This window comes from Enterococcus sp. AZ020 (assembly GCF_050499205.1).
GTDB classification, from domain to species: domain Bacteria; phylum Bacillota; class Bacilli; order Lactobacillales; family Enterococcaceae; genus Enterococcus_L; species Enterococcus_L dunnyi.
Window position 1 is genome coordinate 1,614,804 of sequence record NZ_JBIPAT010000001.1, and the last position, 57,671, is coordinate 1,672,474.

General features: G+C 39.0%; 44 protein-coding genes, 8 tRNA genes, 3 rRNA genes, 1 pseudogene and 1 other annotated feature (2 of these 57 cut by a window edge). Of the genes and pseudogenes, 41 read left to right on the forward strand and 15 right to left on the reverse strand.

Annotated features, from left to right (window positions below; translation table 11 throughout):
- The 4 genes and pseudogenes from ychF to guaB all read left to right on the forward strand — a co-directional run.
- A protein-coding gene (gene ychF / locus IGI58_RS07855) for a redox-regulated ATPase YchF (protein WP_429953888.1) crosses the window boundary here: on the forward strand, positions 1–623 show its 3' portion. Its footprint begins 478 nt before the window's first position; 623 of the gene's 1,101 nt are visible here — the last part of the coding sequence; its start codon lies off the left edge, out of view; it ends in the stop codon at positions 621–623.
- Positions 624–723: 100 nt separating this feature from the next.
- Complete coding sequence (locus tag IGI58_RS07860) at positions 724–1,407, forward strand: DUF1129 domain-containing protein (protein WP_087641578.1); 684 nt, start codon at positions 724–726, stop codon at positions 1,405–1,407.
- A gap of 163 nt (positions 1,408–1,570) precedes the next feature.
- Positions 1,571–3,243 (forward strand): annotated as a pseudogene (locus IGI58_RS07865) (hypothetical protein).
- A 158-nt stretch (positions 3,244–3,401) separates the two neighbouring features.
- Positions 3,402–4,886: an IMP dehydrogenase gene (gene guaB, locus IGI58_RS07870; RefSeq protein WP_429953885.1), complete on the forward strand. Its 1,485-nt coding sequence runs from the start codon at positions 3,402–3,404 to the stop codon at positions 4,884–4,886.
- Between the two features lie 38 nt (positions 4,887–4,924).
- On the opposite strand, the gene IGI58_RS07875 is transcribed toward guaB, so the two are convergent.
- From IGI58_RS07875 to IGI58_RS07890, 4 genes are all read right to left on the reverse strand, one after another.
- On the reverse strand, positions 4,925–6,421 hold the full coding sequence (locus IGI58_RS07875) for a polysaccharide deacetylase family protein (protein WP_429953884.1): 1,497 nt from the start codon (positions 6,419–6,421) through the stop codon (positions 4,925–4,927).
- A 113-nt stretch (positions 6,422–6,534) separates the two neighbouring features.
- On the reverse strand, positions 6,535–7,806 hold the full coding sequence (gene serS / locus IGI58_RS07880) for a serine--tRNA ligase (protein ID WP_429953883.1): 1,272 nt from the start codon (positions 7,804–7,806) through the stop codon (positions 6,535–6,537).
- A 165-nt stretch (positions 7,807–7,971) separates the two neighbouring features.
- Positions 7,972–8,184: a binding site (T-box leader), on the reverse strand.
- 44 nt (positions 8,185–8,228) lie between these two features.
- Entirely contained in the window at positions 8,229–9,380 is a 1,152-nt protein-coding gene (locus IGI58_RS07885; protein ID WP_429955341.1) for a sensor histidine kinase, read from the reverse strand.
- Positions 9,370–10,059: a response regulator transcription factor gene (locus IGI58_RS07890; protein WP_087641571.1), complete on the reverse strand. Its 690-nt coding sequence runs from the start codon at positions 10,057–10,059 to the stop codon at positions 9,370–9,372. The genes IGI58_RS07885 and IGI58_RS07890 overlap by 11 nt, the downstream gene beginning before the upstream one ends.
- 654 nt (positions 10,060–10,713) lie before the next feature.
- Here IGI58_RS07890 and IGI58_RS07895 point away from each other — a divergent pair.
- From IGI58_RS07895 to IGI58_RS07975, 17 genes are all read left to right on the forward strand, one after another.
- Positions 10,714–12,273: ribosomal RNA gene (locus IGI58_RS07895) — 16S ribosomal RNA — on the forward strand.
- A 230-nt stretch (positions 12,274–12,503) separates the two neighbouring features.
- Positions 12,504–15,415 (forward strand): 23S ribosomal RNA (locus IGI58_RS07900).
- 94 nt (positions 15,416–15,509) lie between these two features.
- A 5S ribosomal RNA gene (gene rrf / locus IGI58_RS07905) occupies positions 15,510–15,625 on the forward strand.
- The 16S, 23S and 5S rRNA genes sit together here with 8 tRNA genes alongside, the layout of an rRNA operon.
- A 15-nt stretch (positions 15,626–15,640) precedes the next feature.
- Positions 15,641–15,713, forward strand: a tRNA-Val gene (locus IGI58_RS07910).
- 6 nt (positions 15,714–15,719) lie between these two features.
- Positions 15,720–15,792, forward strand: a tRNA-Lys gene (locus IGI58_RS07915).
- Between the two features lie 12 nt (positions 15,793–15,804).
- Positions 15,805–15,886: transfer RNA gene (locus IGI58_RS07920), tRNA-Leu, on the forward strand.
- A gap of 35 nt (positions 15,887–15,921) precedes the next feature.
- Positions 15,922–15,994, forward strand: a tRNA-Thr gene (locus IGI58_RS07925).
- Between the two features lie 7 nt (positions 15,995–16,001).
- Positions 16,002–16,073: transfer RNA gene (locus IGI58_RS07930), tRNA-Gly, on the forward strand.
- A 14-nt stretch (positions 16,074–16,087) separates the two neighbouring features.
- Positions 16,088–16,173, forward strand: a tRNA-Leu gene (locus tag IGI58_RS07935).
- Positions 16,174–16,203: 30 nt separating this feature from the next.
- Positions 16,204–16,277: transfer RNA gene (locus IGI58_RS07940), tRNA-Arg, on the forward strand.
- Positions 16,278–16,359: 82 nt separating this feature from the next.
- Positions 16,360–16,433: transfer RNA gene (locus tag IGI58_RS07945), tRNA-Pro, on the forward strand.
- A 163-nt stretch (positions 16,434–16,596) separates the two neighbouring features.
- The gene (locus IGI58_RS07950; protein ID WP_087640448.1) at positions 16,597–17,064 is read left to right on the forward strand and encodes a CtsR family transcriptional regulator; all 468 of its coding nucleotides are present in this window, start codon (positions 16,597–16,599) and stop codon (positions 17,062–17,064) included.
- Between the two features lie 4 nt (positions 17,065–17,068).
- On the forward strand, positions 17,069–19,558 hold the full coding sequence (locus tag IGI58_RS07955) for an ATP-dependent Clp protease ATP-binding subunit (protein ID WP_087640449.1): 2,490 nt from the start codon (positions 17,069–17,071) through the stop codon (positions 19,556–19,558).
- A 630-nt stretch (positions 19,559–20,188) separates the two neighbouring features.
- A complete protein-coding gene (locus tag IGI58_RS07960; protein WP_087640450.1) occupies positions 20,189–21,109 on the forward strand; it encodes a peptidase U32 family protein in 921 nt (306 codons plus the stop codon).
- A gap of 13 nt (positions 21,110–21,122) precedes the next feature.
- Positions 21,123–22,364, forward strand: coding sequence for a peptidase U32 family protein (locus IGI58_RS07965; RefSeq protein ID WP_429953882.1), 1,242 nt, complete (start codon positions 21,123–21,125; stop codon positions 22,362–22,364).
- A 92-nt stretch (positions 22,365–22,456) separates the two neighbouring features.
- A complete protein-coding gene (gene gor / locus IGI58_RS07970) occupies positions 22,457–23,809 on the forward strand; it encodes a glutathione-disulfide reductase (protein ID WP_429953881.1) in 1,353 nt (450 codons plus the stop codon).
- Positions 23,810–23,867: 58 nt separating this feature from the next.
- Positions 23,868–24,416, forward strand: coding sequence for a hypothetical protein (locus IGI58_RS07975; protein ID WP_429953880.1), 549 nt, complete (start codon positions 23,868–23,870; stop codon positions 24,414–24,416).
- A gap of 37 nt (positions 24,417–24,453) precedes the next feature.
- Here IGI58_RS07975 and IGI58_RS07980 read toward each other — a convergent pair whose 3' ends face one another.
- The 4 genes from IGI58_RS07980 to IGI58_RS07995 all read right to left on the reverse strand — a co-directional run bounded on the left by IGI58_RS07980 (position 24,454) and on the right by IGI58_RS07995 (position 28,525).
- Positions 24,454–25,440 (reverse strand): polyprenyl synthetase family protein, encoded by a 987-nt coding sequence (locus tag IGI58_RS07980; RefSeq protein ID WP_429953879.1) that lies wholly within the window; start codon positions 25,438–25,440, stop codon positions 24,454–24,456.
- A 39-nt stretch (positions 25,441–25,479) separates the two neighbouring features.
- Complete coding sequence (locus IGI58_RS07985) at positions 25,480–26,040, reverse strand: Gx transporter family protein (RefSeq protein WP_087640455.1); 561 nt, start codon at positions 26,038–26,040, stop codon at positions 25,480–25,482.
- A 15-nt stretch (positions 26,041–26,055) separates the two neighbouring features.
- Entirely contained in the window at positions 26,056–26,478 is a 423-nt protein-coding gene (locus IGI58_RS07990; RefSeq protein WP_087640456.1) for a NusG domain II-containing protein, read from the reverse strand.
- Between the two features lie 112 nt (positions 26,479–26,590).
- A complete protein-coding gene (locus tag IGI58_RS07995) occupies positions 26,591–28,525 on the reverse strand; it encodes an NAD(P)/FAD-dependent oxidoreductase (protein ID WP_225535142.1) in 1,935 nt (644 codons plus the stop codon).
- Between the two features lie 266 nt (positions 28,526–28,791).
- Here IGI58_RS07995 and pplA point away from each other — a divergent pair, with 266 nt between their 5' ends.
- The 3 genes from pplA to menA all read left to right on the forward strand — a co-directional run bounded on the left by pplA (position 28,792) and on the right by menA (position 32,455).
- Entirely contained in the window at positions 28,792–29,721 is a 930-nt protein-coding gene (gene pplA / locus IGI58_RS08000) for an extracellular electron transfer flavoprotein PplA (protein ID WP_087640458.1), read from the forward strand.
- A 695-nt stretch (positions 29,722–30,416) separates the two neighbouring features.
- Positions 30,417–31,490, forward strand: a complete 1,074-nt coding sequence (locus tag IGI58_RS08005; protein WP_429953878.1) for an FAD:protein FMN transferase — start codon at positions 30,417–30,419, stop codon at positions 31,488–31,490.
- Between the two features lie 11 nt (positions 31,491–31,501).
- The gene (gene menA, locus IGI58_RS08010; protein WP_429953877.1) at positions 31,502–32,455 is read left to right on the forward strand and encodes a 1,4-dihydroxy-2-naphthoate polyprenyltransferase; all 954 of its coding nucleotides are present in this window, start codon (positions 31,502–31,504) and stop codon (positions 32,453–32,455) included.
- Positions 32,456–32,614: 159 nt separating this feature from the next.
- On the opposite strand, the gene IGI58_RS08015 is transcribed toward menA, so the two are convergent.
- Both IGI58_RS08015 and birA read right to left on the reverse strand, forming a co-directional pair.
- Positions 32,615–33,592 carry an LPXTG cell wall anchor domain-containing protein gene (locus tag IGI58_RS08015; RefSeq protein ID WP_429953876.1) on the reverse strand — a complete coding sequence of 326 codons (978 nt, stop codon included), beginning with the start codon at positions 33,590–33,592 and terminating at the stop codon, positions 32,615–32,617.
- Between the two features lie 136 nt (positions 33,593–33,728).
- A complete protein-coding gene (gene birA / locus IGI58_RS08020) occupies positions 33,729–34,706 on the reverse strand; it encodes a bifunctional biotin--[acetyl-CoA-carboxylase] ligase/biotin operon repressor BirA (RefSeq protein ID WP_429953875.1) in 978 nt (325 codons plus the stop codon).
- Positions 34,707–34,908: 202 nt separating this feature from the next.
- Between birA and IGI58_RS08025 the strand changes: the two genes are divergently transcribed.
- Positions 34,909–35,121, forward strand: a complete 213-nt coding sequence (locus tag IGI58_RS08025) for a zinc ribbon domain-containing protein (protein WP_429953874.1) — start codon at positions 34,909–34,911, stop codon at positions 35,119–35,121.
- Between the two features lie 86 nt (positions 35,122–35,207).
- Here the strand turns inward: IGI58_RS08025 and IGI58_RS08030 are convergent, their stop codons facing one another.
- The 3 genes from IGI58_RS08030 to IGI58_RS08040 form a co-directional block, all read right to left on the reverse strand.
- Positions 35,208–36,011, reverse strand: coding sequence for an ABC transporter ATP-binding protein (locus IGI58_RS08030; protein ID WP_225535147.1), 804 nt, complete (start codon positions 36,009–36,011; stop codon positions 35,208–35,210).
- On the reverse strand, positions 36,011–36,961 hold the full coding sequence (locus tag IGI58_RS08035; RefSeq protein WP_087641518.1) for an ABC transporter permease: 951 nt from the start codon (positions 36,959–36,961) through the stop codon (positions 36,011–36,013). The genes IGI58_RS08030 and IGI58_RS08035 overlap by 1 nt, the downstream gene beginning before the upstream one ends.
- Positions 36,962–37,053: 92 nt before the next feature.
- Positions 37,054–38,031: an ABC transporter substrate-binding protein gene (locus tag IGI58_RS08040; RefSeq protein WP_429953873.1), complete on the reverse strand. Its 978-nt coding sequence runs from the start codon at positions 38,029–38,031 to the stop codon at positions 37,054–37,056.
- Positions 38,032–38,478: 447 nt separating this feature from the next.
- Between IGI58_RS08040 and IGI58_RS08045 the strand changes: the two genes are divergently transcribed.
- From IGI58_RS08045 to IGI58_RS08060, 4 genes are all read left to right on the forward strand, one after another.
- Positions 38,479–39,054 (forward strand): hypothetical protein, encoded by a 576-nt coding sequence (locus IGI58_RS08045; protein ID WP_087640466.1) that lies wholly within the window; start codon positions 38,479–38,481, stop codon positions 39,052–39,054.
- Positions 39,055–39,407: 353 nt separating this feature from the next.
- Positions 39,408–43,025, forward strand: coding sequence for a DNA-directed RNA polymerase subunit beta (gene rpoB, locus IGI58_RS08050; protein WP_162288355.1), 3,618 nt, complete (start codon positions 39,408–39,410; stop codon positions 43,023–43,025).
- Positions 43,026–43,181: 156 nt separating this feature from the next.
- Positions 43,182–46,835, forward strand: a complete 3,654-nt coding sequence (rpoC, locus tag IGI58_RS08055) for a DNA-directed RNA polymerase subunit beta' (protein ID WP_263864739.1) — start codon at positions 43,182–43,184, stop codon at positions 46,833–46,835.
- A 130-nt stretch (positions 46,836–46,965) separates the two neighbouring features.
- Entirely contained in the window at positions 46,966–48,297 is a 1,332-nt protein-coding gene (locus IGI58_RS08060; RefSeq protein WP_429952958.1) for an IS1182 family transposase, read from the forward strand.
- A gap of 140 nt (positions 48,298–48,437) precedes the next feature.
- On the opposite strand, the gene IGI58_RS08065 is transcribed toward IGI58_RS08060, so the two are convergent.
- Positions 48,438–49,157: a glucosamine-6-phosphate deaminase gene (locus IGI58_RS08065; RefSeq protein WP_429953872.1), complete on the reverse strand. Its 720-nt coding sequence runs from the start codon at positions 49,155–49,157 to the stop codon at positions 48,438–48,440.
- Positions 49,158–49,287: 130 nt separating this feature from the next.
- On the opposite strand from IGI58_RS08065, the gene msrA reads away from it, so the two are divergent.
- From msrA to IGI58_RS08125, 12 genes are all read left to right on the forward strand, one after another.
- Positions 49,288–49,824, forward strand: coding sequence for a peptide-methionine (S)-S-oxide reductase MsrA (msrA, locus tag IGI58_RS08070; protein ID WP_429953871.1), 537 nt, complete (start codon positions 49,288–49,290; stop codon positions 49,822–49,824).
- Between the two features lie 107 nt (positions 49,825–49,931).
- Positions 49,932–50,834, forward strand: coding sequence for a helix-turn-helix domain-containing protein (locus IGI58_RS08075; RefSeq protein ID WP_429953870.1), 903 nt, complete (start codon positions 49,932–49,934; stop codon positions 50,832–50,834).
- Positions 50,835–51,454: 620 nt separating this feature from the next.
- Complete coding sequence (locus IGI58_RS08080) at positions 51,455–51,661, forward strand: hypothetical protein (protein WP_429953869.1); 207 nt, start codon at positions 51,455–51,457, stop codon at positions 51,659–51,661.
- 32 nt (positions 51,662–51,693) lie between these two features.
- On the forward strand, positions 51,694–52,596 hold the full coding sequence (locus IGI58_RS08085) for an ATP-binding cassette domain-containing protein (RefSeq protein WP_429953868.1): 903 nt from the start codon (positions 51,694–51,696) through the stop codon (positions 52,594–52,596).
- Between the two features lies 1 nt (position 52,597).
- Positions 52,598–53,326 carry a hypothetical protein gene (locus IGI58_RS08090; protein WP_429953867.1) on the forward strand — a complete coding sequence of 243 codons (729 nt, stop codon included), beginning with the start codon at positions 52,598–52,600 and terminating at the stop codon, positions 53,324–53,326.
- A 13-nt stretch (positions 53,327–53,339) separates the two neighbouring features.
- Complete coding sequence (locus IGI58_RS08095) at positions 53,340–53,849, forward strand: thioredoxin family protein (RefSeq protein WP_429953866.1); 510 nt, start codon at positions 53,340–53,342, stop codon at positions 53,847–53,849.
- A gap of 18 nt (positions 53,850–53,867) precedes the next feature.
- Positions 53,868–54,413 (forward strand): hypothetical protein, encoded by a 546-nt coding sequence (locus IGI58_RS08100; protein WP_429953865.1) that lies wholly within the window; start codon positions 53,868–53,870, stop codon positions 54,411–54,413.
- 15 nt (positions 54,414–54,428) lie between these two features.
- Positions 54,429–56,477: an ATP-binding cassette domain-containing protein gene (locus IGI58_RS08105; protein ID WP_429953864.1), complete on the forward strand. Its 2,049-nt coding sequence runs from the start codon at positions 54,429–54,431 to the stop codon at positions 56,475–56,477.
- On the forward strand, positions 56,474–56,881 hold the full coding sequence (locus IGI58_RS08110; protein ID WP_429953863.1) for a thioredoxin family protein: 408 nt from the start codon (positions 56,474–56,476) through the stop codon (positions 56,879–56,881). The genes IGI58_RS08105 and IGI58_RS08110 overlap by 4 nt, the downstream gene beginning before the upstream one ends.
- Before the next feature lie 122 nt (positions 56,882–57,003).
- Positions 57,004–57,141, forward strand: coding sequence for a hypothetical protein (locus tag IGI58_RS08115; protein ID WP_429953862.1), 138 nt, complete (start codon positions 57,004–57,006; stop codon positions 57,139–57,141).
- Positions 57,142–57,211: 70 nt separating this feature from the next.
- Positions 57,212–57,349: a hypothetical protein gene (locus IGI58_RS08120; protein WP_429953862.1), complete on the forward strand. Its 138-nt coding sequence runs from the start codon at positions 57,212–57,214 to the stop codon at positions 57,347–57,349.
- A 70-nt stretch (positions 57,350–57,419) separates the two neighbouring features.
- Positions 57,420–57,557, forward strand: coding sequence for a hypothetical protein (locus tag IGI58_RS08125; protein WP_429953861.1), 138 nt, complete (start codon positions 57,420–57,422; stop codon positions 57,555–57,557).
- Between the two features lie 73 nt (positions 57,558–57,630).
- Here IGI58_RS08125 and IGI58_RS08130 read toward each other — a convergent pair whose 3' ends face one another.
- A protein-coding gene (locus IGI58_RS08130) for a prepilin peptidase (protein WP_429953860.1) crosses the window boundary here: on the reverse strand, positions 57,631–57,671 show its end. It continues 646 nt past the right edge of the window; the window shows 41 of its 687 coding nt (coding positions 647–687); its start codon lies off the right edge, out of view; its stop codon occupies positions 57,631–57,633.

Below are 57,671 nucleotides of genomic sequence, written 5' to 3' on the forward strand. Positions count from 1 at the left end.
CTGAGTTGGCTGTACTAGATAAGCTTAAACCAGTATTAGAAGAAGGTTTATCTGCACGGACGATCGATTTTACTGAAGACGAACAAAAAATCGTTAAAAGTCTATTTTTATTAACTGCAAAACCGATTCTATATGTTGCGAATGTATCGGAAGATGAGGTTTCAGATTCAGATAACAATCCGTATGTTCAACAAGTTCGGACTTTTGCAACTAATGAAAATGCAGAAGTGATCGTGGTTTGTGCACGAGCAGAAGAAGAGATCGCTGAATTAGATGATGAAGATAAAGCAGAATTTTTAGAAGCTCTAGGTATTGAAGAATCAGGCTTGGATCAGTTGATTCGTGCAGCCTATGATTTGTTAGGCTTGGCAACCTACTTTACTGCAGGTGAACAAGAAGTTCGTGCATGGACATTCCGTAAAGGAATCAAAGCACCTCAGGCAGCCGGAATCATTCATACCGATTTTGAACGCGGATTTATTCGTGCCGAAACTGTTTCATTTGATGATTTAAATACGTATGGCAACATGCAGGCTGCAAAAGAAGCTGGGAAAGTCCGCTTAGAAGGAAAAGAATATATTGTGCAAGATGGCGATGTTATGCTTTTCCGTTTCAATGTATAGGAAAAATTTGTAAAAAACTGTTTTTCTCCCTAAAAAGTGTGTTAGAATACTTTTTAGGTAAAGACTGCCCTGTTTTTCATGGGCGAGGAGGACGCAAAAAATGGAATCAGAAGCACTTCGAGAGATTGTTTCAGAAAATCGTGAGCTTGAACAAAAATTGACCAAAAGAAATGAACAGTACATTTTTGATTTAAAGAAGTCATTAGTAGCTGCCAACCTTTCTGAAGAAGCACAAACGCTAGCTTTGCATGAGATTTTACCACATCTGGTAGAAGGTCAAAAAAGCGGTAAAACTGCACGTCAACTGTTCGGTACTGTATCTGAACGTACGGAGGCTATTTTAAATAAACCAGAAGAATTGCCAGAGTCGACTCCTGCATTGATGTGGCTGGATAATACGTTACTGCTATTTGGCGTGATGACGTTGATGTTTTCGATCATGATGATGTGGTCTAAAGGCAAAACACAACCTTTAGGATTGTTGACACTTGTTTTAGCTTCAATGGCAGGCGGGTATGTATTTTATCTTACATACAAATACATTTATCAGTACGACCGCCCGGGAGTAGACAAATCAAAACGACCTGGTTGGTTTAAGACTGGTTTGATTTTAGTGGGTTCAATGTTGCTGTGGATAGTAGTATTTGCAGGTTCTGCAATGTTGCCGCCAGTAATTAACCCTATCTTAGATCCAGTGATCGTGATCGTTATTGGTGGATTGGCATTGATCGTACGTCACTTCTTAAAGAAAAAGTACAACATGCGCAGTAGTTTAGCGCGTTGATTCAGCAGAATAATCAACCTTTTGCATATGAAAGAACCAAAAATGAAACTAAGCTTAGTTTTGTTTTTGGTTCTTTTTTATATCGAAAGATAGTAATATTTGAAAGAGATGGCTTGTCGAAGTATCTTATAAAGTAGAATACAATTTAAGAAAGGGCGAATGGATGAGAGAATGGATTTGTAAACGAAGTCGATGGTTGATTTTTTTAAGTTTTCTTTTGTTAAGTTTTTTATCTCTGTATATCGTCTACTTTCAAAATGGACATATTTTGATTGGAGACGACTATCATTTTCATCAAAATAGGATCGAAGGCCTGGCACAGTCTTTAGCACATGGTATTTGGCTTCCTAAGATCAGTTACTTTTTTATTGGTGGTTACGGATATGCCTCAAGTTTGTTTTATCCGGATTTTTACTTATATATACCTGCTCTGTTAAGAGTAGCTGGTTTTTCGCTGGCGACAAGCTTTTTGTTCTTTGCGACAATGATCAATTTAGGAACGTTTGGGATAACGTATTTGTCTGGGCGAATCATGGGATTACCTAAGTTGAAGAGTTATCTGTTTTCGTTATTATATACTTTATCGATCTATCGATTACAGGACTTCTTTAATCGTCAGGCGATCGGTGAGTTATTGGCAATGGGCTTTTTTCCTTTAGTGTTAGCCAGTCTAAGCTTGTTAAAAGCTGGTAAGGTGCAAAATTGGTGGTTGTTGACGATCGCAATGACGGGAATCGGGTTAGCACATTTTATATCATTGGAGATCGTTAGTATTTTTATTGGTTTATATGTCCTTTTAAATGCGCGTTGTTTTGTTAAAAAGCAAACACTCACAGCACTTTTGAAAGCAACAATTGTAACGATTTTTCTGCTAGCCTTCTACTTAGTTCCTGTTTTTGAACAAATGAGTCGAATTACTTTTCAAGTGACAGCCAACCCACTCACGTTGATTTCAGATAGGAGCTATGCGTTGGGAGAACTTTTGGCAAATAGTTTTGAAAATCGGGTGTTTCATGCTTCCTCAGCGAATATTGGACTTATTCTTTTGGTAGGGCTATTGGTAAATGGCGTAATGTTGTTTAAGCAAAAAAACGTGGAGCGTGACTTGCTCTTCCTTTCTTTTTTATTTATGTTTATGACAACTAATTTATTTCCTTGGCAGTTATTTGATCAGACTCCGTTGAATACTATTCAATTTCCTTGGCGTTTTTTATCCATAGTGACACTACTGTCGGCTTATTTGATTGCCAACGACTACAATAAGATCTTGAAAAAGATTCCGTATGGACAAGGTATTTTGATCCTTTTCATTTTACTAGGCGTGGTGATTTATGAGTGGGAGAGTATCGATACTGAAGGGAAGCGGATTGTATCACATCAAAGCTATGACCAAACCAACAGTTACTATATCGGTGCTGGGCACGAATATTTACCAAAAGAAGTAAATTATCAAAAGTTGTTAAAAAATAAAAAAAGAGAAATTAGCTATGATCCAGAAGTTATGACTATAAAAAAAGTGAGCTATCTTTTGCCTCAGTAAGCTTCGATTATCAAGTCGCTCAGTCAAAGCCAGCAATCGTTACGCTTCCTTTTATCTATTATTATGGGTATCAGGCGAAGGTGATCGAAGATGGGAAGGTGAAAGAAATACCTGCCGTTTTAAATAAACAAAATGGGTATGTTGCTCTTTCATTATCAGGAAAAGGTAAAGTGACTGTTTCTTATAAAACGACTTGGGCACAAAAGATTTCATTAAGTATTTCGCTGATCACTCTTGCGCTGCTTTTCTCAGTAAAAGTGATACCATATATTTCAAAAAAAATTCTAAAGAAATAACTATAGTTATGATTTGTTTAAGATGATAAAACGATGAGTGCGATCTCATGTTTTATGAAAGCGAAAGAAAATTTCTGTAAACAAAGAAATGCGGTTGACTTCACCATTATTATCTGTTATTTTCTTATATAAAATTAAATAGAGGAGTGGTCTGGAAAATGTCTAACTGGGAAACAAAATTCGCGAAAAAAGGTCTTACATTTGATGATGTATTATTGATTCCGGCAGAAAGTCACGTATTGCCAAACGAAGTAGATATGAGTGTGCAGCTAGCGAAAAATATCAAATTGAATATTCCTCTAATCAGTGCAAGTATGGATACAGTCACAGATAGTAAAATGGCGATTTCAATGGCGCGCCAAGGTGGACTAGGTGTTGTCCATAAGAATATGAGTATTGCACAGCAAGCAGATGAAGTGCGCAAAGTAAAACGTTCTGAGAGCGGAGTGATCATTGATCCATTTTTCTTAACACCGACGAATTTAGTAGCAGATGCTGAAAATCTGATGAGTAAATACCGCATTAGTGGTGTGCCTATCGTTGAAACAATGGAAAATCGTAAACTGGTTGGGATCATCACTAACCGTGATATGCGCTTTGTGACAGACTATCAAATGAAGATCGAAGAAGTCATGACGAAAGACAATTTAGTGACAGCCCCAGTTGGTACTTCTCTAAAAGATGCCGAAAAAATCCTACAAAAACATAAAATCGAAAAATTACCGATCGTTGATGAAAATAATCGTTTAAGCGGTTTGATCACGATCAAAGATATTGAAAAGGTGATTGAATTTCCGAATGCAGCCAAAGATGAACATGGTCGTCTTTTAGTCGCAGCAGCTGTAGGTGTAACGAGTGATACATTTGAGCGTGCAGAAGCTTTACTTGAAGCTGGTGCAGATGCGATCATCATTGATACTGCACACGGCCATAGTGCAGGAGTGATCCGTAAGATCAAAGAAATTCGTGACACTTTCCCAGAAGCAACATTGATCGCTGGGAATATTGCTACAGCAGAAGGTGCTAAAGCTCTTTATGATGTAGGTGTTGATGTTGTAAAAGTCGGGATCGGACCTGGTTCGATCTGTACAACACGTGTTGTAGCAGGTGTTGGTGTACCTCAATTGACAGCTATCTATGATGCAGCTTCTGTAGCCCGTAAATATGGCAAAGCAATCATTGCAGATGGGGGAATCAAGTACTCAGGTGATATCGTCAAAGCTTTAGCAGCAGGCGGACATGCGGTAATGTTAGGAAGTATGTTAGCTGGAACAGATGAATCTCCTGGTGAATTCGAAATTTATCAAGGCCGTCGTTTCAAAACATACCGCGGTATGGGTTCATTAGGTGCAATGGAAAAAGGATCAAGTGATCGTTACTTCCAAGGCGGCGTGAATGAAGCGAATAAATTAGTACCTGAAGGTATTGAAGGTCGTGTTGCTTACAAAGGTAGCGTAGCAGATATTGTCTTCCAGCTGATCGGTGGGCTAAAATCAGGTATGGGTTATGTTGGAGCTGCTGATTTGAAACAATTGCGAGAAGAAGCACAATTCATTCAAATGAGTGGAAACGGACTAAAAGAATCTCATCCACATGATGTTCAAATCACAAAAGAAGCACCAAACTACTCTGTAGAACAATAGTATATATAATAAAAAACACCGTCCATTGGACGGTGTTTTTATTGTACAGGTCGTTCATCGTTAGATCCATAATACATATGCAAAGGTTTAGCCTTATTTCCTAACAATTGTTTAGATGGGATAATTTCATATCCTTCTGCACGTAAACGATCAATCACGATTGGTACGGCATCCACTGTTTCTGGATAAATATCATGCATCAAAATGATGGCATCATTGTATTCTGTATCATGTATGCGTTGAATGATTTTATCAATACTGTGACTTTGCCAATCTTGTGAGTCAACTGACCATTGGATGATAGGCTTATTGATGATCGCTGCTGTTTCAGAATTTACAGCGCCGTATGGAGGTCTAAAATCAGTAGGAAGTTTACCGATTGCCTGATAAATGACCTTATCTGTATTTTGAACTTCTGTTTTTACACGCTCTGTATCGATCGTTGTCAGCTGAGGATGTGAATATGAATGGCTAGCTACTTCATGACCTTCGTCATCCGCTCGTTTGACGATTGCTTCATTTTTCACCACATTTTGCCCTAACATGAAAAAGGTTGCTTTCACACCTTTTTCTTTTAAGATATCTAAAAGTTTGGGAGTCGTTTTTGGGTTTGGTCCATCGTCAAATGTAAGTGAAATGTACTTTTTGTTTGGATCTAAAGGCGTAGCGAAAGTATCATTGATGGAAGCTGGATCGATAAACTCTGGGTTAACGTACTCAGCGATTTCTCTATATGCCAATGAAACTTCTTTTGATCCTGTTGCATTGTCAGGCAAATGAAAACTGATTTTATCGGGCCGATAAGTGAAGTGTGTGTCCGTTAAGGACATATTCGGCATCGATAGAACAGTATCGATAACCTTAGTCCCATCAGAGCTGTCATCTAGTAATTTTTGTTTAATGAGCTGTTGGACAGCTAATAAATTTGCTTCACTTGTAAAAAGATCGGTCAGTGTCAATTCCTGATTATTTTTCTGATTCACAAAATCTGAAGTAGCACAAGGCTTTTTCTTTTCAGACCAGGTCCTGTTTTTCTCATCCCAACTATAAATAGTCAACAGAGGTTGGTAATTTTTTAATTGCGCGGTTACGTTGGACATAGTCATTTGTCCGACAATTTTAATAGGCTGTTGATTAGAATGTTTTCTTTTTACTGTATCGATCATTGTTGTTAGTTCATCTTTCAGTGTTGAAAAACGAGGGATAGAATCCTTTTGGACCGGATCGTAAAGCAACGTTTGAATGTTGTTCGTTACTTCTGTATGCTCGGTACTTGCTAATGCAGCTTCTTTTTGATCTTGCCGAATCTTTTCTAAAAGCAAGGCTTCTTTTTTGTTAAAGTCGCTGTCGTGTTCTTTTGTCGTTTCTTTGGCTGTCGAACGAGACTGATGAATGTGAGTGATATAAACACCGCCTCCGACTAAAAGAAGCGTGCTGGCAAATAGAGAAAGAAGGGCTATTTTTTTAGGCATATGTTGCTTTCGTCGTGCAGGCCTACTATTGCGGGTACTATGTGAGTAGCTGTTTTTGTCCATGTGTAGTGCTTCCCTTATGTGATAGATTTATTTTCTTGCGATAAATCAAATGTAACATGCAGGATTTCTACTTTCAACAGGCTGCTGCTCAACTTAAGAATTTTTTTGTTCTTTTATTTGATCAATTTTAAGTTACCCATATATGGAACTAAAACTTCAGGTATTGTTACTGAACCATCTTCGTTTTGATAATTTTCTAGTATAGCAGCAACAGTACGACCGACAGCTAATCCTGATCCATTTAGTGTATGGGCATATTGAACTTTATCATTTTCATCCCGATAACGAATCATGGCACGGCGTGCTTGGAAATCTTCGCAGTTTGAGCAAGAGCTGATTTCGCGATAGGCATTTTGAGCTGGGATCCAAACTTCTAAATCATAGGTCTTAGCAGCTGAAAAGCCCATATCTCCAGTAGCAAGAGCCATTACACGGTAAGGTAAGTTCAATTTTTGTAGAATATCTTCCGCATTTGCTGTCATTTTTTCTAGTTCTTCATAAGAATGCTCCGCATCACTGAATTTTACCATTTCCACTTTATTAAACTGGTGTAAACGAATTAGTCCACGGGTATCGCGACCGGCGCTTCCTGCTTCAGAACGAAAAGAAGGGCTTAGTGCTGTAAAGTAAATAGGTAAATCTTTTCCATCTAAAATTTCATTATTATAATAGTTTGTTAAAGGAACTTCTGCCGTTGGAATCAGAGTCATATCAGTATCTTCTAATTGGAAAACATCTTCTTTAAACTTAGGAAATTGTCCTGTTCCAAACATTGAGTTGCTATTAACAATATAAGGTGTCATCATTTCAGTATAACCATGATCATATACATGCATATCCAGCATGAAATTATATAATGCACGTTCTAAACGAGCACCTAAGCCTTTATAGTAAACAAAACGGCTGCCGGCAACTTTTGCTCCACGTTCAAAATCAAGAATATCCAAGTTCTCAGCAACATCCCAGTGAGGTTTTGGTTCGAAAGCAAAGCTTCTAGGCTCGCTCCAGCGACGAACTTCTACGTTATCCTCTTCATCCGCACCTACAGGCACGCTACTATGAGGCAGATTTGGCAAAGTAGTAGAAATTTCCTGTAGCTTAGTATCGATTTCTTCAATTTCAGTATCCAAGGCTTTGATATTGCCGCCCACTTCTTTCATTTCTGCGATTTTAGCTGCTGCATCTTCTTTGTTGCGTTTTAATTGTGCGATTTCAGCTGAAACATCATTCCGATATTTTTTTAATTCTTCTGCCTTTACCAATAAATTTCTGCGGCTTTCATCTAATCGTAAAAATTCTACCAATATTTCTTCTTTTACTCCGCGGGTTTTCAATTTTGCCTGCACATCATCAAAGTTTTGACGAATCATTTTCACATCTAACATAATTACTCCTCCTTAATATAAAAGCATAGCGGGCTTGTCCAGTCTCGGCAGAAAAATAGATCAAGGTGTTTTGACCTTATGTTATCTTTTTCTCCGAAAGGTTAGCTCATGAAACTAGGTTACTCAGTGGTAAAATAAAAAGCCACTTCATCCCCAGAAAAAAATTCTTGGGACGAAATGACTTGAATTTCGCGGTACCACCCAAGTTCAGCTATAAAGCTGCCCTTGTAAAGCAGATAACGGCTGCCGCCGATTTGACTTATTTCGCCAAATGCAATCATTAGAGACGGACTTCTCTATAGTAGAATATTTGCTCTCACCACCGCAAACTCTCTTGAATTCTAGACTATAAATACTTTTTCTCTTTGCTTGTCATTAGAATACAAAATTTTCATTTGAATGTCAACCTCATTAGAGAGCTGTCAGTTTCTCTTTAAGGGCAAATGGATAATAAAGGAAGTCCATTTATTATCGGACGTTGCATAAATATAGCCGCCATGTAGTGCAATGATGCTTTGCGCGATGGCTAGTCCCAAACCAGTGCCGCCAGTTTCTTGTGAACGAGATTCCTCTACGCGGTAGAAACGATCGAATAATTGATCTAGTGACTTTTTAGGAATAGGGGGACCATCATTTCTAACAGCAATAACAGCTTCAGTACCAACTTTCTCAACATCAATAACGATATTTTTGCCGCCTTTGCCATATTTCAACGCATTCGATAATAAGTTATTAAAGACACGAACAAGTTTTTCAGTATCTCCATCCATTTTGATAGAGGCAGGATCAGCATTGACCTGAATCGTCATATTATTTTTATCCGCTTCTAGCTCAAAGTCAGCAGCAAGCTGTTCGATCAACTGTGCCATATCGAAATTGATTGTATTGATCGGTACGGATGGCTGGCGAACTTTCGTATATTCAAAAAGATCATCGACGAGTAGCTTCATTTGTTTGGCTTTTACGTATGCGGTATGTGTATATTTCAGTAAATCCTCTTCGCTATGAAATTGTCGATCTTCAATCAAACCTAAATAACCTATAATAGAAGTAAGCGGTGTTCGAATATCATGACTGACATTTGTAATCAATTCATCTTTTGATTTTTCTATTTTACGTTCATCTTCAATTGCTGCGACGGTACTATCTACTAAACCATTGATACTACTTACCACTTTCGATAAATCACCACTCAGCTCAAACGGAATCCGATGATCATAATTTCCATCTGCAATATAATGCAGTTCACTGATGATATGACGAAGCTGCATTTGACGATAACGGCGGATCAAACGCCAATACAAAACAGCAACATCCACTATAAAGAAAAGCGGGATGACAAATTTGCTTAAACTCCAGAATAGATCAGTGTTTAGTTCTTTAGCAAATGCACCTTTTGTAGTCCAAATAATTCCTTGTAGCGATTGACTGCCGCTGAGTAGGACAGTAATTGAGACATTTAATAGAAGCAACAGGATAATAGTGACGATTCCTTCCGCTAATAATTCACTGATTTCCTTTGATGTTAAGGTAATTCTTTTTTGCTTTTCGATTTTCTTTTGTCTAACGAGCATCGATCTTATATCCAACTCCCCAAACTGTTTGAATGACTTTTTCTCCACCGGTTGCCTCTTCGATCTTATCTCTCAAATGACTAACGTGAACCATTACTGTTTTAGCTGAAACAATGCTTTCTTGCTGCCACACACGCTCAAAAATTTCATCTGCACTAAATACACGGTTAGGGTGACTAGCTAATAAGTAGAGAATACCAAATTCTAGTGCAGTTAGTTGGATTTCTTTGTCATCGACTGTTTTGACTTCATGAGAGTCTCTATTGATGATCAATGAGCCGACTTCTAGTATATCTGGCTCATCTGCTTTTTGTTGCATCTGACTACGACGTAAAATCGATTTAACGCGGGCCATTACTTCCAATGGGTTGAAAGGTTTTGTAACATAATCATCTGCGCCAGCAACTAAGCCTTTGATCTTATCCATGTCTGTTGTTTTTGCTGTCAACATGATGATCGGGATTTGCGATTCCTTTCTCAATTCTTTCACTACCTGCATGCCGTCCATGATCGGCATCATGATATCTAAAATCAACAAATCAATATCAGATATCGTTCTAATCTTCGATAAAGCCTCTTTTCCATCATAAGCTTTGACCACTTCATAGCCTTCATTATGGATATAAATACTCAGTAGTTCTACGATCTCTTTATCATCATCAGCAACCAAAATTTTCATATTATTATTTCCTCCATACTATATAGTAGAAATCTTCTCTTATATTCTAACAAAAAATAAAGAAAATTGACAAAAACAAGAAGAAGTTACAGGAAATTTAGAATCCATTACTAAAATTTAATAAATTGAGTGAAAACAGACGTATTTTATGCTAAAAACGAACGATAAAGAACAAAAGGAATAAAACAATCGGTAACGAAAAAAACTTCAAAAAAAATGCAATTTTTGATTGACCTGCGCGCCGAAACTTGGTATATTATTACATGTCGCAAGGCGAGCAACAAAATCGCTGAAACGACTGAAATAGAATAACAAATCAAGTTTAAAAAAAACTTGAAAAATCAGGAAGAAAGTTGTTGACAAATAACAAACAACCTGATAAACTAATGAAGTTGTCGCTGAAACAAACGACAACGCCAAGCAGAAAAAACTTTGAAACTTTTAAAAAAAGTGTTGACATCAAATCGAAGATTTGATATGATATAAAAGTTGCTGCGAGGTAACAACGTAGACCTTTGAAAACTGAACAAAGTAAGACAAACCAAATGTGTAGGTTGTTTTCACAACGGTGAAAACAAACAACAATTTTTAACAAGCGAAGCAATATGCTAGCAAACAAATGAGCTTAACGATCGCAAGATCGTGTTCAACTTTTATTATGAGAGTTTGATCCTGGCTCAGGACGAACGCTGGCGGCGTGCCTAATACATGCAAGTCGAACGCTTCTTTTCTACCGAGTGCTTGCACTCACTTGAAAAGAGGAGTGGCGGACGGGTGAGTAACACGTGGGTAACCTGCCCATCAGAGGGGGATAACACTTGGAAACAGGTGCTAATACCGCATAACAATCGACACCGCATGGTGTTGATTTGAAAGACGCTTTCGGGTGTCGCTGATGGATGGACCCGCGGTGCATTAGCTAGTTGGTGAGGTAACGGCTCACCAAGGCCATGATGCATAGCCGACCTGAGAGGGTGATCGGCCACACTGGGACTGAGACACGGCCCAGACTCCTACGGGAGGCAGCAGTAGGGAATCTTCGGCAATGGACGAAAGTCTGACCGAGCAACGCCGCGTGAGTGAAGAAGGTTTTCGGATCGTAAAACTCTGTTGTTAGAGAAGAACAAGTAGGAGAGTAACTGCTCTTACCTTGACGGTATCTAACCAGAAAGCCACGGCTAACTACGTGCCAGCAGCCGCGGTAATACGTAGGTGGCAAGCGTTGTCCGGATTTATTGGGCGTAAAGCGAGCGCAGGCGGTTTCTTAAGTCTGATGTGAAAGCCCCCGGCTCAACCGGGGAGGGTCATTGGAAACTGGGAGACTTGAGTGCAGAAGAGGAGAGTGGAATTCCATGTGTAGCGGTGAAATGCGTAGATATATGGAGGAACACCAGTGGCGAAGGCGACTCTCTGGTCTGTAACTGACGCTGAGGCTCGAAAGCGTGGGGAGCAAACAGGATTAGATACCCTGGTAGTCCACGCCGTAAACGATGAGTGCTAAGTGTTGGAGGGTTTCCGCCCTTCAGTGCTGCAGCAAACGCATTAAGCACTCCGCCTGGGGAGTACGACCGCAAGGTTGAAACTCAAAGGAATTGACGGGGGCCCGCACAAGCGGTGGAGCATGTGGTTTAATTCGAAGCAACGCGAAGAACCTTACCAGGTCTTGACATCCTTTGACCACTCTAGAGATAGAGCTTTCCCTTCGGGGACAAAGTGACAGGTGGTGCATGGTTGTCGTCAGCTCGTGTCGTGAGATGTTGGGTTAAGTCCCGCAACGAGCGCAACCCTTATTGTTAGTTGCCATCATTCAGTTGGGCACTCTAGCGAGACTGCCGGTGACAAACCGGAGGAAGGTGGGGATGACGTCAAATCATCATGCCCCTTATGACCTGGGCTACACACGTGCTACAATGGGAAGTACAACGAGTCGCTAGGCCGCGAGGTCATGCAAATCTCTTAAAGCTTCTCTCAGTTCGGATTGTAGGCTGCAACTCGCCTACATGAAGCCGGAATCGCTAGTAATCGCGGATCAGCACGCCGCGGTGAATACGTTCCCGGGCCTTGTACACACCGCCCGTCACACCACGAAAGTTTGTAACACCCGAAGTCGGTGAGGTAACCTTTTGGAGCCAGCCGCCTAAGGTGGGATAGATGATTGGGGTGAAGTCGTAACAAGGTAGCCGTATCGGAAGGTGCGGCTGGATCACCTCCTTTCTAAGGAATATTACGGAACTACACGGTTCGTCAACACTTTGTTCAGTTTTGAGAGGTCTACTCTCAAACGATTGTTCATTGAAAACTGGATATTGAAGTAAAAAAAGTAATCAAAACAAACCGAGAACACCGCGTTGAAGAGTTAATTAATTAATTGTTCGAAGCTTATTTTATTGACCAACCTTCTATCGCTAGAAGAAGTAGTCAAGACCCAACCGCAAGGTTGACAAGGTTAAGTGAATAAGGGCGCACGGTGGATGCCTTGGCATTAGGAGCCGATGAAGGACGGGACTAACACCGATATGCTTTGGGGAGCTGTAAGTGAGCTATGATCCAGAGATTTCCGAATGGGGGAACCCAGCATCTTTTATAGGATGTTACTTTCCAGTGAATACATAGCTGGTTAGAGGTAGACGCAGAGAACTGAAACATCTAAGTACCTGCAGGAAGAGAAAGAAAATTCGATTCCCTGAGTAGCGGCGAGCGAAACGGGAAGAGCCCAAACCAACAAGCTTGCTTGTTGGGGTTGTAGGACTCCGATATGGTAGTCTGTCAGAATAGTCGAAGGACTTGGAAAGGTCCGCCAAAGTGGGTAATAGCCCCGTAGACGAAATTGTGACAGCACCTAGGAGGATCCTGAGTACGGCGGAACACGAGAAATTCCGTCGGAATCCGCGGGGACCATCCCGTAAGGCTAAATACTCCCTAATGACCGATAGTGAACCAGTACCGTGAGGGAAAGGTGAAAAGCACCCCGGAAGGGGAGTGAAATAGATCCTGAAACCGTGTGCCTACAACAAGTTCGAGCCCGTTAATGGGTGAGAGCGTGCCTTTTGTAGAATGAACCGGCGAGTTACGATTGCATGCGAGGTTAAGGTGAAGAGCCGGAGCCGCAGCGAAAGCGAGTCTGAATAGGGCGAATGAGTATGTAGTCGTAGACCCGAAACCATGTGATCTACCCATGGCCAGGTTGAAGGTGTGGTAAAACGCACTGGAGGACCGAACCCACGTACGTTGAAAAGTGCGGGGATGAGCTGTGGGTAGCGGAGAAATTCCAAACGAACTTGGAGATAGCTGGTTCTCTCCGAAATAGCTTTAGGGCTAGCGTCGAAGTTGAGAATGATGGAGGTAGAGCACTGTTTGGACTAGGGGCCCATCTCGGGTTACCGAATTCAGATAAACTCCGAATGCCATTCATTCATATTCGGCAGTCAGACTGCGAGTGATAAGATCCGTAGTCGAAAGGGAAACAGCCCAGACCACCAGCTAAGGTCCCAAAATAACTATTAAGTGGAAAAGGATGTGGGGTTGCACAGACAACTAGGATGTTGGCTCAGAAGCAGCCACCATTTAAAGAGTGCGTAATAGCTCACTAGTCGAGTGACCCTGCGCCGAAAATGTACCGGGGCTAAATAGTTTACCGAAGCTGTGGATCACACCTCTGGTGTGATGGTAGGAGAGCGTTCTAAGGGCGTTGAAGGTCGATCGTGAGGACGGCTGGAGCGCTTAGAAGTGAGAATGCCGGTATGAGTAGCGAAAGACGGGTGAGAATCCCGTCCACCGTATGACTAAGGTTTCCTGGGGAAGGCTCGTCCGCCCAGGGTTAGTCGGGACCTAAGCCGAGGCCGATAGGCGTAGGCGATGGACAACAGGTTGATATTCCTGTACCAGTTGTTTTTGTTTGAACAATGGAGGGACGCAGGAGGCTAAGGAATGCATGCGACTGGAAGTGCATGTCCAAGCAGTAAGTCTTGAGTAGAGTCAAATGCTTTACTCTATACGGACAAGCTGTGATGGGGAGGGAAATAATAGTACCGAAGTTCCTGATGTCACACTGTCAAGAAAAGCTTCTAGTGAGAAAACAACTGCCCGTACCGTAAACCGACACAGGTAGTCGAGGAGAGTATCCTAAGGTGAGCGAGCGAACTCTCGTTAAGGAACTCGGCAAAATGACCCCGTAACTTCGGGAGAAGGGGTGCTGACTTCGGTCAGCCGCAGTGAATAGGCCCAAGCGACTGTTTATCAAAAACACAGGTCTCTGCAAAATCGAAAGATGAAGTATAGGGGCTGACGCCTGCCCGGTGCTGGAAGGTTAAGAGGATGGGTTAGCTTCGGCGAAGCTCAGAATTGAAGCCCCAGTAAACGGCGGCCGTAACTATAACGGTCCTAAGGTAGCGAAATTCCTTGTCGGGTAAGTTCCGACCCGCACGAAAGGCGTAACGATTTGGGCACTGTCTCAACGAGAGACTCGGTGAAATTTTAGTACCTGTGAAGATGCAGGTTACCCGCGACAGGACGGAAAGACCCCATGGAGCTTTACTGTAGCTTGATATTGAGTGTTTGTACCACATGTACAGGATAGGTAGGAGCCGATGAAACCGGAACGCTAGTTTCGGTGGAGGCGCTGGTGGGATACTACCCTTGTGTTATGAACCCTCTAACCCGCAGCCCTAATCGGGCTGGGAGACAGTGTCAGGTGGGCAGTTTGACTGGGGCGGTCGCCTCCTAAAAGGTAACGGAGGCGCCCAAAGGTTCCCTCAGAATGGTTGGAAATCATTCGCAGAGTGTAAAGGCAGAAGGGAGCTTGACTGCGAGACTTACAAGTCGAGCAGGGACGAAAGTCGGGCTTAGTGATCCGGTGGTTCCGCATGGAAGGGCCATCGCTCAACGGATAAAAGCTACCCTGGGGATAACAGGCTTATCTCCCCCAAGAGTCCACATCGACGGGGAGGTTTGGCACCTCGATGTCGGCTCGTCGCATCCTGGGGCTGTAGTCGGTCCCAAGGGTTGGGCTGTTCGCCCATTAAAGCGGCACGCGAGCTGGGTTCAGAACGTCGTGAGACAGTTCGGTCCCTATCCGTCGCGGGCGTTGGAAATTTGAGAGGAGCTGTCCTTAGTACGAGAGGACCGGGATGGACTTACCGCTGGTGTACCAGTTGTTCTGCCAAGGGCATTGCTGGGTAGCTATGTAGGGAAGGGATAAACGCTGAAAGCATCTAAGTGTGAAGCCCACCTCAAGATGAGATTTCCCATTTCTTTAAGAAAGTAAGACCCCTCAGAGATGATGAGGTAGATAGGTTGGAAGTGGAAGTGCAGTGATGTACGGAGCGGACCAATACTAATCGGTCGAGGACTTAACCAAAAGAAATAAAATGAATGATCTTGGTAAGCATTGATTACAAGCTTCAATCCAGTTTTGAGTGAATCATCACTCAATTGAATACAACAACACCCAGTGTGGTGGCGATAGCGAGAAGGATACACCTGTTCCCATGCCGAACACAGAAGTTAAGCTTCTTAGCGCCGATTGTAGTGAAGGGTTTCCCTTTGTGAGAGTAGGACGTCGCCGCGCTAAACGTGTTGTATTGGAGGTTTAGCTCAGCTGGGAGAGCACCTGCCTTACAAGCAGGGGGTCAGCGGTTCGATCCCGTTAACCTCCATTTTTTGAGCCGTTAGCTCAGTTGGTAGAGCATCTGACTTTTAATCAGAGGGTCGCAGGTTCGAACCCTGCACGGCTCATAGAAATATTTTGCGGGTGTGGCGGAATTGGCAGACGCACTAGATTTAGGATCTAGCGCCTTACGGCGTGGGGGTTCAAGTCCCTTCACCCGCATATTTTAAGTCTCGTTGATAAACTTGGCGAAATACGCCGGCTTAGCTCAGTTGGTAGAGCATCTGATTTGTAATCAGAGGGTCGAGGGTTCAAGTCCTTTAGCCGGCATCAAACTGCGGAAATAGCTCAGTGGTAGAGCACCACCTTGCCAAGGTGGGGGTCGCGGGTTCGAACCCCGTTTTCCGCTTAGCTTGTTCATTCGCCGGGGTGGCGGAACTGGCAGACGCACAGGACTTAAAATCCTGCGGTGAGTGATCACCGTACCGGTTCGATTCCGGTCCTCGGCATTCATCACAACTTTGCTTGAGATGACATTAGCACCCATAGCTCAACTGGATAGAGTGTTTGACTACGAATCAAAAGGTTAGGGGTTCGACTCCCTTTGGGTGCATAGTTAAAGGTTTGACTGCGAGTTAGAAGGTAAGTAACACAGTTCCTTTTAATCGTTTAGTCTTTTTTTATTATTATAATTGCGGGAAGTAGCTCAGCTTGGTAGAGCACTTGGTTTGGGACCAAGGGGTCGCAGGTTCGAATCCTGTCTTCCCGATTAAAAGAACAGAGTATACTCTGTTCTTTTTTGTTATATATTTAGTTTGTAATTTCCTAAATATATTTACCTTTTCTTAGTTAATTAGGCATTCTCCTTTATTAAACAGTTGAAATTGGGTATAATTAAGGTCAGTATTAGTCAAGGGAAAAGGATGAGGACTATGAGTAATCAAAATACTTCAGATTTGATTGAAGCATATTTAAAGAAAATTCTTGAAGAAAGCAGTAAAATTGAAATTCGCAGGGCCGAAATGGCTCATTTATTCAATTGTGTTCCTTCCCAGATTAATTATGTGATCAATACTCGTTTCACGATTCAACGTGGCTATTCAGTTGAAAGTAAACGTGGTGGTGGCGGTTATATCAGAATAGCTAAAGTGCAAATATCTGATAGTGACCAGTTGCTGAAACAAATTGCTCAATTTACAGGGAATGAACTTTCGGAAAAAGACGCACTGATTTTTATACAGAAGCTTTATGAAGAAAAAGTTGTTACAAAACGAGAAGGAAACTTAATGCTGTCGGTGCTTGGAAAACAAGTCTTAGATAAGGCAGGACCAGATGAAGATTATTTACGTGCTCAATTGATGCATTCATTTTTAGAACGTTTGAGTTACGAGGAGGAATGATAGTATGGACGAATTATTTACAGAAAGTGCCAAGGCAGTCTTAGCCATCGCACAAGAAGAAGCGAAGTATTTTAGGCATCAATCTGTAGGTTCTGAACATTTGCTTTTAGCATTAGTACTGGAACCAAATGGAATTGCTGGAAAATCTTTACGCCAGTTGAATGCTAATAAAACAGATATACGTGAAGAAATTGAACAATTAACTGGGTATGGAACAGTTAAAGCATATCCGAAAGGAACCTATTTACCTTATTCCCCTCGTGCAAAACAAGTTTTTGCCTATGCCGGCGATGAAGCAAAACGTTTAGGAGCTCCTAATATAGGCACTGAACATATTTTGTTAGGCTTATTACGGGATGAGGATATCCTTGCTTCACGTATTTTATTGAACTTGGGATTAAGTTTATCTAAAATGCGTCAGCTGTTAATGAAAAAAATTGGGATTACAGATCCTCAAATGAGTGGAAATGTTGGTCGCAGACGTAATAATCAAGCACAAAAAGCAGCACCTAAAGGAACTCCAACATTGGATTCGTTAGCTCGTGACTTGACTAAACTAGCACGTGAGAATGATTTAGACCCAGTTGTCGGACGTTCTCAAGAGGTCAGACGGCTGATCCAAATATTAAGTCGTCGTACCAAAAATAATCCAGTTTTAGTTGGTGAACCTGGTGTAGGTAAAACGGCAATTGCTGAAGGCTTAGCACAAAAAATCGTTAATGGTGAAGTGCCGGACGATATGCAGGAAAAACGTTTGATGATGCTGGATATGGGTGCTCTTGTTGCGGGAACAAAATACCGTGGTGAATTCGAAGATCGTTTGAAGAAAGTGATTGACGAGATCTATCAAGATGGAGAAGTGATCCTCTTTATTGATGAGCTGCATACATTGATTGGTGCAGGTGGTGCAGAGGGTGCGATCGATGCTTCAAATATCTTAAAACCAGCGCTTGCTCGTGGAGAATTACAAACAATTGGTGCGACTACATTAGATGAGTACCAAAAGTATATTGAAAAAGATTCTGCTTTGGAACGTCGTTTTGCGCGAGTTCAAGTGGATGAACCAACATCAGAAGAAGCAGAAGAGATTCTAAAAGGCCTACGTTCTCGCTATGAAGAACATCATGGTGTTGAGATTACAGATGATGCCTTACATGCAGCAGTTCAGTTATCTGTTCGTTATATCAATTCTCGTCAATTACCAGATAAAGCGATTGATTTGATGGATGAATCAGCTGCTAAAGTTCGTCTAGACTTAGCAGATGAGCCTTCTGAAATTAATGAGTTGCGCTTAGATTTAGCGAATCTAATCAAGGAAAAAGAAGAAGCAATTCAGTCACAATCGTTCGAAAGTGCAGCAAGACTACGCCAAAAAGAGAAAAAAATGGCTAGAAAGCTTGAAAATATTTTATTATTAGAACAAAAAGAAGCGTCTGGTTATGCAAATCAAGTCACTGAACAAGATGTGGCAAATGTCGTGTCACAATGGACAGGTGTGCCATTACAGCAGCTAGAGAAAAAAGAAAGCGAACGCTTGCTCGAATTAGAAAGCATCTTGCACCACAGAGTTGTTGGTCAAGATGAAGCTGTTCAAGCTGTATCGCGTGCAATTCGTAGAGCCCGCAGTGGCTTGAAAGATCCGAATCGTCCAATTGGTTCATTTATGTTCCTGGGACCTACTGGAGTTGGTAAAACAGAATTAGCAAAAGCCTTAGCTGAAACAATGTTTGGCAGTGAGGATGCACTTGTGCGTGTAGATATGTCCGAATTTATGGAAAAATATAGTACAAGTCGTTTGATTGGCTCTCCTCCAGGTTATGTTGGTTATGAAGAAGGCGGACAATTGACGGAAAAAATTCGTCAAAAACCTTACTCAGTGATTTTACTTGATGAAGTAGAGAAAGCTCACCCAGATGTATTCAATATCTTGTTACAGGTATTAGACGATGGACACTTAACTGATTCTAAAGGTCGAAAAGTCGATTTTAGAAATACTATTTTAATTATGACTTCAAATATTGGAGCAACGGCTATCCGTGAAGAAAAAAATGTTGGGTTCAACGTGAAAGACTTATCGAAAGACTACGATGCTATGCAAAAACGAATCATGGAAGAATTGAAAAAAGCATTCCGTCCAGAGTTTTTGAACCGTGTGGATGAAACAGTTGTTTTCCGTTCATTAGATCAGGAAGAAATTCATGAGATTGTGAAGATTATGAGTAAATCGATTATTCAGCGCTTGAAAGAGCAAGAGGTGAATGTGAAAATTACTCCTGCTGCAATCGAAGTGATCGGTAAGGTTGGTTTTGACCCAGAATATGGTGCGCGTCCAATTCGCAGAGCACTACAAAAAGAAGTGGAGGATCGTTTGAGTGAAGCATTACTTTCAGGTCAGATCCATTTAGGTGATAAAGTAACGATTGGCGCAAGCAAAGGAAAAATAACGTTGAATGTAAAAACGCCAAAAATAGAGCAGGTTTTACAGGAAGTTTAAAAAATGACTATTAAGATATCGAGACGTTGTTCATGACACGTCTCGGTATTTTTTCTTTTTAAGTAATAAAGGATCGTAAGATACTATTTTGTGAAAAATCAACGTTAAAATAAAGAGAGACTATTGGAAAGTTTGTGAACCTGTGCTACTATGAAACAGTTGTTAGAAGAATATAGAACAATAGATAAAGAGAACTTGAAGCTGGAGTGTAATTTGTTTAGCTAGAGCTAGAGAGAAGATCGTTCGACTTTTAACTTGCTTAATTTCATGAACTAGCATCTCGGAAAAAAGAAAACATTTGTCCGCGATGAAGAGCATCATAAAAAATGTTTCTGTTTTTCAGTTGATGCTGATCAGGTTCATTCAAGCTGTACATTATCTAGCTTTACAGGCTAGCCCTTCAGAAAAAAGATAAAAATGGATTGCGGCGAAAAGCACCGCCTTCAATTTTTTCTATTTTTCAGTCAGGGCTGAACGAGCCCATTCAGCTTTTACATTATCTAGCTTCATGAGCTAGCCCTTCAGAAAAAAGATAAAAATGGATTGCGGCGAAAAGCACCGCCTTCAATTTTTCCTATTTTTCAATCAGGGCTGAACGAGCTCATTCAGCTTTTATAAGGAGGATTCAAAATGATTGAACTTATTGCAACAGCTGAGTCTGTTGAACAGGCGGAGGCGTTATTGGCAGTAGGCGTGGATACGTTATATATAGGAGAAGAGACATTTGGGTTACGTTTGCCAACGTCGTTTTCTCGTGATGATCAGCGATCGATCACTGAAATGGCTCATCGTATGGGGAAAAAGGTAACTGTTGCCCTTAATGGGATCATGCATCCAGAAAAGATGAAAAAGGTGCCAGAGTATTTAGCTTTTCTAAAAGAGATTCAAGTGGATCAATTAACAGTTGGTGATCCAGGAGTTGTTTTTGTTTTACAGCGTGATAAAGTGAATATTCCCTATATTTATGATGGCGAAACATTGGTTACAAGCTCGCGTCAAATCAATTTTTGGGCAAAGCGTGGATCGATCGGTGCGGTATTGGCTAGAGAGGTTCCGTTTGAAGAGATGAAAGCCATGAAGGATAATTTGATGGTACCTGCCGAAGTGCTTGTGTACGGTGCAACGTGTATTCATCAATCGAAACGTCCGTTACTGCAGAACTACTATAATTTCACCAAGAATGATGAATCTGTGAGTAAGGATCGGGGTCTATTTATATCTGAGCCTAAAAAGGAAGAGACACACTATTCTATTTATGAGGATAGCCATGGCACACATATCTTCGCGGATAATGATGTTAATTTAGCCGGAGAATTAGATAAGTTATATGAGAACGATTATACGAAATGGAAACTGGATGGTATTTATGCTCCAGGCGAAAATTTTGTAAAAACAGCTAAGATTTTTGCAGATGCAAAAGAAAAAATCGAACAGGGCAGCTGGTCCAGTATAGAAGCCCAAAAAGCGATCGAACAGATCGAAGCATTGCATCCTGAAAACCGCGGTTTAGATATCGGATTCTTTGATTTAGATCCAGATGAGATAAAATAAGGAGAAAAGAGACATGACAAACGAACGAACATTGAAGCGTCCCGAGGTATTAGCACCTGCTGGGACGCTAGAAAAACTAAAAACAGCCATTCATTATGGTGCAGATGCCGTGTATATCGGCGGAAATGCCTACGGGTTACGTAGCCGTGCCGGTAATTTTACAAAAGAAGATATGATTGAAGGCGTAGCTTTTGCAAAAGAGCACAATGCGAAAGTGTACGTCGCAGCAAATATGGTGACACATGAAGGCAATCAAGAAGGTGCTGGTGACTTTTTCCGTGAGATACGCGATGTCGGTATTTCAGCGGTAATCGTTTCAGACCCAGCTTTGATTGAAATTTGTGCAACAGAAGCACCTGGTTTACCGATCCATTTATCGACACAAGCTTCAGCAACGAACTATGAGACATTAGAGTTCTGGAAAAATGAAGGGCTTGAGCGCGTCGTTTTAGCCCGTGAAGTGTCAATGGAAGAAGTTGCGGAGATCCGTAAAAATACAGATGTTGAAATCGAAGCGTTTATCCATGGAGCTATGTGTATTTCTTATTCCGGAAGATGTACATTATCCAACCATATGTCGATGCGTGATGCGAACCGCGGCGGCTGTTCTCAATCATGCCGCTGGAAATACGAGTTGTATGATATGCCTTTTGGTGGAGCACGTACGAGCTTGACAGATAAAGGTGAAGTGGAAGAAGAATTTTCGATGAGTGCGGTCGATATGGCAATGATTCAGCATATTCCTGAATTGATTCAAAATGGCGTCGATAGCTTTAAGATCGAAGGAAGAATGAAATCGATCCATTATGTTTCGACGGTAGCAAATGTGTATAAAAAAGCTGTGGATACATACATGGAAGATCCTGAAAATTATGAATGTAAACAAGAATGGATCGACGAGTTATGGAAAGTTGCGCAGCGTGAGCTGTCTACTGGTTTTTATTACCATATACCAACTGATGAGGAACAATTATTTGGTGAACGCCGTAAAATTCCGCAATATAAGTTTATTGGGGAAGTCATGGCGTATGATGAAGCAACAAAAGTAGCAACGATCCGCCAAAGAAATCATTTTAGTGTTGGCGATGAGGTCGAATTTTATGGACCTGGGTTCAATCACTTCCATCAAACAGTAGAAGTTATGTATAATGAAGATGGTGAGTCGATTGATCGCGCACCAAACCCAATGATGATTTTAACGATGCCGGTTGAACAACCTGTAGCAGTTGGGGATATGATCCGTAAGAAAAAATAAATATCAACCATTAAGAGTGTGTAGCAAAACAGTTTTTCGTTTTGTCCCACACTCTTTCGTTAAAGTGTCTGATGAAGGAGGATTTTGAAAGAATGGTAAAACAATATGATTACATCGTGATCGGCGGCGGCAGCGGCGGTATCGCTTCTGCGAATCGTGCCGGAATGCATGGTGCAAAGGTATTATTGATCGAAGCAGGAGAGATTGGCGGAACCTGTGTGAATGTGGGCTGTGTGCCCAAAAAAGTCATGTGGCAGGCAAGCTCAATGATGGAAATGATGAAGCGGGATGCTGCTGGTTACGGTTTTGATGTCGATGTTAAAGCGTTGGATTTTAAAAGATTAGTGCAAAATCGTGAGTCATATATCGATTTTCTGCACGGTGCTTATTATCGTGGGTTAGATAGCAATCATGTCGAAGTTTTAGCTGAATATGCGACTTTCGTGGATGAACACACAGTCAAAGCAGGAGAAGATACATACACAGCTCCTCATATTTTGATTGCTACAGGCGGACGTCCGAAAAAACTAGGAATCCCTGGAGAAGAGTATGCGATAGATTCAAATGGGTTCTTTGCTTTAGAGGAATTACCAAAACGAGTAGTGTTTGTCGGAGCAGGATATATTGCTGCAGAACTTGCAGGTACGATCCACGGATTAGGTGCTGAAACGCATTGGGCTTTTAGAAAAGAACGTCCTTTGCGTAGTTTTGATGAGATGCTTTCTGAAAAAGTAGTTGAGCATTATCAACAAGACGGTATGCATATTTATCCTAACTCAACTCCGCAGTCGATTGAAAAACTAGCTACAGGTGAGTTAGTGATCACCTTTGAAAATGGCACAAAGATCACTGCAGATAGTGTCGTTTTTGGTACAGGCCGTCAGCCAAATACAGACAAATTAGGTCTTGAGAATACACAAGTTGAACTAACAGAAAAAGGCTATGTAAAAGTCGATAAATACCAAAATACGACACAGGAAGGTATCTATGCAGTTGGTGATGTCATCGGCAAGATCGATCTAACACCGGTTGCGATTGCGGCAGGCCGCCGTTTATCTGAGCGCCTATTTAACGGAAAAGAAAATGAGTATTTAGACTACGAAACGATTCCAACAGTTGTTTTTACTCATCCGCCGATTGCAACAGTTGGGTTGACTGAAACAGAAGCTGTTGAGAAATATGGGAAAGAAAATATCAAGATTTACAAATCAACGTTTACCCCAATGTACTTTGCGCTAGATGAATATCGCCAAAAGTGCGATATGAAATTAGTTTGTGCTGGTAAGGAAGAAAAAATCGTTGGATTACATGGCATTGGTCTTGGTGTGGACGAAATGCTGCAAGGATTCGCGGTAGCGATCAAAATGGGTGCAACTAAGAAAGATTTCGATAATACAGTGGCGATCCATCCAACGGGCTCAGAAGAGTTTGTAACGATGCGATAAGTTGATGAGGCAAAATTGATTTTTAGTTTTGCCTCGTTTTATTTTAAAGAGGAGTAATATGATATTTTTAACTAGTTACATTAAGAAAATGGGTCAAAAAATGATTGCTCTAGGACTGTTTTTATTGGGAGCGTTAGTTCTTGGAATATTTGTGCTGCTTATTTTTGGAAAGATCGGCTTATCGAATATATCTTTAATCGATCTGTTTATCGGTTGTTTATTTGCTTTCTTTTTACCTGGCACTATTTGGAGTATTTTTCTTATTGGACCGTTCTTCAAAACAAGGAAACAAATCCAAAAATATCTTCAAGAATCCTCACTGGAAAAACAGCAGGATTTACAAAAGCTTTTACAAAAGGAAGCGTCGGATAAAGAAATTAGATGGCATCTACAAGGACGTTATGGAGAGTATTTTATGCTCCTGTTACCAGATATTGTTATTGATAGAACTGATATTATAACGTGCAAACGAAACGGTACAAAGAATTATAGGAGATATGGGAAGTACTATCGAGTAGTATTTATTTTGAAAAATGGACGGAAGCAAATAATCGATTGCCCAACAAACAAAGGTGTAGATGCCATCATACGGTGGTGGAAAAGCTAAAAAAACAGATCAGTCTATTTTTGACCGATCTGTTTTTTTAATTTTGCCTCACAAGAATAGCTTGTGTGATCTCTAGCAACTGTTTTTTTGCATCTGTGGTAGTTTCGGGCAATTTAGTAATCCCCTTCAATGCTTGCTGTGTATATTTTTCGGCAAGTTTTTGTGCTTTTGAGACACCACCAAAAGAATGAACAAGTTCATAAATTTTATCTGTCTCATTGTCTGTCAGGTTTTCTCCTTTTTCCAGATAAGGCAGCAGTGTTTCTCGACCTTCTTCTAATGCGTATAGTAGCGGTAAGGAGTAGACACCTTGACGAACATCTTCAAGAACAGGTTTTCCAATTTGCTCTGTACTTTGTGTATAGTCAAGTACATCGTCGATAATTTGAAATGCAAGGCCGATATTTTCTCCTATTTTCCCACAGTTTTTTGCAAAACGTTCAGAACTGCCACTTTCATAAGCCCCAACAAAACAACTTAGTGAAAAAAGTTCAGCAGTTTTTCCAGAAATGTTTTCTAAATATTGATCGATCGTCATATCGACATTGTAGCGATTATCCATTTGCCCCAGTTCGCCACTCAAAATTTTTTCCATACTTCTAGAGTTTAGCTGGATGCTTTTTAAAGAAGAGGAATAGTCAGCCAAAAGCTTAAAACAGCTAACGAATAAATAATCACCTGCATAAACAGCTGTACTGTTGCCAAATTGAGAGCGGATCGTGGGTAAGCTTCTTCTAATATCAGCTTCATCTACAATATCATCGTGAATCAATGTCGCAGTGTGCAGTAATTCGATGGCTGCTGCTAAAGCAACAGCTTTTTTCGCGTCTCTTTGTTCTCCAAACTGTGAGAAAAGTAATTGATAAGCAGGACGTAATAATTTACCACCAGAGTGGATCATCGACATAACTGCTTTTTCGACGTCTTTATTTTTTAAATTGACATTGCTGTCCATTAGTTTTAATGTGCTGTTCAATTCTTTTGCTAGTTCAGGGTAGTTTTTCCACATTGGATGAATATTCATAAGATGACTCCTTTGGTTGTACTCACTTAAATCAAATGGTTACTGGAAGTATTGACTCCATTTATGTTTTGTTGTTGATTCATAGTTTAATTGAAACTGTCGCAGTGTTTGAACATGACGGAGTAGATAATTGGCTGCAATTCCGATAGCAATACCAGATAATAGACCGATAAATGAAAGGAATGGCAGATAAAGCATCGGTGCCCATGATTGCGCGAAAAAGCAAGTGGTCAATAGCTGCCCAACATTATGCAAAAAACCGCCTGCAGCACTGATGCCAATGATACTCACACGTTTTGGACCCAGCTGCATGATAAGAAGCATGCCTAAATAACTAAGTAAAGCGCCACTAGCACTATAGAAGAACGTAGATATCGTCCCGCCTAGTAGTGTGGTCAAAATCAATCGCATGCAGACTAAAAAGAAACTGTCTCTTTTTCTCATGGTAAAAATGGCAATGATCGTAATCAAGTTAGCTAAGCCAAGTTTCGCTCCAGGTGCAAAAGCAAAAGGATAAGGGATCATGTTTTCAATAAGTCCAATGATCACACCTTGAGCGACGAGCATGGAAATGTATATGTTTTTTTGTAATTTGTTCATAATTAGCGGCAGTACTTAATAAATCAAGCTGCCATCTTCACTCCCATCAGAAGCCTCAACGGTGATAAATAAATTATGCGGCAGACAAGCGATCGGTGTTTCACCTGCTTTAGATATCCAGCCGCGCTGGACACAGATTTGATCTCCGCAATTTGTTTCTAACATCCGAATTCTATCTCCGCTGACTTCTATCAAATTATAATCACCATCAGCTGCTTCATATTTATATGTATAAGTAGGACCGTCTTCTTTTAAATCAAAAACTTTGATTACTTCGCCGTCTACCTTTAGAATGGCTTGTTTAGTCGCATCTTCTTGAGCAGTATTTTGAATACTAAAAACAACAAGGGGCAAGAAAGAACCGAGTGTCAGAAGTATAATAATGGCAATATCCCAAGGACGTATATAACTTTTTTGAATAAATTCTTTTATATTCAACTCTTTCCTCTCCTTCATAGTTTTTAGTTGTCTTTATTCTATCATAAGGATAAAAGAAAGTTCTAGGAGTAAACCTAGAACTCTCTTATGCGTTTGCTATAAAAAATGGGTATTATTTACTGCCGTATCTGGATTTAGGTGTACCATACCACCATTTACCAAGGGTACGTTGCAACCAAGGGATCACCCAACGGTCTAATCCAAGTGCACGACCTGAACCGTTCATCAAAGCGAATGCCACAAAGATAAACCAAACATTTACCCAGTAGAACATACCTGATAAACAGAATGCAATAGTTAAACCAATTGTTGCTGCACTACTTAACCAAGTAAATAGACCTGCAATCAATGCTAAGGCAATCAATACTTCGACGATTGTCATGAACTTTTGCATGAACAATGCAACTTCTTGGTTAGGCATCATGAATTTCATCACGCTTTCAAACCATTTTGGCATATGATCGAAGACTTGCATTGGTTGTTCTCCATAAGCATAGCTTAAACCAAAGTGTGCTGCTTGAGTCGCTGTATCAGCTGCAGCATCGGCACCAGCACCACTTGCGGCAGTCGTTGTTTCAGCTGCGGCAGAAGCACCTGTTGTTACTTGTTCTTGTAGCCAAGGGAATGGGAACACAACTTTATCTGTGAACCAAGATCCGTCGCCAAACCAAGTGCTTGGTTTCAAGTAATCACCAGTTCCGACAATTTTCTTCATTGATTCTACTAGCCAAACCATACCATAGAATACACGTAACGGTACGCTCCACAACACGTTGCCATAACGTGAAGAATGTCCACGAGTTACGTTACGGTCATCTTTGATATGGAAGAACTCATGCATGATATATTGGAACATGTAGTAACCAGAACGAATATCAAAGAAGTATTTCAAGTTAACGATGTGTTTCATGATAATTGCTAAGAAACCGCTAAGGTGGATCTTATCAAATAAGTTAGCAACACCCCATTTAGAGCCGACAGAAACCATGAATCCTTGATAATTACCTTTAAATGCGTGTTTTTCGCCACCTTTGATATCTGCAACGATGTTTGCAGCAGCAGTATGACCTGTTTGTTCAGCCGCTTGTACGATTTGAGGTGTAGGCGTATTTGGAGTTTCTTCGTAATAAACCAAGTCACCTACGATATAAATGTTTTTATCTTCGTAGCCTTTTGCTTGCATGAATTCATTCGCAACCAAGCGATTTCCACGTGCAGCTTCTAAACCAAAGTCAGCTGCATCTGAAGTTGCTTTAACACCTGCAGTCCAAATCAATGTATGAGTTGGAACAGTTGAACCATCTTTTAATTTGATATGGTCAGCTGCAACTTCAACGATTGGTGCGTTAAGAAGAAGTTGTACATTTTTCTTTTCTAGATAACGTTCAGCTTTTGCAGCATCGTTACGAGATAACATGTTCAAGATTGTCGGCATTGCTTCAACGACCATTAGCGTAAATTCGCTAGGATCTAATTTGAATTCTTTTGCAAGACGATCTTTCCAGTCGATTAGTTCACCGATCATTTCGATCCCAGTAAAGCCTGATCCGCAGACAACGAATGTCAGCATCGCTTTACGAATTTCTGGATCTGGTTCAATTGCTGCTTTTTCAACAGTTTCCAAAATATGTTCGCGAATTTTCAGAGAGTTTTCAAAAGACCATAGAGTAAATCCATGTTCTTTAACACCTGGAGTACCAAAGTCATTTGGCTCGCCACCCATACCGATGATCAATTGATCAAACTCATAAGAACCTAATTTTGTTTGAACAACTTTTTTGTCTTTGTCGATACCAGTTACAGTGTCTGTGACAAGTTTTACATTCTTCTTACGTGAAAATAAACGTTGTAGATCGTATTGAATCGCTTCAGGTTCAACACGTCCACCTGCTACTTCGTGCAGCTCAGTCATCATGGTGTGGTAAGAATGACGATCAATTAGAGTAATCTCAACGTCAGAGTCTTTTTTTAATTTTTTTGCTAAAAATTTAGTTGCTGAAACGCCAGCATACCCAGCTCCCACAACGACAATTTTTTGCTTTGTCATTGATAATCCGCTCCTTAAAAAAATGAAATGAAAATGATAATAATTACACAATCGATTTCATTATATAGCGTGTTTGTGGATTTGTCTAATAACAATTCATAAATATAGGAAATAAATTTTTCTTTATTAAAATGCCGTGAAAAATAAGTAAAAATTTTTCTTTCTTTTATAACTTTAATTGACATAATCGTAATTTTATATAGAATGTAAATTATATCACAAACTAAGTTTGTGGAATGTTAAAGAAAAGGAAAAGGTGAACTAAAATGAAAATGAGCAAAATTGTTAAGGGATTCACAGCTATTGCACTTTCATCTCTTTTATTAGCGGCATGCGGATCTGATGATAAGAAAGATACAGCGAAATCATCTGATTCAAGCACTGCGACATCAAAAACTGCAGATTCTTCAACAGTAGCAGAAAAAGAAGCTGGTGCTGATTTACAAGACGGCACATACAAATTAGAAGAAAAGAACGAAAAAAATGGTTACCGTGCAACATTTGAAATGACTGTCAAAGACGGCAAAATCACAGAGTCTAAATACGACAACATCAACGCTGACGGCAAATCAAAAACAGAAGATAAAGATTACGAAACAAACATGAAAGACAAAACAGGCGTTGGCCCTGCTGAGTTCATTCCTGAATTAAACGAATCACTTGTTAAATCACAAAGCGCAAGCGGCGTAGAAGTAGTAACTGGTGCGACTCACTCTAGTGAATCATTCCAAAACTATGCACAACAATTGATCCAAGCTGCACAAGCAGGAAACACTGAAACAATTGAAATCGATAATGGTGCGGATCTTAAAGATGGCACGTACTCATTGAAAGAAAAAAATAATTCAAACGGCTACCATACAACATTCTCAATCGTTGTTAAAGATGGTAAAGTCACAGAATCTAACTACGATAACGTAAACGACGAAGGCAAATCTAAAAAAGACGATGCTGACTACAACAAAAACATGAAAGACAAATCTGGTACAGATCCAGAAACATACATCCCTGCATTGAACGAAGAATTTGTTAAAGCAATGGGCGAAGATGGTGGATCAGCTGCGGATGTAGAAGTCGTAACAGGCGCAACTCACAGTACACACTCATTCGTAATGTATGCTCAACAATTGATCAATGCTGCTGAAAAAGGCAACACTGATGAAATCGTTGTAGACAACATCGTAATGAAAAAATAATTCTTTCACAGAATTACAATTGACGAACTAAACATGTGCAGAATTCAGATCATCATCTGAATTCTGCATTTTTGCTGCGAATCACTACGATTGGCTCTGCCAGAGTAGATGATGAGCAGTACTTGGCGAGCGAAGAGAGCGAAGTAACCCTACTAGTGAATCACGCCAAGGCAAGAAAAGGATAAAGCAACAATAAGTGAACAACGCGAGATAACCCTAAAAAACTCATCAGGATAGATGATGAGCAGTACTTGGCGAGCGAAGAGAGCGAAGTAACCCTACTAGTGAACCACGATAAGGCAAGAGAAGGATAAACCAGCAACAAGTGAACAACACAAGATAACTCAAAAAAAAAACTTATCAGAGTAGACGATGAGCAGTACTTAGCAAACAGAGAAGGCGAAGTAGCCATACTAGTAAATCACGTCAAAGAAAAGAATAGACTAGCAACAAGCAAAAAACACAAGATATCTCAATAATACTCACCAGAGTAAAGAATGAGCGAGATTAGCCAAGTAAAGAAGGCGAAGAACCAAACACTGACACAAGTAAAAATACCAACATACAAGTTTCAATGATCACAAGCAGTAAAATCAATTCATCAAAATACATAAATCAAAAGAAAATCCTTTCCATTACTCAGAAAAAGCGCTACTATAGATGAGAAAATTTTTCTATTTAGAAAGAGGGATACGATGAAAAATAAAAAAGTACTAATGACTATATTAACTGGACTATTTCTAATTGTTTTAGCCGGTTGTGGCTCAAAAGAAGAGACCGCTAAAATAAATAAAGAGCCATACTCAGATCAGCAATCGTTACTTGGTACGTATGTACAAGTCCGTATCTATGATGATGGTAAAAAAGATGTATTAGATAAAGCTTTTGCCAGAGTGAAAGAGTTGGGTGATAAAATCACAGTCAATGAAAAAGGTTCAGAAATCGATGCAATCAATGAACAAGCGGGGATAAAACCAGTAAAAGTATCCGATGACGTCTACCCTTTGATCAAACGTGCGTATGAATATAGTGAGGACTCTTCTGGCGGCTTTGACATGGCGATCGGACCAATCACTCAATTATGGCATATCGGCTTTGATGATGCGCGCAAACCATCTCAAGAGGAAATCGATCAGGCGTTGAAATTAGTGGACTATCACAAAGTAAAACTAAATGATGAGGATCAAACGGTTTATCTTGAAGAAAAAGGTATGCAGCTGGATCTTGGAGCTATTGCGAAAGGTTATATCACGGATGAAGTTGTTAAGGTGTTGAAAGACAATGGCGTCACTACTGCGATTGTCGATTTAGGTGGAAATGTATTTGTTCTTGGACACAGTCCTCGTGGAAAAGACATGGATTGGAACGTTGGAATTCAAGATCCGAATAAAGCAAGAAATACAGTCGTTGGAACTGTTCAAGAAAGTAATAAAACCCTCGTTACCTCTGGGATCTATGAACGCTATTTGAAAGTTGATGGCGAAACCTATCACCATTTGTTCGATCCAAAAACAGGTTATCCTTTTGATAATGATATTGCTGGTGTGACTGTCATCACGAAGAAATCGATCGATGGAGATGGCTTATCAACAGCTGTCTTTTCAATGGGAGTCAAAAAAGGATTGGAATATGCCGAAAGTTTGAAAGACGTTGATGTGATATTTGTTACTAAAGAAGACAAGGTTTACGTAAGTAAGGATATTGAAAAAGTTTTTGAATTAGGAAAAGATTCGGGATATACGATGGGAGATCGTAAGGATCTGAAATAAGGAGAACGAATATGTCGTTGAAAGTATTTTTGCAAGTAGTGGAAATCCAGACGAAGTTAGCAAGTCTGTTTCCATTTGCGGTTGGGGTATTATTTTCCATAGCGTATTTTAATGAGTTTCAGTTAGGCTATACATTATTGTTTTTTTTAGGAATGGTCGTATTCGACATGGCAACAACTGCAATCAATAATTTTATGGATTTTAAAAAAGCAAAGTCTCAGAAGTATAAGTACGAAGAAAATATCATTGGCAGCTCAGGGATCGCTCCCAGTTTAGTGAGAAACATGATTTTCGCTATGATTACTTTTGCTGCTGCGGTTGGTATCTTTTTGACCATCCAAACTGGTTGGTTGTTTTTAGTAATGGGCGGAGTTTGTTGTTTTATCGGTATTTTTTATACCTTTGGTCCGATTCCGTTATCACGGATGCCTTTAGGAGAGGTATTTAGCGGTTTTACGATGGGATTAGGGATTTTTGCTATGACGATCTATTTGAATGTTTTGAATGATCCGCCATTTTATTTACAGTTAGATTGGGTAAAAGGAACGTTTGCCTTGATAGGCAATCTTTGGTCTGTTTTAGCGATCATTTGGGCTTCATTGCCGATGGTGTTTACAATTGCTAATATCATGTTGGCAAATAATTTGAGAGATTTGGATACAGATATTGAAAATCATCGGTATACATTGGTCTATTATATTGGACGCGAACATGGAGTGATTCTTTTCCAAGGACTAATGCTAGCTTGTTATGCTGTGATTTTGGTAGGAATGGTTTTTGGTATTTATCAATGGCCGATTTTACTAACCTTTGTTTCGCTATTACAAGTCTGGAAAAATCTTAAATTATTTAAAGCAGAGCTGCCGCATCCCAAAAGTTTTGGGTACTCGATAAAAAACTTGATCGCATTTAACGGTTGCTATTTATTAGGGTTGCTAGTGACAATCGTAGTTGAAAAGTTATAAAATAGAAAAGAAAAATGAGGATGGAACAGAAGTGTCAGGCTCCGAGAAACAAGAGGGAGTTGCTTCTGCTCTCACCGTTTATTAAGTTTTAGAGTCCAGAGCAAAACTGTTTTTTAGTTTTGTTCTGGACTCATTTTTTAGGATAGTAAATATAAATAGCTATTCTTTTTTTCCTTTTTTGCTGTTAATGAATAAGAACAAGACGATTAATAAAAGAATGGCGATCCCTGCAATTGAATAATAGATGGTTTTCTTTTCACCGGTATTCGGGAACAAGGCTTTTTTCTCTTCTTTTTTTGGTGAAGAAGATTGCACAGTACTACTACTGTCAGATGTAGATGATTCAGTAACTGCAGCTCCTGCGAAGGCTTTATCATCTAATGTGTAGACTGGAGAATAATCACCCGATTGAGGAGAAAAGGCCGCGAAGCAAAAACCATCTTCGTATGACAAAGTAAAATAGCCGTCATTATCAGTAGTTACAGTATTATTAGGCGTTGTTGATGGATATAATTCCTTGATTGTTGTAATAGATTGTCCTAAATGACTAGAAGCGCTATAGCCATAAATAGAAATTCCAGCGTTCGTTCCTCCGTTGATAGCTGTAACTTTCCCTTTGACTTCTTTTTTAGCTGAATCATAAGAGACAAATTGGACATCATAGGTTGGTGATGCTGGCACTACCGTATAACTCATGTCTAGAGTGACCGTTTGTTTTTCATCACTATCTAAAAGATAAAGCATGAAGCTAACTTTCACGACATTTCTACCGAGTGTTTTTGTTGAAGGCTCTTCTAAAAGCTTTAAATCTCTAAGCGCAGCACCATGAGCAGAACCATCTGCTTGGAGCATCTCAGCGCTTACAGTATCGCCCTGAAAAACAATTAATGTTGAGTCCATATGATCGCCATAAGCATTTTCTGCAGTGCTTGATGTCTCGACAGTACTGGAATCCTCAGTTTGTGATAGGCTGCTTTCGAGTGTTTGTGTTCCTTCGTTATCAGAGCTTTGGGCCTCCTTAGCGATCGATGAATTTTCAACGGCACCGACATCGGAAGAGCTTATTGGATCTTCGGCAAAGCTGGTGATTGGTAACAGTGCCAATAAGGCTGTAAAACAAAAAACGACTTTTTTCATAAATATTCTCCTTTTTCGTAACATACGTATTAATTCGCAATACAAATGTAACATAAATGAAATGTTTAGGAAATGAATGTAAAGAAGAAATGTTTTTTCTTAAGGTATTCTTAATATTTATGTTTAGGAGAAAGAGTCACTTGATTGATTTTAAGCTGATCTCACCAGATGAAAGAACTTTCTCAGTTCCATCTGAAAGCTGAACGATCAATTCTCCACGCTCATTTATAGCTATTGCAGTTCCGTCATAATCTGTTCCTGCTTGGGAGAAAGAAACTGTTTTACCTAACACAAATGATTTTTGACGATATTCGTCTAAAAAATCTTCCGCTGGTAATTGAGCTAAGATTCGATAAAACTGATTCCAAATAGCTGCGATCAGCTCATTTCGTGTGATCGTTGGTGTGCGATCAGAAAATATCGAAGTTGCTTTTTCCTGCAACTCTTCTGGAAATTCATTTTGTTTGAGCGAAAAATTGATGCCCATGCCAATAATGACATTTGAGATTTGTCCAGACTCTACATCACTCATGGCTTCAGACAGAATGCCGCCAATTTTTTTTCCGTTCAAGTAAATGTCATTGACCCATTTGATCTCAGTTGTTAGATCAGCTAACTCGTCCATTGCACGAGCAGCAGCTACAGCCATGATAACTGTATATTGTGCCATCTCTTCAAATCGTTGATTTGGACGTAAAAGCATGCTCATATAAATACCGCAGCCTGCTTTAGAAAAGAAAGGCCTTCCAAACCGACCCTTTGGTGCTTCTTGAATATCTGCAACGATTAAAGTGTTATCAGGTTCACCGTTGATGGCTGCTAGTTTAGCGTCTTTCATTGTTGACTCGGAGGAATCAAGAATAGTAATCGAAAGATCTGGTGTTGTTGGCGCTAGAGCAAGTTTGATCCCTTCGGCAGATAATATGTCTGAAGAGTCATACCGATAGCCTTTATTGCGGCTACTTGAAATTTGATGACCTTCTTTTTTTAGTTCATTGATGGCTTTCCAAATCGCTGTTCGAGATAAGGAGAGTTCCTGAGCCATTTCTTCACCAGAAATAAAGGCGGGGGCTTGTTTCATTAATAAGGTTAATACCTGACTTTTAGTTGACATATTTTTCGCTCCTTTATGATGATTTTATTGTAGCTGATGTAGAAGAAGCGGGTCAACCACAATCCGCCTGTAAGACGAGAAGAAAATCCTTCTTAAGATGTATGATTTCTTGTGGAAAGCTTGCTATACTTAAGAAGTAGAGCAGAACTACTTGTCATTTCTGCTAAGTGACACTGGAAATCAAAGAGATGGAGTGGGAAAAATGGAAAAGCAACAATATATTTGTGAGAAGTGTGGGAACATGCATTATGTATCTGATCAATTTCAGGCAACTGGAGGAAATTTTGCCAAAATTTTTGATGTACAAAATAAAAAATTCATTACGATCAGCTGTACGCAATGCGGATTTACCGAATTGTACCGTGGTCAAACATCTGATGGATGGAATGTTCTTGATTTCTTGATGGGTGGATAATGAATACCTAAAAAGTCACTGAGCTATAGCGAACGAGCTATGACTCAGTGGCTTTTAATTTGATGAATGGTATTTTGAGCTGTTTTTTAAACTAGAAGTAACTGATCGTCTTTTAACTCTTGTCCACTGTTTTTGTGGAACATATCCATCAATTCATTCACAGTCAAATCTTTTTTCTGTTCAGCTGGTACATCAACAACCACTTGCCCTTGATGCAGCATGATCAATCGATTGCCGTAACGAATAGCATCTTCCATATCATGAGTGACCATGAAGGCAGTCAATTGGTGCTCTTGAATCAGTTTTTCAGTCAATTCCATAACGGTGATCGATGTCTTTGGATCTAATGCTGCTGTGTGTTCATCTAATAAAATCAGTTCTGGTCGAATCAGAGTAGCCATCAATAGCGTGATCGCTTGACGTTGACCTCCAGATAATAAACCAATTTCTGCAGCTAATCGATTTTCCAGTCCTAAATTTAGACTAGCTAATTGTTCTTTAAAGAATTCACGATCATTTTTACGAACACCATTGCTAAGTCCGCGTTTTTTTCCTCGTTTCATTGCAAGGGCCATATTTTCTTCCACAGTCAAACGAACTGCAGTCCCCATTTTAGGGTCTTGAAAAACACGGCTGATTTGTTTTGAGCGAGCAACAACACGTTGTTTAGTGATGTCTTTTCCTTGTAGCGTTAGTTGTCCTTCTTCAATGGGTAAAGTCCCTGCGATACTGTTTAAAAGTGTTGATTTACCAGCACCGTTTCCCCCGATGATGGTAATGAACTCTCCTTGATTGATCGTTAAATCGATTCCTTTTAACACGTGATTTTCATTCACTGTTCCACGTTCAAAGTATTGATGGAGATTTTTGATCGTTAATACTGGCTGCATTAATTAGCGCCTCCTTTGCGTTTACCTATTTTAGAGAACCCTAATTTTTTTTGGATCAATGGTGATGATAAGCAGATCACTAAAATAATTGCAGAAAATAGTTTTAAGTCTGCTGGATCGACACGTAATTCTAATACGCAAGCAAGAATGAAACGGTATAGAATCGCACCGATTACTATTGTGATCAAGCGTAAGCCGAGCGATTTATTTTTAAATAGAACCTCGGCAATGATGATCGAAGCCAATCCAATGACGATCGTTCCAATTCCAGAGTTTAAATCAGCGAAGTTATTGTTTTGAACTAACAAAGCACCTGCTAAAGCGATACAGCCGTTTGAAAGCATGTAGCCAATGATTTTCATGTTGTCTGTATTGATGCCGTTTGCTTCACTCATATCAAGATTATCTCCCGTTGCACGAGTCGCTAATCCAATTTCTGTTCTAAAGAATAAAACAAGTAAAATAATAACGAGGATCACAATAATTGCTCCGACTAAAATCGTGCTGTTTACTTTTGAAAGTCCTAGTGATTGTGCATGAGAAAAAATCGAATCTGTTCCGATCAAAGAAATATTTGGTGCGCCCATAATACGGGAATTGATACTGTATAAACCGGTCATGGTAATGATTCCTGCTAATAAAGCCGGAATTTTTAATTTTGTATGAAGTAAACCTGAAACCAGCCCAGCTAACATACCAGCGATAAATGCGATAATCAAAGCGGTAATGGGTGCCATCATCGAGTGAAGACTAAATAAGGATTGAAAAGGAGCAGGCCAGGAAGCGGGATCTTTGGCTAAGATCACTGCTGCTACAGCACCGCCTAAAGGAAAACTTCCTTCGGTAGTTAAATCAGCAATATCTAAAATACGGTAAGTCAGGAATACCCCAATCGCCAGTAATGACCATAAAAGGCCTTGCGAGGTTGAGGAGAGTAGTATGTCTATCAACAAAATCAGCTTCTTTCAGTAGTTTTATGTAGCTTAGTGATGCAAAAACAGTTGTTTGTGCATCACTACTATTTTTATTCATCGTCTGTAAATTAAGGTGCTTTGATCGTTTCTGGATCGATATCTAGCGCTTTTGCCATGTCTTCATTTACAAAAAGTTCTAAGTCTTTAGCTTTTTCAACAGGCATATCTGCAGGCTGTGCTTCTCCTTTAAGGATTTTAGCTGCCATGACACCAGTTTGCTTACCTAAAGCTTTATAGTCGATTCCGACTGTTGCAAGTCCGCCTTGTTCTACTTGTTCGATCGAACCAGCGATGACAGGGATTTTATGTTCTTTGGCTACTTCTCCGATCACAGCAGCGGCAGAAGCGAAAGTATTGTCCGTTGGGATGTAGATAGCATCAACGTCTTTTGCTAAGCTAGTTGTTACTTGTTGGACATCATTTGTTGAGTTTGCTGTTAAAATTTTTGTTTTGACGCCTTTATCTTTTAACGCTTTTTCAGCCATATCAGCTTGGATTTTAGAATTCGCTTCACCGGCGTTGTACATGATTCCAACTGTTTTCGCATCAGGAACGATGTTTAGCAGTAAAGCAATTTGCTTATCAATGGGAACGATATCTGTTGTTCCGGTCACGTTTCCGCCTGGCATTTCATCTGATTTCACCAATTTGGCACCAGCTAAATCAGTCACAGCAGTTACTACGATGGGAATATCAGTGGTTTCATTTAATAGTGATTGTGCGGCAGGTGTTGCGATTCCTAGCAATAAATCTGGTTTTTCTTTGACTAACTTTTCACTCATGCTTTTTAATTGAGCCTGATCATTTTGAGCGTTGGTGTATTCGATCGTTAGGTTTTCACCTTCTTTAAAGCCGTTTTCAGCTAAGCCTTCTTTGAATCCTTCAAAAGCAGCATCCAATGAGCCGTGTTCGACAGGCTGTAAGACCCCGATTTTTTTCATATCGCTGTCTGAACCTGAATCAGCTTTTTTGTCATTTCCGCAAGCGCCAAGTGTTAGTAAAGCCACTGCTGATACAATACTCAATCCTAGTAATTTCTTTTTCATCTCAATTCCTCCAGTATGATTGTTAAAACAAAAAATCCATTCAGACAATATGCCTAAATGGATTGATAAAAGTCGTCAGTTCAATACTTTCGTTCGCCACTTAGGATTGTCTACGTGGCTGTTTGTTCAGTGCAAAGTGCTCTAGCCATCATAGATACAAAAACAGTTTTTGCTGTTTGCACCCATGATTTCATGAATACAAACCTATCTAAAATAGCTAAAGTAAGCTTTATTCAGTTGTGGGTTGATTAAGTAAGTCATAGTAATCTCCTCCGCAAATTGAATTGTACTTAGTATAATTCAAAAACTGGAAGAATGTCAACAGATTATTTAAAATTTTCAGACAATTTATTTTTTTTAAAATAAAAAGCAAATATTTTTTATTTTCTTCTTTCCATGCTAAAATTCAATTTGTAGATAAAATTAAAAAAGACTAGGAGAATAATTATGATTTCAAAAAAATTAATTACTTTAGGTACATTAGCAGCAACTGTATTAGTATTGGGCGCATGCAGCAGCGACAACAAAGATACAAAAGCGAGCTCATCTGACAGCAAAACAGAAGCAACTTCAACAAGCTCAAGCATGGATGCTGTAAGTTCTGCCTCTGTTAGTGACAAACCAGAAGTACTCGAAAAAGCATTAGGTGAAGATGGTAACTGGATCATCGCTGCAACTGCAGATGTAATGTTTGATAAAGATGTGACTGTCTCAGGTGAATTCCATGATAAAGGCGATTCTTCTGCGGATATCTACAGAAAATTAGCTTTATATGCACAAGATTCAGATCGTAAAGTGACGGATGAATATACGATCACTGTACCAGAACTAATTGTTGAATCAGAAAACTTCAATATCGTTAACGGAACTGTTAAAGGAAACATCTTAGTTAAAGCGAATGGTTTTGTTTTAAACGGTGCAAAAGTTGACGGAAACGTAACGTTTGAAAAAGAAGAATACAAAACATCTGCTACTCTTGATAAAGAAGGCGCAGAAGTAACTGGTGACATCACCGTTCAATAAGAATGATCGTAAAATGAGAGGCACTTGATTGTAAAATCGAGTGCTTTTTTTTTCTATAATAAAAGATACTTGAACCTCTTGACTTTTACTATAGAAAGAAGTAGAATGTATAGATGCAAAAACTATCTGAAAAATGCTGAAGCAGGAGCGAAATATTGTCCGTTCCGGTTTTTAATAGGGAAACAAAAGTAGAAAACGCACGAGAAAATTTTCAAGAGCACATTCTATTTTTGGTTTTTTTTTGCCTAAAAACCGCAAAAAATGCTCGTTGTTACGTATATTTAATATTCGTAATGATAATGAAATGTTTCAGTTAGTGTTTTGATAGACTTTTAATTAGAGGAGTGAAGAGCTTGGCTGGACACGTAGTAAAATACGGAAAACACCGCGAACGTAGAAGTTTCGCCCGGATCAGTGAAGTGTTGGAATTACCCAACTTGATTGAGATTCAAACAGACTCTTACCAATGGTTTTTAGATGAAGGCTTAAGAGAGATGTTTGAAGACATTTTACCAATTGATGATTTCCAAGGGAATCTATCTTTGGAATTCGTAGATTATGAATTAAAAGAACCTAAGTACACCGTAGAAGAAGCGCGTTCACATGACGCAAACTATTCTGCACCTTTACATGTCACTCTAAGATTGACCAATCGTGAATCTGGAGAAATCAAATCACAAGAAGTTTTCTTCGGTGATTTCCCTCTAATGACCGAAATGGGAACATTCATCATCAATGGAGCAGAACGTGTTATCGTTTCTCAGTTAGTGCGTTCACCAGGTGTGTATTTCCATGGCAAAGTAGATAAAAATGGTAAAGAAGGCTTTGGCTCAACTGTTATCCCTAACCGTGGTGCATGGTTGGAAATGGAAACAGATGCAAAAGATATCTCTTATGTGCGTATCGACCGTACCCGTAAAATTCCTTTAACTGTCTTAGTCCGTGCTTTAGGTTTCGGTTCTGATGATACGATTTTTGAAATTTTCGGCGAAAGTTTAAGTTTACGTAATACGATCGAAAAAGATCTACACAAAAACGCTAGCGATTCTCGTACAGAAGAAGGATTAAAAGATATTTATGAGCGTCTTCGCCCAGGCGAACCAAAAACGGCAGATAGTTCTCGTAACTTACTGAATGCTCGTTTCTTTGATCCAAAACGTTATGACTTAGCAAACGTTGGTCGTTACAAAGTCAACAAAAAATTAGATTTGAAAACACGTCTATTGAACCTAACTTTAGGAGAAACACTGATCGATCCTGAAACAGGTGAAATCCTTGTTGAAAAAGGAACAGTGTTGACTCACCAAGTAATGGAAACATTAGGTGAGCATATCGATAACGGACTAAACAGTGTAACTTATTACCCTAGCGAAGACGGTGTTGTGACTGAACCGATGACGGTTCAAGTCATCAAAGTTCTTTCTCCAAAAGATCCTGAACGTATCGTTAACGTAATCGGTAATGGTTATCCTGATACAAGTGTGAAAACAGTTCGTCCGGCAGATATCGTTGCTTCAATGAGCTATTTCTTCAACTTACAAGAAGATATCGGTAACGTGGATGACATCGATCACTTAGGAAACCGTCGTATTCGTTCAGTCGGTGAATTATTACAAAACCAATTCCGTATCGGTTTAGCTCGTATGGAACGTGTGGTTCGTGAAAGAATGTCTATCCAAGACACTGAAACATTGACACCGCAACAATTGATCAATATTCGTCCAGTCGTAGCAAGTATCAAAGAATTCTTCGGTTCTTCTCAGCTGTCACAATTCATGGACCAAACAAATCCTCTAGGTGAGTTGACACATAAACGTCGTCTATCTGCCTTAGGACCTGGTGGTTTGACTCGTGACCGTGCCGGCTATGAAGTGCGAGACGTTCACTATTCCCACTATGGCCGTATGTGTCCGATCGAAACACCTGAAGGTCCGAATATCGGTTTGATCAATAGCTTGTCAAGTTATGCCAAAGTCAATAAATTTGGTTTTATTGAAACGCCGTATCGTCGTGTGGACCGTGCAACTGGAAAAGTAACAGACCAAGTCGATTATTTAACAGCTGACACGGAAGACCACTATATCGTAGCGCAAGCAAACTCACGTTTAAATGAAGATGGAACTTTTGCTGAAGAATTAGTAATGGCTCGTCTACAAAGTGAAAACCTTGAAGTAACGATCGATAAAGTCGATTACATGGACGTTTCACCTAAACAAGTAGTAGCAGTAGCGACAGCATGTATTCCTTTCTTGGAAAACGATGACTCCAACCGTGCCTTGATGGGTGCCAACATGCAACGTCAAGCGGTACCGTTGATCCAACCTCGTTCACCACTTGTGGGAACTGGTATGGAATACAAATCTGCACATGACTCAGGTGCTGCTCTTTTATGTAAACATGATGGTGTCGTTGAATATGTGGATGCATCAGAAGTACGCGTTCGCCGTGACAATGGCGCATTAGACAAATATATGGTGACAAAATTCCGTCGTTCAAATTCAGGTACAAGCTACAATCAACGTCCAATCGTTCTTTTAGGCGAAAAAGTTGAAAAAGGCGATACATTAGCAGATGGACCTTCTATGGAAGAAGGAGAAATGGCTTTAGGACAAAACGTACTTGTTGGATTCATGACGTGGGAAGGATACAACTACGAGGATGCGATCATCATGAGCCGTCGTTTGGTGAAAGATGATGTGTATACATCTATTCATATCGAAGAATATGAATCAGAAGCTCGTGATACAAAATTAGGACCTGAAGAAATCACTCGTGAAATTCCAAACGTTGGTGAAGATGCGTTGAAAGACCTTGACGAAATGGGGATCATCCGTATCGGTGCTGAGGTTAAAGATGGCGATCTATTAGTAGGTAAAGTAACGCCTAAAGGGGTAACTGAGTTATCTGCTGAGGAACGTTTATTACACGCTATCTTTGGTGAAAAAGCTCGTGAAGTTCGTGATACATCTCTACGTGTGCCTCATGGCGGCGGCGGGATCGTGCATGACGTGAAAATCTTTACTCGTGAAGCAGGCGACGAGTTATCGCCAGGTGTAAACATGCTTGTTCGTGTATATATCGTTCAAAAACGTAAGATCAACGAAGGGGATAAAATGGCCGGTCGTCACGGAAATAAAGGGGTCGTATCCCGTATTATGCCGGAAGAAGATATGCCGTTCTTACCAGATGGCACACCGATCGATATCATGTTGAACCCATTAGGGGTACCATCACGTATGAACATCGGACAAGTACTAGAGTTGCACTTAGGAATGGCTGCCCGTCAATTAGGGATCCATATTGCAACACCAGTCTTCGATGGCGCAAACGATGATGACGTTTGGGACACAGTTCGTGAAGCTGGCATGGCTAGTGACGCAAAAACAGTTCTTTACGATGGTCGTACAGGTGAACCATTCGATAACCGTATCTCTGTTGGTGTGATGTACATGATCAAACTTGCCCACATGGTCGATGATAAATTGCATGCTCGTTCTATTGGACCATACTCACTTGTTACTCAACAACCACTTGGAGGTAAAGCTCAATTTGGTGGACAACGTTTTGGGGAAATGGAAGTATGGGCACTGGAAGCATATGGTGCAGCTTACACATTACAAGAAATCTTAACGTACAAATCTGATGACGTGGTTGGTCGTGTGAAAACATACGAAGCGATCGTCAAAGGTGAACCAATTCCAAAACCAGGTGTACCGGAATCATTCCGCGTATTGGTGAAAGAGTTACAATCACTTGGATTAGATATGCGCGTATTGGACATTGAAGAACAAGAAATCGAATTGCGTGATATGGATGACGATGATGATGACTTGATCACAGTTGATGCCCTAACAAAATTTGCCGAACAACAATCAGCGAAACAATTAGAAAAAGAAGCAGCTGAAGCAAAAGAAGCTGCCGATGCAGTTCTTGAACAAGAAATTGAAACAGCTGAAGATACTAAAAACTAATTGTTTGAAGTCATAGTAAAATTGTCAAGTTAGTGTTGATGGATGTTTTCTTTTCTAGAAAGAGAGCATCACTCAATCGGTGGAAGAAAAAGCAGCTCGTGTTGTATTTTTCTTCCGCACCTAACTTTTCCTATCAAGAAATGGAGGGAATTCCTTTTGATCGATGTAAATAAATTCGAAAGTATGCAAATAGGTTTAGCTTCTCCAGAAAAGATCAGAAGCTGGTCTTACGGTGAAGTAAAGAAACCTGAAACGATTAACTACCGTACGCTAAAACCTGAACGTGAAGGATTGTTCTGTGAACGTATTTTCGGTCCAACGAAAGACTGGGAATGTGCTTGTGGAAAATATAAACGTATTCGTTATAAAGGTATCGTATGTGATCGTTGTGGTGTAGAAGTGACTCGTTCTAAAGTTCGTCGTGAACGTATGGGACATATCGAGTTGGCAGCACCAGTTTCACATATCTGGTATTTCAAAGGTATTCCATCTCGTATGGGTCTTGTTTTAGACATGAGCCCGCGTGCCTTAGAAGAAATCATCTATTTTGCATCGTACGTAGTAATCGATGCTGGCGATACTTCTTTAGAGAAAAAACAATTATTGACAGAGCGTGAATACCGCGATAAACGTGACCAATATGGTCAAGGTTTTACTGCAGCAATGGGTGCAGAAGCTGTCAAACAATTATTGGATAATGTTGACTTAGATGGTGAAGTAACTCAATTAAAAGAAGAGTTGAAATCTGCTCAAGGTCAAAAAAGAACACGTGCGATCCGTCGTTTGGATATTTTAGAAGCTTTCCGTGCTTCTGGAAACTTGCCAAGCTGGATGGTCATGGATGTTATTCCTGTTATCCCGCCTGATTTACGTCCGATGGTTCAATTAGAAGGTGGTCGTTTTGCGACTTCTGACTTGAATGACTTGTACCGTCGTGTGATCAACCGTAACAACCGTTTGAAACGTCTATTAGACTTGAATGCACCAAGTATCATCGTGCAAAATGAAAAACGTATGCTGCAAGAAGCAGTTGACGCATTGATCGATAATGGCCGTCGCGGCCGTCCTGTAACAGGACCAGGTAACCGTCCATTGAAATCTCTTTCTCATATGTTGAAAGGGAAACAAGGTCGTTTCCGTCAAAACTTACTTGGTAAACGTGTTGACTATTCTGGTCGTTCAGTTATCGTCGTAGGTCCTAACCTTAAGATGTACCAATGTGGTCTGCCAAAAGAAATGGCGATCGAATTGTTCAAACCATTCGTAATGCGCGAATTGGTTCAACGTGAAATCGCAACAAACATCAAGAATGCAAAACGTAAAATCGAGCGCGGTGAAGATGAAGTATGGGATATTTTGGAAGAAGTCATCCAAGAACACCCAGTCTTACTTAACCGGGCACCTACGCTTCACAGACTTGGTATCCAAGCCTTTGAACCGGTTTTAGTTGAAGGTCGTGCGATTCGTCTTCACCCATTAGTATGTGAAGCTTACAATGCCGATTTCGATGGAGACCAAATGGCCGTTCACGTACCGTTGAATGAAGAAGCGCAAGCTGAAGCACGTATGTTGATGTTAGCAGCACAAAACATCTTGAACCCGAAAGATGGTAAACCAGTTGTTACACCATCTCAAGATATGGTCTTAGGTAACTATTACCTAACGATGGAAGAAGACGATCGTGAAGGGGAAGGTATGATCTTCCGTGACATGAATGAAGCTGTGTTAGCATGGCGTAATGGTTATGTCCATTTACACTCACGTATCGGTGTTCAAACAACATTACTTGGCGACAAACCATTTACGGATTGGCAAAAAGAACGTATCTTGATCACAACTGTCGGTAAGATTATCTTTAATGAAATCATGCCTGTCGAGTTCCCTTACTTGAATGAGCCAACAGACTACAACTTAACGGTTCAAACACCAGATAAATATTTTGTAGAAGCAGGTACAGATATTCCAGCTTATATTAAAGAGCAAGAATTAGTGTTGCCGTTCAAGAAGAAAAATCTAGGAAATATCATTGCAGAAGTCTTCAAGAGATTCCATATCACTGAAACTTCTAAGATGCTTGATAGAATGAAAGACTTAGGATACAAACACTCAACTCATGCGGGTATGACGGTTGGTATCGCAGATATCATGGTCTTACATGAAAAACAAGAAATCATTGAAAATGCACATAAACAAGTCGAAAATATCACGAAACAATTCCGTCGTGGTCTGATTACAGATGACGAACGTTATGAACGTGTTATCGGCGTGTGGAATGCTGCGAAAGATGAGATCCAACAAAAACTGATCGAAAGTATGGATGCGAAAAATCCAATCTTCATGATGTCAGATTCCGGAGCCCGTGGTAACATCTCCAACTTTACTCAGCTTGCTGGTATGCGTGGATTGATGGCCGCGCCGAACGGACGTATCATGGAATTGCCGATCATCTCTAACTTCCGTGAAGGACTTTCTGTCTTGGAAATGTTTATCTCTACTCACGGAGCTCGTAAAGGGATGACCGATACAGCCTTGAAGACAGCCGATTCAGGTTACTTGACTCGTCGTCTAGTTGACGTAGCGCAAGATGTGATCATTCGTGAAGACGATTGTGGAACAGACCGTGGCTTAGTGATCCAAGCGATCCGTGAAGGAAATGAAATCATTGAAACACTTGAAGAACGTCTACTTGGACGTTACACTCGTAAATCAGTGATCCATCCTGAAACAGGTAAAGTCATTATTGGTGAAGACCAATTGATCTCAGAAGATCTTGCAAAAGAAATCGTAGATGCAGGTATCGAAACAGTAACGATTCGTTCCGTATTTACATGTAATACAAAACACGGTGTATGTAAACACTGTTATGGCCGTAACTTAGCAACTGGTTCAGGTGTTGAAGTTGGTGAAGCTGTTGGTACAATTGCAGCCCAATCAATCGGAGAACCTGGTACACAGTTGACAATGCGTACGTTCCATACCGGCGGGGTTGCCGGTGATGATATCACTCAAGGTCTTCCCCGTGTCCAAGAAATCTTTGAAGCGCGTAATCCGAAAGGGCAAGCAGTCATCACAGAAGTTACCGGTGAAGTCATCGATATCTCTGAAGATCCTGCAACGCGTCAAAAAGAAGTAACGATCAAAGGGAAAACAGATACACGTACGTATACTGTTCCTTATACTGCTCGTATGAAAGTTGCTGAAGGCGATACGATCCATCGTGGTGAGCCATTGACAGAAGGTTCGATCGATCCGAAACAATTGCTGCAAGTTCGCGATGTATTATCTGTTGAAAACTACTTATTGCGTGAAGTACAACGTGTGTACCGTATGCAAGGGGTAGAAATCGGCGATAAACATATCGAAGTAATGGTTCGTCAAATGCTGCGTAAAGTTCGTGTCATGGATCCAGGTGATACTGAAATCTTACCAGGTACATTACTTGATATCGCAGAATTTAAAGATCGCAACTACGACACATTAGTAGCTGGCGGAGTTCCTGCAACAAGCCGTCCAGTGTTACTAGGAATCACAAAAGCATCATTAGAAACAAATAGTTTCTTATCTGCTGCGTCATTCCAAGAAACAACACGTGTGTTGACAGATGCTGCGATCCGCGGTAAGAAAGATCCATTACTTGGATTGAAAGAAAATGTTATCATCGGTAAGATCATCCCAGCTGGTACTGGTATGGCTCGTTACCGTAACATGGAACCAAAAGAAGTCGGCGTAGCTAGCGAAAATGTCTACAGTATCTCTGATATTGAAGCACAAATGGCTGCTGAAGATGCGTTGAACGAATTAAACAAATAAAAATAAAAAAGCTAGAATCGATTACGATTCTAGCTTCAGACTGTAGACAAAGTCCTAAAAAAGGGATGACGTCTACAGTTTTTTCTTTTATACTTAACGTATGAAAACGTTTTAAAGGAGAGTGGGAAAAATGATGACAAAACACCCAATGAATGGCAGAGATCAGTACATGATGATTTCCTTGGAAGAACTTGTCCCAACAGATCACTTGATTCGAAAAGTAGATAAAGCAATCGATTTTACCTTCATTTATCCAATTGTTGAATCAACTTATTCGACCTTAGGTCGACCAAGTATTGATCCTGTGGTTTTAGTCAAAATCGTCTTCATTCAATATCTCTTTGGTATCCGTTCCATGCGTCAAACCATAAAAGAAATAGACACGAATGTCGCTTATCGTTGGTTTTTAGGCTACGATTTCAATGAAACCATTCCACATTTCTCTACCTTTGGAAAAAACTATGTTCGCCGCTTTCGAGAGACCACACTCTTTGAAGATATCTTTGCCTACATACTGGAACAAGCTGTCAAAGCTCGGATGGTTACGGAAGATGTTCTCTATATGGATTCTACTCATATCAAAGCCAATGCAAACAAGCACCATTTTACTAGAGAAATGACCCATATTGAAGCTAAGGCCTATCAATCAGAATTAGAGAAAGAAATTAACGAGGAACGCATCAAGGCAGGAAAGCGTCCTTTTATTTTCCCAACAGAAAGTGAGTTGAAAGAACGGAAAATAAGTAAAGTTGATCCTGAAAGTGGTTATTATGTAAAAGGGGAACGAGAGAAACAATTTGCTTATTCTGCTCATACAGCTTGTGATGAACACGGCTTTATTCTAGATGTTATTGTTACCCCCGGAAACCTTCATGACAGTCAAGTGGCTCCGAATTTAGTGAAAACCGTTTGTCACAAATTTCCCAAAGTACGTGCTGTTGCGGCAGATGCTGGGTATAAAACAGCTACTTTTGTAGAATTTCTCCGACGGAGAAATCTTCGCCCTGTTCTCCCTTATACAAGACCTCGTGGCGATCGAACGCTACTCCCTAAAAAACAATTTGTTTATGATGAATACTACGACTGTTACTTATGCCCAGAAAATAGAGTATTGTCTTTTTCCACCATTACTCGAGAAGGATATCGTGAGTATAAATCCAAAAGTTATATTTGCCAAAACTGTCCTCAATTAACGCAATGCACACGGAGTGAAAGCCACCAAAAGGTCATCACACGTCATGTTTGGAAAAAGGGCTTAGAAGAAGCGGAACATCTTCGACATACCGCGTTTAATCGAGAAACTTATGGCAAACGAAAAGAAACAATTGAGCGAGTTTTTGCGGATGCCAAAGAAAAACACGGAATGCGCTGGACAAAGTATCGAACCTTAGAAAAAGTCGCTGTCCATACGCGGCTGATTTTTGCTGCCATGAATTTGAAAAAGTTAGCCCTATGGGGCTAAAGAAAAGGGCGAGAACCTTTCTTTTTTTGCTCTTTTTTCAGAAATAAATAAAAAATACGTTCAGAATTTCTATTTCTAGAAACCTAAACGTATTTGTCTACAGTCTGAAGCTAGAATCGATTACGATTCTAGCTTTTTTATTAATCAAGTTCTGCCGCTGCTTCTTTATCTAAAATAATTGTTAAGTTCGGATGAACTTGAAGCAGTGAAGCTGGAACGTCATTTGTTACAGGGCCAAAGAAAGCTTGTTTGATGATCTTCGCTTTTTTCTTTCCTGTAGCAAATAATACGATTTCTTTTGCTTGCATAACACTTTTCGGTCCCATTGTTACATAAAAATCAGGGCGCTCGGCTTCATCTCCGCCAACTTCACTGAGTAAGATATCTTTCATATTTTCAGTCGCATTTTCGTCTACAACAGAAGTTAAGTTTTCAAAGGTTGTTGTTCCCGGTAGGTTTCCGCAGTAATGGCCATCTGCTCCGATCCCAAGCAAAATCAAATCTAAGCCGCCATCTTGTGCGATTCTTGAATCTTGGGTTTTGTAATTTTTTTCGTCAAGCGGGTGGATATGACCGGAATCGATTTCTGCTGGCTCAAAAAATAGTTTGTTTAAATTTGACATCGTAACGCCGTAGCCTGCTTTCTTCTTAAAAGGAATTTCATCGAAATTATAGTAGTGAACATTGTCAAAGTACGTCTTATTTTTAACATCGTCTACTAAGTATTCGTACATTTTTACAGGTGTCGATCCAGCTGTGATGGCTAGATTTACTCGTTTGTTTTGATACATTTTACCTAATAAAACATTTGCTGCAACACGGCTCATTTTTTCATAATTGTCTTCTACGATGATTTTCATGTTTTGACACATCCTTTGTTTTTTCTTTAATCTATCATGTGGGAACCATCCCATGTCAATGGACTTTAAGCAAATCAATAGGATTATTTGCCTGTTCAGCTTATGATAGAAAAAAAGAGGTGGTGCGACAATGGAACAACATTATGAAAAAGCTATTTTTGCCGGCGGCTGTTTTTGGTGTATGGTCAAACCATTCGATAGTCAGCCGGGAATTATTTCTGTTGTGTCAGGCTATACTGGCGGACATGTGGAAAATCCAACCTATGCACAGGTCACAACGGGTACTACTGGGCATACAGAAGCGGTAGAAATCACGTATGATCCGACGATCATGCCGTATAAGGATTTGGTAGAAATTTATTGGCAGCAGACGGATCCGACAGATGCACTAGGACAATTTGCAGACCGGGGAGATTCCTATCGTCCAGTGATTTTTTATTCAAATGAGGCACAAAAAGAAACAGCAGAAAAATCCAAAGCAGAACTACAAGCCAGCGGTCGTTTTACACAACCGATCGTAACCAAGATAGAACCGGCTCAAACTTTCTATCCCGCAGAAGATTACCATCAGGATTATTATAAGAAACACAGTGTTCATTATAATCTGTATCGTGAGGGATCTGGGCGTGCAGGCTTTATTCGGAAAAATTGGAAGGAAAAAAATTAATTAAATATCTATATGAATTACTTATGATTCTAGATGTTGCGATTTTATTACATTTGCTATATAATCAATATATTGATTATATAGCATTTTTTTGAGAGGGTGACAAAGTGGATATAAAATTAGAATTAGGAAAAAAAATTCGAATGTTTCGTGAACAAAAAAAGTTGAGCCGAGAATCATTTTGTGACGATGAATTAGAATTGACTGTGCGACAGCTTTCTCGAATCGAATCAGGAGAATCGTTACCCACACTTCCGAAGCTTACTTACATATCAAAACAACTTTCTGTGCCTATTTCACATTTGATCAATGAGAATCAAGTTATATTGCCTAAACGGTATATTCAATTAAAGATGAATTTATTCAAACGACCTCCTCAGTATAACGATGCTATGGAAAAAATGGTTGAGGATACATTTGAAGAGATTTATAAAGACTATTATGAAATGTTGCCAGAAGAAGAACAGCTGTTAATAGACACCGCTCAGGCTCAAAATGATGTTAACCTTTCAGAGAAAATCGATTTTGGTGAGGGGATTTTACAGGATTACTTTTTTCAAGTTCAAAATAAAAAAGAGTATTCTGATAATGATTTATTGATTGTCCATTTATATTTTGATTGCTGTTTTTTTAAACCATTTAAAAATCAAGAATTTGATGCTTTAGTAGAGAAGACAATAGAACAAGTAAATTATAGCTCAGAATTTGGATTGATCATTCTAAATAGAGTATTGGGAACCATCGCAGGATTGTATGTTATTTCTGATAGATATGATAAACTTTTAGATATAGTGAAAATTTCAAATACAATAATGAAGATGAGTCAGGACTTTCATCGAAAACCAATCATTGACATGGTCGAAGGAAAATATTGGCTGTATTCTAATGATTTAGAAAAAGCAAATAAGAAATATACTGATGCAGTAATGCTTGCGGAATTACATGGGGAGCATTTGCTTGCTGAACGAATCAAACAAGAATGGGAACAAGATGTAACTAGCGGATTATAGAATTTGAGGCAAAAATGTTTCGCTCTAAGAAAAATAAGAAGCAATATATGAAAATTACTCAGAATCACAATGAGTTTACGAACGGATGATGATCAGTCGCTACATATGTTTTTCAAATGTTTGTGACCAAGTAGGGACTGTGCAACACTGTCTGCGAACAATAGTGAAACAATATTGTTCGTTGATGTGATTCAAGCATAGCACATGGCCGTTTATTCGGAAATAGACTGTAGGACAAACTACTATTTAGTTTGTCCTACAGTCTATTTTTTGGTTCTAATTTATAGAAGAAAATAAACAGGACAAAGATGTCCTGTTTAAAAAAACATAAAATAGTAAAGTAATACATGTAAAGAGAACAGAGAAACAAACAGGTAAATGCATCATTCCATAAAACAGTTGTTACTCGTTTTATTGAGAAAGATGACAAAGATGTCCTGTTTAAAAAAAGCATAAGACAGTAAAGTAAGACTTGTAAGAAAGATAAAAAAGAAAAGGAATGAGATAAGATGTATTTTTTTGAAATGTTTGCGTTATGGTGGACAAAATAAAGGTATGAAGAAATAAATGTAGAAACAAAAGATGCGCTAAGAAATATACATAAAGAGGAAGGTGTAATCATGACAACAATAAAGTATTTCATAGAAGATCAAGAAGTTATACATAGAAAATTAGTCATTGTAAACAATGGTAGTGAGGATAAGTTGTTAAAAGTACTTAACAAAGGGGAGCTCTTGAAAATTATCATGATTCCACAAAAAACAGAAAAGGAATTGTTCTTTGAGCATTTAAACGTCGAGGATATTGAAGTATTAGAAATAGAATAAACATGACAAGTTAGAAAACGGGAGTGAGAAAAATGAAAGAAATTAAAGTGGTGGATTATTTATTAAAAACAAATAACTTAGTAAAAAAATACAAAGAATATCAAGCTGTGAATGAAGTGTCTATGACTATTAGCAAAGGAGATATTTATGGATTTATTGGGAAAAATGGCGCGGGTAAGACAACCTTTATTCGATTAGTGACCAGATTGATTGAAAAAAGTTCAGGGACTTTATCCTATAATTCGAAAAAACACATAAAAATGGGAGCTGTTATTGAAGGACCGGCATGTTATCCATACTTGTCTGCCAGAGATAATTTAAACTACTACGCGATTCAAAAAAACATCAAAAATAAAAAACGTGTTGATGAAGTATTAGAGTTTGTAGGTTTGGACCAGGTAGATGGCAAGAAATTGTTTAAGGATTATTCTTTAGGGATGAAACAACGTTTAGGTATTGGGTTAGCGATATTGGATCATCCGGAATTTCTTATTTTAGATGAACCGATCAATGGATTAGATCCTCAGGGAATTGTTGAAATAAGAGAAATTATTCATCGTTTAAATAAGGAGTACGGAACAACCATTCTAATCTCAAGCCATATTTTGACCGAGCTGTCACTTGTTGCAAGCAGATATGGAATTATAAATGAAGGAAAATTAATAAAAGAGCTAACCAAAGATGAATTGGAAAGTGAATGCGGACAATATATTGTTTTGAAAAGCTCAGACAATCGCCAGGCCAAAAAAATCCTAAGTGATTTCCAATATAATGTGGAAACAAACGGTGGAGAACTTTATATTAACGTAGAAAAAAATCAAATGGAAAAAATAGCTCAGCTACTATTTAAGCAGGATATCTATCTAACGAATTACTATTACAAAGAAGAAAATTTAGAAGAGTATTACTTAAACTTAATTGAAGGGGGAATGTAAGATGATCAATTTATTGAAATCAGATGGGTACAGAATCGTAAAAAGTTCACTGTGTTTTTATTCAATATCTGGATTGATTCTAGTAGGTGCATTTTTCGGATTTTTAGGAGCATCCAGCACCGATACAGCGAAAGAACTAATACAGTCAGGTATGTCTAATGGTTCAATGCTTATCCCAATTTTCCTAACCAACATTTTTATGGTTTGCTGGGGACATGACTTTAATTATCGAGTGGTAAACAATTCGTTGATTGCAGGTATTAGTAGAAAGAAATTCTTTTCAAGCAAGGTAGTATTAACATTTCTATTAACTTTATTATTTGTTAGTGCTTATGCAGGAAGCTTAATGATCACTACATTGATTTTGAAAGGTAGTTTTCCCTTAGAAGTTGCTTTGAAACCATTTTTTGTACAGCTTCCGTTATATTTAGCAGTGAGTTGTGTAGGAATATTCCTATTCAATGTATTCCATGCATCATATACATCTGTTGCTATATTTATTGCTATTGCGTTTATTGGAGATACTCTTCTTTCCAACATTATTTCAAATTACTTTAAAAAATTTGACTTTCTTTTAGACACCTTGTTCTTCTCTAATCTACGTAGTATTACTGATTTGAGCGTATTTACAAATGAGCAGCTAAAAACTGCCCTATTTAGCAGCTTGATTTATAGTGTTATTGCTTTAGCCGTTAGCTTTAATATCTTTCGTAATAGAGAATTCAAATGATGGGGTGAAAATAATGAGAAAGAAAATATTTTATGGACTGTTACTAGTGATTTTTCTTATAAGTAGTGTATTTTCTGCAACTAAAGCATATTCATTAAGTCTTGAAGTGGAAAATAAAGAAGAAGCATTGGTTATTTCACAAGGCAATTATCCTGAGATATACGACTATGTTGATGCTATCACCGTGGACTCTTTTGAGAAAAAAATAAAACAACAAGATTCGTTTTACGTTTACGTAGGACGACCAACGTGTGGCGATTGTAATGATTTTGAACCGAAACTGATTGAATTGATTAAAGAATATGTTATTCAGGACAAACTTATGTATTTAAATGTTGCAAAATTAAGAACACAGGAAAAGATGTGGGAAGAATTTACAGAAACTTACAATCTAAATTATACGCCAACAGTAGCAAAGATCGAACAAGGAAAACTGGTCAGCAAAGTTGAGTGGACGCCAGAAGCAGGCATTTCAATTCGTGATGTCGAGAAATGGATAAAAACGAATATAGCAAAAAAATAAAAAATGGGGGAATGAATAATGAAAAAGAAACTTATAGTTCTTGTAATTGGGTTAATCATTGCAGTTGCTTTCTATATAAACTATGTAAACGAGGAAAATATAAAAGTAAGTCAAAAGTGGGAATTAACAGATGAACAAATGTCTGATATTTCTTTAAAAGGTATCAGCCAAGATGTTTTAGTTATTTTAGAGCAAGGGGATCAAAATACGATTAAAATTTCAGGGGAAATTCCTAAGTCATTTGGAGAAAAATTAAAAGAGATCGAGCCGAATAAAAATAAAATGCTAATTTCATTCGTTACAGATATAGGAGTAAGTGTTGCTAAAAATAGTAAGGAAAAATTAGTCGTAACTGTTCAAAGTAAAGATACTAAAGTGTTGAAAAAACTCAATATTCAGATGAATAAAGGAAATGTTGTTGTACAGGTTCCTAAAGATTTTGAACGAAGCTATGATCTTGAAACGAATCAGGGTCAGGTAAACAATTCAAAAAAGAGCAAAAAAAATGTGACTGAATTAATTAAAGTAGAATTAGGATTTGGCAATATCGATATTATTGAATAAAAGGAGTTGAACTAAATGTATGCGCATATTATGCAGGATATGGTCAATGATTGCGGTATCGCAACGATTCAAACAATGCTGAAGCAGCTAAAAGTAAAAAATAGTGTGATAGAGTTCAACCAACAAGTTGATACTTTGGAGCAAGGATTGTCATTATTAGATATACAAGAAATCTTAGAAAAGAACGGTGTAATGAGTGAGGCCTACCAAGTGACGGATCTTAAGGAATTATTTACACAAAGATTTCCACTAATTTGCGTGACTCATCGAGAAGGGATGCCCCATTATATTGTAATTCATAATGTAAAAGATAATTTGGTCACCTTTTCAGATCCAGCAGAACCTCAAATTATGACCGAACAAATCGAAAATTTTTCCAAGAAATTTATGGGTTATGCACTTTGTGTAGAAGCAGTTCAAAAAGTGAGTAAAGATAAAGTAAAACAAGTTCAGGAGCTTTATAAAGATATCATAGAGAAGGTCGAAATAAAGACAAAGTGTGAAATCTTTCTTTTAACGTTACTGAAATATATATTACCTTTAAGTGTAACATTTTTTATGCAGTATATCATGATTTTTCAAATGGAAAATATTACCATGACCTATTTCTTTTCAGCAGTTGTCTTTTTTCTATCACTAATGGGTGCATATTATTATGTGAATCAAAAAGATATCCAATTAAAAACAGCATTAGAAAACCAATTTCAGCAAAAAGTCCTATTTGAATACTATCAACAAAAAACGAATAATTTTGTAGAAAAACGCAATATGGATAATATAATGGGCCATTTTTGGAACTTACTGTTATCAGTTACAGGAATCCTTCATAAATTATATTTAAAGTTTGATTCTATTTTTATTCTATTTTTATTCGGACTTTTGTCTAGTATCAATGTCTTTTTAGCCATTATCATGTTTTTTTGGACATTTATTTATATTGTTTTAGTAATGAAAGAAGCAGAAAAGATTAGAAATTTTGAGAAAGCGTTGGTTACTAGCTCAAACAGTTTGTCATCGACAATTGAAGAGCAAGTAAGTCATTCTTTAGACATTCGTTTATTCAAAAAAGATGGAGTGGCGGAAGAAAAAGTATTAAATAAGATGTCTGATTATTTTGATAAGAAAATAATTAGTTATGAGTTATCTGCAAAAATAGATTCTTTATTTGAGTTAATCAGTTCATGCATGTTATTAAGTACTTTTGGCTTATTCATTTATTCGTATATTTTTGGCAAAGATCAGTCGATGTCTGAATTGGTTCTTAGTGTGTTTATCATTTCAATTGTTATCTCAAAACTCAAACCGATTATTCAAACATGGTTAAAAGTGCAGAAAAGTGAAATGGCCGTAGCCTATATTCAAAATAGTGGTAACGATAGTAGTATAAACCGAGAAGTTCGATCATTGGATATCTCTAAAGAAATGAGTCAGGTAGAGCTAAAAAATATTTCATTTTCGTATGAAAATAGTGCAGCAGTGTTGACTAATGTGAGTCTGTGTTTAAAAAAAGGAAATCTGATGGGAATATCTGGCGGAAATGGTTCTGGTAAAACGACGTTAATAAAAATTTTATTAGGTATTTTGAAAGCAGATGCTGGAGAAATAATGATAGATGGACAAATCTTTTCTTCGTTAGTTGATACAAATATTACAGATTATATCAATGCATATTTCCCTGAAATGTCTGTGTTTAAAAATTCAGTTGGCAACAACATCCAATTTAATTTAGATGAGAAAGGGATATCTCTTTCTAATAAGCTTGTTGACTATCAAAAAAGGATAAATTTGGAATTACCAGATAATCATGTGATTTTTTCTCAGGGAGGAAACTTATCACAAGGACAAATACAAAAAATATTATTGCTTAGAACGTTAGCAGAAGAAAAACCGTTATATATATTCGATGAACCGACAACAAATTTAGATAAAAATTCAACGAAGGAATTTTTCAAAATTATCAAAGAACTATCGAAAAGTAAAATAGTGCTCCTAATTACTCATGACCAGAATTTGCTAAAGGAATGTGATGAAATCGTTTTGATGGAAGATGGAGTGATACGATGAAAAAAAAGAAAGTTATGATAGTGTTGATGTTTTTGATGCTTATTACGGGAAGTTTCTGTTTTTCCAAACTTTCTTTTTCCAATGACAAAGAGAAAATGGAATCGATAACTGAAGAGGAAATAATGGCAGCTATAAATGAAAAGCGAGAGTTGATTATTTATTATGGGAAAGACTCATGTGGTGCTTGTCGTGTTTTTCAGCCAGTATTGACAGAAGCGATACAGACAACTCAGAAAAAAGTCTATTTTCTTGATGGTGATAATTTTTCAACGAAGAAATTTAGTGAAAAATATAATATAACTGGAACGCCTACGATGATTGTTATAAAAAATGGTGAAGTTCTACGATTTGAGGGCGTGATGGAAGCTGACGAAACAATAGAAATTCTAAAATTAATAAAATAGTGTTAAAAAATTCTTTATAGCAGGTTATGCGAAGAATTTGATATATAAATAATTGGAAAAGAGGAATTAAACATGAAAAAACTAACAAGAACAGAGAAAACAGAAGTAAAAGCAGGCTGGGTTTGCGTATTATGGGGAGCCGTATGCTGGGGCTAAATAAAAAGGAGGAAACGAACATGAAAAAACTAACAAGAACAGAGAAAACAAAAGTGAAAGCAGGCTGGGTTTGCGTATTATGGGGAGCCGTATGTTGGGGCTAAATAAAAAGGAGGAAACGAACATGAAAAAACTAACAAGAACAGAGAAAACAAAAGTAAAAGCAGGCTGGGTTTGCGTATTATGGGGAGCCGTATGCTGGGGCTAAATAAAAAGGAGGAAACGAACATGAAAAAACTAACAAGAACAGAGAAAACAAAAGTGAAAGCAGGCTGGGTTTGCGTATTATGGGGAGCCGTATGTTGGGGCTAAATAAAAAGGAGGAAACGAACATGAAAAAACTAACAAGAACAGAGAAAACAAAAGTAAAAGCAGGCTGGGTTTGCGTATTATGGGGAGCCGTATGCTGGGGCTAAATAAAAAGGAGGAAACGAACATGAAAAAACTAACAAGAACAGAGAAAACAGAAGTAAAAGCAGGTTGGGTTTGCGTATTATGGGGAGCCGTATGTTGGGGCTAACCTAACGATATAGAGAAAAGAAAAAGGTGAAGAAACAGAACGGAAATTCTGATTCTTCACCTTTTTTGAATGGTTACTCATACAAAAATATTACGAGCAAACCAATAGTTAAAA

What these genes read in the sequence shown, in the direction of transcription:
- IGI58_RS07860 (WP_087641578.1), top strand. Translation starts at nt 724, where the DNA reads ATGGAATCAGAAGCACTTCGAGAGATTGTTTCAGAAAATCGTGAGCTT.
- guaB (WP_429953885.1), top strand. Translation starts at nt 3,402, where the DNA reads ATGTCTAACTGGGAAACAAAATTCGCGAAAAAAGGTCTTACATTTGAT.
- IGI58_RS07875 (WP_429953884.1), bottom strand. Translation starts at nt 6,421, where the DNA reads ATGGACAAAAACAGCTACTCACATAGTACCCGCAATAGTAGGCCTGCA.
- serS (WP_429953883.1), bottom strand. Translation starts at nt 7,806, where the DNA reads ATGTTAGATGTGAAAATGATTCGTCAAAACTTTGATGATGTGCAGGCA.
- IGI58_RS07885 (WP_429955341.1), bottom strand. Translation starts at nt 9,380, where the DNA reads ATGCTCGTTAGACAAAAGAAAATCGAAAAGCAAAAAAGAATTACCTTA.
- IGI58_RS07890 (WP_087641571.1), bottom strand. Translation starts at nt 10,059, where the DNA reads ATGAAAATTTTGGTTGCTGATGATGATAAAGAGATCGTAGAACTACTG.
- IGI58_RS07950 (WP_087640448.1), top strand. Translation starts at nt 16,597, where the DNA reads ATGAGTAATCAAAATACTTCAGATTTGATTGAAGCATATTTAAAGAAA.
- IGI58_RS07955 (WP_087640449.1), top strand. Translation starts at nt 17,069, where the DNA reads ATGGACGAATTATTTACAGAAAGTGCCAAGGCAGTCTTAGCCATCGCA.
- IGI58_RS07960 (WP_087640450.1), top strand. Translation starts at nt 20,189, where the DNA reads ATGATTGAACTTATTGCAACAGCTGAGTCTGTTGAACAGGCGGAGGCG.
- IGI58_RS07965 (WP_429953882.1), top strand. Translation starts at nt 21,123, where the DNA reads ATGACAAACGAACGAACATTGAAGCGTCCCGAGGTATTAGCACCTGCT.
- gor (WP_429953881.1), top strand. Translation starts at nt 22,457, where the DNA reads ATGGTAAAACAATATGATTACATCGTGATCGGCGGCGGCAGCGGCGGT.
- IGI58_RS07975 (WP_429953880.1), top strand. Translation starts at nt 23,868, where the DNA reads ATGATATTTTTAACTAGTTACATTAAGAAAATGGGTCAAAAAATGATT.
- IGI58_RS07980 (WP_429953879.1), bottom strand. Translation starts at nt 25,440, where the DNA reads ATGAATATTCATCCAATGTGGAAAAACTACCCTGAACTAGCAAAAGAA.
- IGI58_RS07985 (WP_087640455.1), bottom strand. Translation starts at nt 26,040, where the DNA reads ATGAACAAATTACAAAAAAACATATACATTTCCATGCTCGTCGCTCAA.
- IGI58_RS07995 (WP_225535142.1), bottom strand. Translation starts at nt 28,525, where the DNA reads ATGACAAAGCAAAAAATTGTCGTTGTGGGAGCTGGGTATGCTGGCGTT.
- pplA (WP_087640458.1), top strand. Translation starts at nt 28,792, where the DNA reads ATGAAAATGAGCAAAATTGTTAAGGGATTCACAGCTATTGCACTTTCA.
- IGI58_RS08005 (WP_429953878.1), top strand. Translation starts at nt 30,417, where the DNA reads ATGAAAAATAAAAAAGTACTAATGACTATATTAACTGGACTATTTCTA.
- menA (WP_429953877.1), top strand. Translation starts at nt 31,502, where the DNA reads ATGTCGTTGAAAGTATTTTTGCAAGTAGTGGAAATCCAGACGAAGTTA.
- IGI58_RS08015 (WP_429953876.1), bottom strand. Translation starts at nt 33,592, where the DNA reads ATGAAAAAAGTCGTTTTTTGTTTTACAGCCTTATTGGCACTGTTACCA.
- birA (WP_429953875.1), bottom strand. Translation starts at nt 34,706, where the DNA reads ATGTCAACTAAAAGTCAGGTATTAACCTTATTAATGAAACAAGCCCCC.
- IGI58_RS08025 (WP_429953874.1), top strand. Translation starts at nt 34,909, where the DNA reads ATGGAAAAGCAACAATATATTTGTGAGAAGTGTGGGAACATGCATTAT.
- IGI58_RS08030 (WP_225535147.1), bottom strand. Translation starts at nt 36,011, where the DNA reads ATGCAGCCAGTATTAACGATCAAAAATCTCCATCAATACTTTGAACGT.
- IGI58_RS08040 (WP_429953873.1), bottom strand. Translation starts at nt 38,031, where the DNA reads ATGAAAAAGAAATTACTAGGATTGAGTATTGTATCAGCAGTGGCTTTA.
- IGI58_RS08045 (WP_087640466.1), top strand. Translation starts at nt 38,479, where the DNA reads ATGATTTCAAAAAAATTAATTACTTTAGGTACATTAGCAGCAACTGTA.
- IGI58_RS08060 (WP_429952958.1), top strand. Translation starts at nt 46,966, where the DNA reads ATGATGACAAAACACCCAATGAATGGCAGAGATCAGTACATGATGATT.
- IGI58_RS08065 (WP_429953872.1), bottom strand. Translation starts at nt 49,157, where the DNA reads ATGAAAATCATCGTAGAAGACAATTATGAAAAAATGAGCCGTGTTGCA.
- msrA (WP_429953871.1), top strand. Translation starts at nt 49,288, where the DNA reads ATGGAACAACATTATGAAAAAGCTATTTTTGCCGGCGGCTGTTTTTGG.
- IGI58_RS08080 (WP_429953869.1), top strand. Translation starts at nt 51,455, where the DNA reads ATGACAACAATAAAGTATTTCATAGAAGATCAAGAAGTTATACATAGA.
- IGI58_RS08085 (WP_429953868.1), top strand. Translation starts at nt 51,694, where the DNA reads ATGAAAGAAATTAAAGTGGTGGATTATTTATTAAAAACAAATAACTTA.
- IGI58_RS08090 (WP_429953867.1), top strand. Translation starts at nt 52,598, where the DNA reads ATGATCAATTTATTGAAATCAGATGGGTACAGAATCGTAAAAAGTTCA.
- IGI58_RS08095 (WP_429953866.1), top strand. Translation starts at nt 53,340, where the DNA reads ATGAGAAAGAAAATATTTTATGGACTGTTACTAGTGATTTTTCTTATA.
- IGI58_RS08100 (WP_429953865.1), top strand. Translation starts at nt 53,868, where the DNA reads ATGAAAAAGAAACTTATAGTTCTTGTAATTGGGTTAATCATTGCAGTT.
- IGI58_RS08105 (WP_429953864.1), top strand. Translation starts at nt 54,429, where the DNA reads ATGTATGCGCATATTATGCAGGATATGGTCAATGATTGCGGTATCGCA.
- IGI58_RS08110 (WP_429953863.1), top strand. Translation starts at nt 56,474, where the DNA reads ATGAAAAAAAAGAAAGTTATGATAGTGTTGATGTTTTTGATGCTTATT.